Annotated in this window: 50 protein-coding genes (1 of these 50 cut by a window edge); 25 read left to right on the top strand and 25 right to left on the bottom strand. The window is 73.3% G+C overall.

What is annotated here, in order from left to right:
* Positions 1–217, top strand: the end of a protein-coding gene (locus tag ACIBVP_RS26440) for a TerC family protein (protein WP_396109029.1). 953 nt of this gene lie to the left of the window's left edge; the window shows 217 of its 1,170 coding nt (coding positions 954–1,170); its start codon lies off the left edge, out of view; its stop codon occupies positions 215–217.
* Between the two features lie 262 nt (positions 218–479).
* Here ACIBVP_RS26440 and ACIBVP_RS26435 read toward each other — a convergent pair whose 3' ends face one another.
* The 7 genes from ACIBVP_RS26435 to ACIBVP_RS26405 all read right to left on the bottom strand — a co-directional run bounded on the left by ACIBVP_RS26435 (position 480) and on the right by ACIBVP_RS26405 (position 12,291).
* A complete protein-coding gene (locus ACIBVP_RS26435; protein ID WP_396109028.1) occupies positions 480–2,339 on the bottom strand; it encodes a hypothetical protein in 1,860 nt (619 codons plus the stop codon).
* Positions 2,336–3,439, bottom strand: a complete 1,104-nt coding sequence (locus ACIBVP_RS26430) for a VWA domain-containing protein (protein WP_396109027.1) — start codon at positions 3,437–3,439, stop codon at positions 2,336–2,338. The genes ACIBVP_RS26435 and ACIBVP_RS26430 overlap by 4 nt, the downstream gene beginning before the upstream one ends.
* An 11-nt stretch (positions 3,440–3,450) precedes the next feature.
* Complete coding sequence (locus tag ACIBVP_RS26425) at positions 3,451–5,700, bottom strand: DUF5682 family protein (protein ID WP_396109026.1); 2,250 nt, start codon at positions 5,698–5,700, stop codon at positions 3,451–3,453.
* The gene (locus tag ACIBVP_RS26420; protein WP_396109025.1) at positions 5,700–6,800 is read right to left on the bottom strand and encodes an AAA family ATPase; all 1,101 of its coding nucleotides are present in this window, start codon (positions 6,798–6,800) and stop codon (positions 5,700–5,702) included. The genes ACIBVP_RS26425 and ACIBVP_RS26420 overlap by 1 nt, the downstream gene beginning before the upstream one ends.
* A complete protein-coding gene (locus ACIBVP_RS26415) occupies positions 6,797–10,405 on the bottom strand; it encodes a DUF4132 domain-containing protein (protein WP_396109024.1) in 3,609 nt (1,202 codons plus the stop codon). Before ACIBVP_RS26415 ends, ACIBVP_RS26420 begins: the two co-directional genes overlap by 4 nt.
* Positions 10,406–10,534: 129 nt before the next feature.
* On the bottom strand, positions 10,535–11,506 hold the full coding sequence (locus ACIBVP_RS26410) for a magnesium transporter CorA family protein (RefSeq protein WP_396109023.1): 972 nt from the start codon (positions 11,504–11,506) through the stop codon (positions 10,535–10,537).
* 62 nt (positions 11,507–11,568) lie between these two features.
* Positions 11,569–12,291 carry a helix-turn-helix transcriptional regulator gene (locus tag ACIBVP_RS26405; protein WP_396109022.1) on the bottom strand — a complete coding sequence of 241 codons (723 nt, stop codon included), beginning with the start codon at positions 12,289–12,291 and terminating at the stop codon, positions 11,569–11,571.
* A gap of 78 nt (positions 12,292–12,369) precedes the next feature.
* On the opposite strand from ACIBVP_RS26405, the gene folE reads away from it, so the two are divergent.
* Together folE and ACIBVP_RS26395 are read left to right on the top strand one after the other, a co-directional pair.
* The gene (gene folE, locus ACIBVP_RS26400) at positions 12,370–12,969 is read left to right on the top strand and encodes a GTP cyclohydrolase I FolE (protein ID WP_396109021.1); all 600 of its coding nucleotides are present in this window, start codon (positions 12,370–12,372) and stop codon (positions 12,967–12,969) included.
* A 51-nt stretch (positions 12,970–13,020) separates the two neighbouring features.
* Entirely contained in the window at positions 13,021–13,845 is an 825-nt protein-coding gene (locus ACIBVP_RS26395; RefSeq protein WP_396109020.1) for a phytanoyl-CoA dioxygenase family protein, read from the top strand.
* Between the two features lie 18 nt (positions 13,846–13,863).
* Here ACIBVP_RS26395 and ACIBVP_RS26390 read toward each other — a convergent pair whose 3' ends face one another.
* The gene (locus tag ACIBVP_RS26390) at positions 13,864–14,220 is read right to left on the bottom strand and encodes an ArsR/SmtB family transcription factor (protein WP_396109019.1); all 357 of its coding nucleotides are present in this window, start codon (positions 14,218–14,220) and stop codon (positions 13,864–13,866) included.
* Between the two features lie 65 nt (positions 14,221–14,285).
* On the opposite strand from ACIBVP_RS26390, the gene ACIBVP_RS26385 reads away from it, so the two are divergent.
* The gene (locus ACIBVP_RS26385; RefSeq protein ID WP_396109018.1) at positions 14,286–16,262 is read left to right on the top strand and encodes a heavy metal translocating P-type ATPase; all 1,977 of its coding nucleotides are present in this window, start codon (positions 14,286–14,288) and stop codon (positions 16,260–16,262) included.
* On the opposite strand, the gene ACIBVP_RS26380 is transcribed toward ACIBVP_RS26385, so the two are convergent.
* Positions 16,225–16,611 carry a hypothetical protein gene (locus ACIBVP_RS26380; protein ID WP_396109017.1) on the bottom strand — a complete coding sequence of 129 codons (387 nt, stop codon included), beginning with the start codon at positions 16,609–16,611 and terminating at the stop codon, positions 16,225–16,227. The genes ACIBVP_RS26385 and ACIBVP_RS26380 overlap by 38 nt on opposite strands.
* 216 nt (positions 16,612–16,827) lie before the next feature.
* On the opposite strand from ACIBVP_RS26380, the gene ACIBVP_RS26375 reads away from it, so the two are divergent.
* The 5 genes from ACIBVP_RS26375 to ACIBVP_RS26355 all read left to right on the top strand — a co-directional run bounded on the left by ACIBVP_RS26375 (position 16,828) and on the right by ACIBVP_RS26355 (position 20,665).
* Entirely contained in the window at positions 16,828–16,995 is a 168-nt protein-coding gene (locus ACIBVP_RS26375; protein WP_396109016.1) for a hypothetical protein, read from the top strand.
* 69 nt (positions 16,996–17,064) lie between these two features.
* A complete protein-coding gene (locus tag ACIBVP_RS26370) occupies positions 17,065–17,688 on the top strand; it encodes an RNA polymerase sigma factor (protein WP_396109015.1) in 624 nt (207 codons plus the stop codon).
* Positions 17,685–18,482 (top strand): hypothetical protein, encoded by a 798-nt coding sequence (locus ACIBVP_RS26365; protein ID WP_396109014.1) that lies wholly within the window; start codon positions 17,685–17,687, stop codon positions 18,480–18,482. Before ACIBVP_RS26370 ends, ACIBVP_RS26365 begins: the two co-directional genes overlap by 4 nt.
* 85 nt (positions 18,483–18,567) lie before the next feature.
* A complete protein-coding gene (locus tag ACIBVP_RS26360; protein ID WP_396109013.1) occupies positions 18,568–19,110 on the top strand; it encodes a hypothetical protein in 543 nt (180 codons plus the stop codon).
* Entirely contained in the window at positions 19,094–20,665 is a 1,572-nt protein-coding gene (locus ACIBVP_RS26355) for a pentapeptide repeat-containing protein (RefSeq protein ID WP_396109012.1), read from the top strand. Before ACIBVP_RS26360 ends, ACIBVP_RS26355 begins: the two co-directional genes overlap by 17 nt.
* Before the next feature lie 14 nt (positions 20,666–20,679).
* On the opposite strand, the gene ACIBVP_RS26350 is transcribed toward ACIBVP_RS26355, so the two are convergent.
* The 7 genes from ACIBVP_RS26350 to ACIBVP_RS26320 all read right to left on the bottom strand — a co-directional run bounded on the left by ACIBVP_RS26350 (position 20,680) and on the right by ACIBVP_RS26320 (position 29,981).
* The gene (locus ACIBVP_RS26350; protein WP_396109011.1) at positions 20,680–21,888 is read right to left on the bottom strand and encodes an MFS transporter; all 1,209 of its coding nucleotides are present in this window, start codon (positions 21,886–21,888) and stop codon (positions 20,680–20,682) included.
* Positions 21,889–22,136: 248 nt separating this feature from the next.
* A complete protein-coding gene (locus ACIBVP_RS26345) occupies positions 22,137–23,354 on the bottom strand; it encodes an MFS transporter (protein WP_396109010.1) in 1,218 nt (405 codons plus the stop codon).
* Positions 23,355–23,403: 49 nt separating this feature from the next.
* The gene (locus ACIBVP_RS26340) at positions 23,404–24,474 is read right to left on the bottom strand and encodes a DUF917 domain-containing protein (protein WP_396109009.1); all 1,071 of its coding nucleotides are present in this window, start codon (positions 24,472–24,474) and stop codon (positions 23,404–23,406) included.
* A complete protein-coding gene (locus ACIBVP_RS26335; protein ID WP_396109008.1) occupies positions 24,467–26,083 on the bottom strand; it encodes a hydantoinase/oxoprolinase N-terminal domain-containing protein in 1,617 nt (538 codons plus the stop codon). The genes ACIBVP_RS26340 and ACIBVP_RS26335 overlap by 8 nt, the downstream gene beginning before the upstream one ends.
* Positions 26,083–27,396, bottom strand: a complete 1,314-nt coding sequence (locus tag ACIBVP_RS26330) for a purine-cytosine permease family protein (protein ID WP_396109007.1) — start codon at positions 27,394–27,396, stop codon at positions 26,083–26,085. The genes ACIBVP_RS26335 and ACIBVP_RS26330 overlap by 1 nt, the downstream gene beginning before the upstream one ends.
* Positions 27,397–27,400: 4 nt before the next feature.
* The gene (locus ACIBVP_RS26325; protein WP_396109006.1) at positions 27,401–28,891 is read right to left on the bottom strand and encodes a hydantoinase/oxoprolinase N-terminal domain-containing protein; all 1,491 of its coding nucleotides are present in this window, start codon (positions 28,889–28,891) and stop codon (positions 27,401–27,403) included.
* Positions 28,884–29,981: a DUF917 domain-containing protein gene (locus ACIBVP_RS26320; protein WP_396109005.1), complete on the bottom strand. Its 1,098-nt coding sequence runs from the start codon at positions 29,979–29,981 to the stop codon at positions 28,884–28,886. The genes ACIBVP_RS26325 and ACIBVP_RS26320 overlap by 8 nt, the downstream gene beginning before the upstream one ends.
* A gap of 102 nt (positions 29,982–30,083) precedes the next feature.
* Between ACIBVP_RS26320 and ACIBVP_RS26315 the strand changes: the two genes are divergently transcribed.
* From ACIBVP_RS26315 to ACIBVP_RS26305, 3 genes are all read left to right on the top strand, one after another.
* Positions 30,084–31,580 (top strand): PucR family transcriptional regulator, encoded by a 1,497-nt coding sequence (locus ACIBVP_RS26315; protein ID WP_396109004.1) that lies wholly within the window; start codon positions 30,084–30,086, stop codon positions 31,578–31,580.
* Positions 31,581–31,946: 366 nt separating this feature from the next.
* Positions 31,947–32,870: a hypothetical protein gene (locus ACIBVP_RS26310; protein WP_396109003.1), complete on the top strand. Its 924-nt coding sequence runs from the start codon at positions 31,947–31,949 to the stop codon at positions 32,868–32,870.
* A 403-nt stretch (positions 32,871–33,273) separates the two neighbouring features.
* Positions 33,274–34,233 (top strand): FAD-binding monooxygenase, encoded by a 960-nt coding sequence (locus ACIBVP_RS26305; RefSeq protein ID WP_396109002.1) that lies wholly within the window; start codon positions 33,274–33,276, stop codon positions 34,231–34,233.
* A gap of 209 nt (positions 34,234–34,442) precedes the next feature.
* On the opposite strand, the gene ACIBVP_RS26300 is transcribed toward ACIBVP_RS26305, so the two are convergent.
* Complete coding sequence (locus ACIBVP_RS26300) at positions 34,443–35,306, bottom strand: LysR family transcriptional regulator (RefSeq protein WP_396109001.1); 864 nt, start codon at positions 35,304–35,306, stop codon at positions 34,443–34,445.
* 84 nt (positions 35,307–35,390) lie between these two features.
* On the opposite strand from ACIBVP_RS26300, the gene ACIBVP_RS26295 reads away from it, so the two are divergent.
* Positions 35,391–36,116 (top strand): SDR family oxidoreductase, encoded by a 726-nt coding sequence (locus ACIBVP_RS26295; RefSeq protein WP_396109000.1) that lies wholly within the window; start codon positions 35,391–35,393, stop codon positions 36,114–36,116.
* A 6-nt stretch (positions 36,117–36,122) separates the two neighbouring features.
* Here ACIBVP_RS26295 and ACIBVP_RS26290 read toward each other — a convergent pair whose 3' ends face one another.
* Positions 36,123–36,434, bottom strand: a complete 312-nt coding sequence (locus ACIBVP_RS26290; protein ID WP_396108999.1) for a hypothetical protein — start codon at positions 36,432–36,434, stop codon at positions 36,123–36,125.
* A 413-nt stretch (positions 36,435–36,847) separates the two neighbouring features.
* Here ACIBVP_RS26290 and ACIBVP_RS26285 point away from each other — a divergent pair, with 413 nt between their 5' ends.
* From ACIBVP_RS26285 to ACIBVP_RS26275, 3 genes are all read left to right on the top strand, one after another.
* Positions 36,848–37,162 carry a hypothetical protein gene (locus tag ACIBVP_RS26285; protein WP_396108998.1) on the top strand — a complete coding sequence of 105 codons (315 nt, stop codon included), beginning with the start codon at positions 36,848–36,850 and terminating at the stop codon, positions 37,160–37,162.
* Entirely contained in the window at positions 37,159–38,424 is a 1,266-nt protein-coding gene (locus ACIBVP_RS26280) for a nucleotide sugar dehydrogenase (RefSeq protein WP_396108997.1), read from the top strand. Before ACIBVP_RS26285 ends, ACIBVP_RS26280 begins: the two co-directional genes overlap by 4 nt.
* A gap of 68 nt (positions 38,425–38,492) precedes the next feature.
* Positions 38,493–39,023, top strand: coding sequence for an EF-hand domain-containing protein (locus tag ACIBVP_RS26275; protein WP_396108996.1), 531 nt, complete (start codon positions 38,493–38,495; stop codon positions 39,021–39,023).
* Positions 39,024–39,076: 53 nt separating this feature from the next.
* Here the strand turns inward: ACIBVP_RS26275 and ACIBVP_RS26270 are convergent, their stop codons facing one another.
* Genes ACIBVP_RS26270 through ACIBVP_RS26245 form a run of 6 tightly spaced genes read right to left on the bottom strand, consistent with a single transcriptional unit; the run spans position 39,077 to position 44,532 of the window.
* Complete coding sequence (locus tag ACIBVP_RS26270) at positions 39,077–39,481, bottom strand: DUF6917 domain-containing protein (RefSeq protein WP_396108995.1); 405 nt, start codon at positions 39,479–39,481, stop codon at positions 39,077–39,079.
* On the bottom strand, positions 39,474–40,394 hold the full coding sequence (locus ACIBVP_RS26265) for a Gfo/Idh/MocA family protein (protein WP_396108994.1): 921 nt from the start codon (positions 40,392–40,394) through the stop codon (positions 39,474–39,476). The genes ACIBVP_RS26270 and ACIBVP_RS26265 overlap by 8 nt, the downstream gene beginning before the upstream one ends.
* Positions 40,391–41,470 (bottom strand): Ldh family oxidoreductase, encoded by a 1,080-nt coding sequence (locus tag ACIBVP_RS26260; protein ID WP_396108993.1) that lies wholly within the window; start codon positions 41,468–41,470, stop codon positions 40,391–40,393. The genes ACIBVP_RS26265 and ACIBVP_RS26260 overlap by 4 nt, the downstream gene beginning before the upstream one ends.
* Entirely contained in the window at positions 41,467–42,717 is a 1,251-nt protein-coding gene (locus tag ACIBVP_RS26255; RefSeq protein ID WP_396109306.1) for a M20/M25/M40 family metallo-hydrolase, read from the bottom strand. Before ACIBVP_RS26255 ends, ACIBVP_RS26260 begins: the two co-directional genes overlap by 4 nt.
* A gap of 5 nt (positions 42,718–42,722) precedes the next feature.
* Positions 42,723–43,571, bottom strand: coding sequence for a sugar phosphate isomerase/epimerase family protein (locus ACIBVP_RS26250; protein WP_396108992.1), 849 nt, complete (start codon positions 43,569–43,571; stop codon positions 42,723–42,725).
* Positions 43,561–44,532 (bottom strand): Gfo/Idh/MocA family protein, encoded by a 972-nt coding sequence (locus ACIBVP_RS26245; protein WP_396108991.1) that lies wholly within the window; start codon positions 44,530–44,532, stop codon positions 43,561–43,563. The genes ACIBVP_RS26250 and ACIBVP_RS26245 overlap by 11 nt, the downstream gene beginning before the upstream one ends.
* A gap of 196 nt (positions 44,533–44,728) precedes the next feature.
* Here ACIBVP_RS26245 and ACIBVP_RS26240 point away from each other — a divergent pair, with 196 nt between their 5' ends.
* The 9 genes from ACIBVP_RS26240 to ACIBVP_RS26200 are packed head-to-tail and all read left to right on the top strand — an operon-like array spanning position 44,729 to position 55,247.
* The gene (locus tag ACIBVP_RS26240; protein ID WP_396108990.1) at positions 44,729–45,877 is read left to right on the top strand and encodes a DegT/DnrJ/EryC1/StrS family aminotransferase; all 1,149 of its coding nucleotides are present in this window, start codon (positions 44,729–44,731) and stop codon (positions 45,875–45,877) included.
* Positions 45,874–46,998, top strand: a complete 1,125-nt coding sequence (locus ACIBVP_RS26235) for a DegT/DnrJ/EryC1/StrS family aminotransferase (RefSeq protein WP_396108989.1) — start codon at positions 45,874–45,876, stop codon at positions 46,996–46,998. The genes ACIBVP_RS26240 and ACIBVP_RS26235 overlap by 4 nt, the downstream gene beginning before the upstream one ends.
* Positions 46,999–47,012: 14 nt before the next feature.
* Positions 47,013–47,675: a class I SAM-dependent methyltransferase gene (locus ACIBVP_RS26230; RefSeq protein WP_396108988.1), complete on the top strand. Its 663-nt coding sequence runs from the start codon at positions 47,013–47,015 to the stop codon at positions 47,673–47,675.
* Positions 47,672–48,613 carry a UbiA family prenyltransferase gene (locus ACIBVP_RS26225; RefSeq protein WP_396108987.1) on the top strand — a complete coding sequence of 314 codons (942 nt, stop codon included), beginning with the start codon at positions 47,672–47,674 and terminating at the stop codon, positions 48,611–48,613. The genes ACIBVP_RS26230 and ACIBVP_RS26225 overlap by 4 nt, the downstream gene beginning before the upstream one ends.
* Positions 48,613–49,959 (top strand): protoporphyrinogen/coproporphyrinogen oxidase, encoded by a 1,347-nt coding sequence (locus tag ACIBVP_RS26220; RefSeq protein ID WP_396108986.1) that lies wholly within the window; start codon positions 48,613–48,615, stop codon positions 49,957–49,959. Before ACIBVP_RS26225 ends, ACIBVP_RS26220 begins: the two co-directional genes overlap by 1 nt.
* Positions 49,956–51,551: a class I adenylate-forming enzyme family protein gene (locus ACIBVP_RS26215; protein WP_396108985.1), complete on the top strand. Its 1,596-nt coding sequence runs from the start codon at positions 49,956–49,958 to the stop codon at positions 51,549–51,551. The genes ACIBVP_RS26220 and ACIBVP_RS26215 overlap by 4 nt, the downstream gene beginning before the upstream one ends.
* A complete protein-coding gene (locus tag ACIBVP_RS26210; protein WP_396108984.1) occupies positions 51,548–52,330 on the top strand; it encodes a class I SAM-dependent methyltransferase in 783 nt (260 codons plus the stop codon). The genes ACIBVP_RS26215 and ACIBVP_RS26210 overlap by 4 nt, the downstream gene beginning before the upstream one ends.
* The gene (locus tag ACIBVP_RS26205) at positions 52,327–53,739 is read left to right on the top strand and encodes a CoA transferase (RefSeq protein ID WP_396108983.1); all 1,413 of its coding nucleotides are present in this window, start codon (positions 52,327–52,329) and stop codon (positions 53,737–53,739) included. The genes ACIBVP_RS26210 and ACIBVP_RS26205 overlap by 4 nt, the downstream gene beginning before the upstream one ends.
* Complete coding sequence (locus tag ACIBVP_RS26200) at positions 53,736–55,247, top strand: class I adenylate-forming enzyme family protein (protein ID WP_396108982.1); 1,512 nt, start codon at positions 53,736–53,738, stop codon at positions 55,245–55,247. Before ACIBVP_RS26205 ends, ACIBVP_RS26200 begins: the two co-directional genes overlap by 4 nt.
* A gap of 52 nt (positions 55,248–55,299) precedes the next feature.
* On the opposite strand, the gene ACIBVP_RS26195 is transcribed toward ACIBVP_RS26200, so the two are convergent.
* The gene (locus ACIBVP_RS26195; RefSeq protein WP_396108981.1) at positions 55,300–56,760 is read right to left on the bottom strand and encodes an FAD-dependent monooxygenase; all 1,461 of its coding nucleotides are present in this window, start codon (positions 56,758–56,760) and stop codon (positions 55,300–55,302) included.
* Positions 56,761–56,863: the final 103 nt, after the last annotated feature.

Genomic DNA, 56,863 nt, shown 5'->3' with positions numbered 1-56,863 from the left:
GAACGTGATCGCGTCAGCACGCAGACACGCGATCGAGTTCCTGGAGACCGAGGAGAACGACCCGGACCGCCGCGCCGAGGTCTTCGCGATGCTGTGCACCGAGGAGATGACCCTCAAACGCCTCCCGGAGAAGTACCGCACCCGCATCCGCGAAGAAGAAAAGCTGATGACCCTGTTGCACAGAGCCCACACGGAACACGCGAGAACGACGGTCTGACACCACGAAGCCGCGCCCGAAGGCCCCCTTCAGCACACCGGCCGCGTGCTGAAGGACCCCTTCGGTGCCCACCCCCGCAAAAGCCGCGCCCGGGCGTTGAACCCAAGCGTCTTTCAGGGCATAGAACCGCCCGCGAAGCGGGCCCCAGCTCCGTGCACAAGCCGGGCAGGCAGACCCATCCTCGCCAAAGAACCCCGCGACCGACCCGGAAGGCCTCTCCCCGAGATCAGCCCGTCCGGCGAGGACCCCGGAGGGAAACCCACTACCGCAGCTCGTCGGCCGTCAACAACCGAGCCTCAGCCCGCAACCAAGCCGCCGAATCACCCAAATCCCCCGCCCACACCTTCACAGCCTCCCCACAATGCCGAAGCCCCACCCGAACCAACGCATCGCCAACCGCCCCGGCACGCCCAGCGAAACCCGGCGCCAAACGACCCAACCCCCGATGAGCCGCCTCGCCGAGCAACGCCAACCCATCCCCGATCGCGGCAACCAACGGATCCACGGCCGCCACCGGACCAGCGGCAGGCAACCCCCCGGCAGCCGCGACCAGATCCAGCACGACCACCCCGTCAGCACCACGCACGGCGTACGGCTCGACGACCAACCCACCCCGCGCCCGACGAATCGTGCCACTCACCTCAACCGGATCACCGGCCAACGCCTCCGCCAACGCATCAACCGCCCCGGGCGCGGCAACGCGATGAGCGAGGCTCACCGTCGCCACAGCACCGTCCGAGTCCGCGACGACGGCGTCCAGCCGCTGCGCACCGGCCAGGTACCGAACCTGCCGCACCTCCGCCACCGGCAGCACGCGAACCAACTCGGCCGCGACCCTCGGCCGCACCACCCGCGGCGGCAGCCCGCTCAGCTGCGCCAGCGCCTCCCCGAACGACGGACACAGCGCCCTCGGCAGCTCGGCCCACGACTCGCCCACCGGGCTGACCGTCGTGCGGGCCAACCTGCCCGCGCCGAACCGCACCACCCGCCCCGCGCTGCGCACCGCTGCCTCGCTCACGACGTTGCCCGCGGCGAGCGACGCGAGCGTCGTGCCCGCGATCCGCCGGGACGCGACCGCTCCCGTCCCCGACCAGCTGTGCCGGACCACCAGCACCGTCTCCGTGCCGGGATGGGCGAGGAACACCTCAGCGGTGGACTCACCGGTCACCCGGCAACCCAGCGCGACCAGGCGCACCTGCCGCAGCGGCGTCTCCGCCGGTTCGTCGGTGCCCAGCACCCGCGACGGCGCCCGCGCGGCCGCGTGGTGGCGCGCGAGCAGTTCCGCGACCAGCTCCGCCACCCGCACCGGGTCGTGCCGCGCGGATCGCGTGCCGTACGCGGTCACTTGGTCGACCAGGTCCGCGAGTGCGGCGGCCGGCCAGCGCAGGTTCGCCCGCTCGCAGGCCGCGAGTTCCCGGCGCAGCGCCGCGACCAGCACCTCGTCGGCCGACACGACACCCGTCCGCAGCAGCTCACCGGCCGCGGCCGCCACCCCGGCCAACGCGGCCGGGACCGGTTGGTCCGCCCGCCCGGACAGTTCGACGGTGACGTCGGGGTCGTCCGGTTGGTGCGCGTCGGCGTGCCGGAACGCCCACACGGCGACGACCACGAGCGCGTCCCTGGACTCGGCGCGGGCGTCGCAGTCGACGAACCTCAGCTCGCCGGGCACCAGGAAGCGCACGGTCGCCGACGGGGTCTCCACCGTCATGGCCTGCCTGCGCACCCGGGCGGTGAGCCCGCCGCCGACCAGGCGCCGCGCCGCGGTGAGCGTGCGGGCCCCGAACCGGGCGGTCAGCTCGTCGTCGGTCACCGAACCCGGCCAGCCCGCCGGCACGGCCGCGGGTGGCGGCGCCGACGCGTGGTCGCGCTGGTAGGCGAGCACGGCGCCGATGCGGTGCCTGCAGATCCCGGGCGCGCCGCACGTGCAGCCCGCCGTGTCGAGGCCGTGGCCCGGTGGCAGCGTCACCGTCGCCCCGTCGGCGAAGCTCACCTCGACGGTGCCGTCGTCGGCGGCGGTCACCGGCGGGACGGTGTCGAGTTCCTTGGTGGCACGCTTGACGAGGCCCCGGTTCGCGAGCCCGGCGAGCGCGTCCGTCGTCAGCGCGAGCAGGTCCGCTCTCACCGGCCGATCCTCTCCGCCACGAACTCGGCCAGATGGCCCGGGGTCATCGCGCCGACGTGCGCGCCGACGTCCGCGAGCCGTTGCCCGAGCGCGCGGTCGTACTGCGGGTTCGCGGCCTCGTCCAGGGCGGCGAGGCACAGCACGTGCGTGCCCTGCCCGACCAGCCCGGCGACCGTGCGCACCAGTGCGCCCGCGTCCCCGCCCTCGTAGAAGTCGGACACGATCGCGACGATCGCCCGCCTCGGCGCGTCCACCAGGTCCGCGCCGTAGCGGACGGCTTTCGCGATGTCGGTGCCGCCGCCCAGCTGCACCCGCATCAGCAACTCCACCGGGTCGGTCACGTCCGAGGTGAGGTCGACGACGTTCGTGTCGAACGCGACCAGGTGCGTCCGCAGCCCGGGCACGCCCCACAGGCAGGCGGCGGTGACCGCGGAGTGGATCACCGAGTCGACCATGGACCCGGACTGGTCGACCAGCAGCACCAGCTGCCACGGCTGCGTGTGCCGCCTGCCGCGGGAGGTGAACCGGGGCCGTTCGATCAACAGCCGCTTCTGGTCCGGTTGGTAGTGCGCGAGGTTGGCGCGCACCGTGCCGCGGAAGTCGAAGTCGCGTGCCTGCCGGAAGTTGCTCGGCGTGCGCAGCCGCGTGCCGGTCAGGCCGCGCCGCACCTCGGTCCGCAGCCGCGCCATCAGCTCACGCACCACCTCGGCGACGATCCGCCGGGCCAGCGCCAGCACGTCGGGGTTCATCAGGTGCTTGGTGCGCAGCACCGCCCGCAGCAGCGCCGGGTTCGGCTCGACCCGTGCCAGCACCTCCGGGTCGGTGACGATCTCGTGCACGTCGTAGCGCTCGACCGCGTCGCGTTCCAGCCGCTCGACGGTTTCCTTGGGGAACAGGCGGTGCACGTCGTCGAGCCAGTCGACCGCGGTGACCCGGGAGTCCTCGGTGCCGCCGGTGCGCACCCCGCGCTCGGCGAGTTCGGGGTCGCGGCCGTACAGCCAGGACAGTGCCGCGTCCATGGCCGTCGCGTCGCCGCCGAGTTCGGTCATGCCGGCCGCGGGCGCGCCGAGCACCAGCCGCCACCGCTCCAGGTCCGTCATGGGTGAGTCGTTCACAGGTCCGCCAGCCCCGCCCGCGTGAGCATCTCGTCGATCGCCTCCTCGATGGCCGCGCCACTCGCCACCAGCACCGGGTCCGCCCGCACCCGCAGCAGCGCACGCGCGGACCCGCCGCCGCGACGGGTCACCAGCGCGGTCGCGAACCGCTCCCGTTCGGCGGGCGGGAAGAACTCGAACGCCTGCCGCAGCGCGGGCAACGCCGCCAGGAAGTCGTGTGCGGTCAAGGCGCTCACCAGCTCGTCGAGCACGGCGGTGAGGCCGTCGTCGTCCAGCACTTCCTCGCGGGCCACCGCGAACAGCCCGGCGAGCCAGTCACCGAGCACCGACGGCGACCGCGGCACCGCGTCGGCCGCGGTGACCGGTTCGCCGAGCGCCCAGCACAGGCCGAGCCCGGCGCCACGCAGATCCGGTGGCACGTCCTGGTTCGCGAACAGCCGCCCGCCGACGCCGACCGCGAGCTCCCGGTCGAGGTCGAGCGCGGCGCCGCCGTCGCGGACCGCGTCCCGGACCGCCGCGAGCGCGCGCAGCCGCGCCGGTTCGGCGGGGGTGTCCCCGCCGCGGATGCCCTCGGCCAGCCACAGCGCGCGCGTGGTCGCGGTGGTGACGACCGTGCCGAGCAGCGGGCTGCCCGCGGTGCCGAGCAGCCGGTCGTGCCGCCACAACCCGAGCGCCACCCGCAACGCCGCACCGAGCGGGGCGAGCTCACGTGCCGACCGCACCCCGGCCGCGACCCGGGTGGTCAGGTCACCGGCGAGGTCGGCGAGACCGCACAGCGCCGCGTCGTACAGCAGCGCCGCGAGTGCCCCCACCTCGTTCCTGCCGTCGGCGAGGCCGACGAGCGTGGTCGCGGCCGCGTCGGCCAGGGTGCCGCCGCGGGCCGCCGCCTCGATCAGTGCGGCCTCACGGCGGTCTGAGGTGGTGAGCTGCCAGCGTTCCGCCGCGGTCGCGTCCCGGCCCGCCGACGGCCCGGATTTCCGTTCCACACCGGGGATGCCGAGCACCCGCAGCCGGTGCAGGACGCGGCTGCGGCGCAGGTCGCCCGCGTCGGCGAGGTCGAGCCGGACGTCCCGGTCGCCGTCGAGACCGAGCGCGGCCAGCTCCGCCGCGACCGCGCCGACCAGGGGTGGCGCCGGGGTGTCCGGGTGCAGGCGGCCGGTGCGGTCACCGGTGAGCGCGGCGACCATCTCCACCACGACCGGGTGCGCGCCCGCCGCGAGCGGGCCGCGGGCCGACCACGGCAGCGGCTGTTCCAGCGCGTCCGACACGAGCGCGCTCACCAGCCCGTCCAGCACGTCGGTGCGGGCCGGGTGCGGGTGCCCGCGCAACGCGGCGAGCCCCTCGGCGAGCGCGGTCGCCGAGATCAGGTCCGCGGTGGACACGGTCTGGCGGCGTTGCCGCAGCCGCGTCACCACGTCGGCGACCAGGCCGGTCGCGGCGTCCTTCGGGCCGGACTCCCAGAGCCGCTGGTAGTAGCCGGGGGAGGGCATGCCGGAGGCGTAGCCGGTGAACGCGTCGAGCCTGCGGTTGGAGTACGGCACCAGATAGCTGCCGACCTCGGTGTCCGCCGGGACGTCCGGGAGTGCGGGCCAGGCCGGGTCCGTGTCGGCGGTCGCGAGCCGGGCCAGCAGCGCGGGCCGGTGGAAGCCGCCCACCACCGCCACGACCGGGCCGTCGTCCCGGGCGGCCGCGGCCGCGATCCACCGCGCCATGTACTCCTCGCGTGCCGTGTCCTCGGCCCCGGCGTCCGCCTCGCCCCGCACCAGGTCGAAGTACGTGGTGAGCCGCTCGGCCAGTCCCTCGTGCGGGTGCGCCTCGACGAGGTGGTCCCACAGCACGTCGGTGTTGTCCACCGCGAACGCCGCGCACAGCCGCTCAGACGCCTCGGCGTAGCGGCGTTCCGCGTCCGCGTAGACGTTCTCGGTCTCGGTGGCGCGCCATCCGGGCAGGTCGATGAACCGCACCTCGGCGCCCGCCGCGTGCCCGTCGGTGAGCGCGATCCACTCGGGGGAGTAGTCGCAGAACGGCGCCCACGACAGCCGGGTGCGTGCGGCGTCGCGCACGTAGCCGAAGATCGCCACCGGCGGGGTGTGCCCGAGCAGCAGCTCGCCGATCCGGCCGGAGAAGTCGGCAGGCCCCTCGATCAGCACGTGCGCGGGCCGGTGCGCGGCGATCGTCTCGCGCACCAGCCGCGCACACGCCGGGCTGTGGTGCCGGACCCCGACTACGTGGACGGGAGCGGCCATCAGCCGGGCAGCCGCAGCCGGGCGCCGTGCAGGTCGGCCCACGCGGGCGAGTGCCTGCGCCGGGCCGCGTCGTGCTCCAGGTAGCGGCGCAGCTTCGCGAGGTCGTCCGGGCTGTCCTTCGCGGCCGTCCCGGCGAGGCACTCGACGATGTCCTCCGCCGACCCCGCCTCGCGGCGCAGGTACCAGCCGCGCAACCCGACGGCGTGCGCGACCGACACCGCCTCGGCCGTGCTGAGCACAGTGGACAGTCGCTCCTGACCGTCGCGGCCGGTGCCCGCACGCAGCTCCCGGAACGTGGTGACCAGCACCTCGAGAACGTCGCGGCGTTGTGCCACCGGCACCCCGGAGCGGCGCAGCAGCTCCGCCGACTCCGTCTCCACGAGCGCCAGTTCGGTGTCCAGGTCGGGGATCGGGAACACGGTCTCGAAGTTGAACCGGCGTTTGAGCGCCGCGCTCATCTCGTTGACGCCCCGGTCGCGGGTGTTGGCGGTGGCGATGACGTTGAACCCGTCCGTGGCGAACACCATGGCGTCCGGGCCGGTCAGCTCCGGGATCGCCAGCACCCGGTCGGACAGCGGCGACAGCAGCGAGTCCTGCACCTCGAGCGGGCAGCGGGTGATCTCCTCGAACCGCACCACCTTGCCCTCGGCCATGCCGCGCAGCAGCGGCGCGGGCACCAGCGACCGGGTCGACGGGCCCTCCGCGACGAGCATCGCGTAGTTCCACGAGTAGCGGATCTGGTCCTCGGTGGTGGCCGCGCCGCCCTGGATGGTCAGCGTCGACACCCCGCTCACGGCGGTCGCGATCAGCTCCGACAGCAGCGACTTCGCCGTGCCCGGCTCACCGACCAGCAGCAGGCCGCGGTTGGTGGCGAGCGTGACCAGCGCACGGTCCACAAGGGACGGATCGCCGACGAACTTGTTGCGCACGCGAAGCTTCGCGTCGCCGACCACGAACCGGCGGGCCGCGTCGAGGCTCAGCGCCCACCCCGGCGGGCGGGGCGCGGTGTCCTGGTCGCGCAGGCGGTCCAGCTCGTCGGCGAACCGGATCTCCGCGGGCGGGCGCTGCAGGTGTTCCGTCCCGTTCCGCGTCGCGGTCACTTGGCGCTCACCAGCTCGGTCAGGTCGGCCAGCAGCTCACTCGCCGACACCGGGTCGAGCGTGCCGAACGAGGTGTCCTCCTTGCCCCACCAGCCGTCGTGGTCGGGGGAGAGGAACACGCGCCGGATCTCCTGGTTCTCGCCGAGCATGGTCGGCTCGCCCGCCACGATGCCGTCCTCCAGTTCGAGCACCCCGAACCAGCCGCCGGGCAGCGGTTTGACCACACCGGCCTCGACACCACCGTCCTGCGGCGCGGTCCGTTCCCAGCCGCGTTTGGTGAGCCCGAGGACCTTGCCGACGCTGACGGTGGTCTTGTCGAACCTGGCGAGCGTGAGAGCGCCGCGTTCCGCGTCGGTCAGCGTCAGGACCGGCCTGCCCAGCTGCGGGAACGGTTGCAGGATCTCGTAGTCGCCGAACACCTCGGCCCAGCCGGCGAGCGCGTCGCCGAGGTGGATCGGGTGCGCGACGCCGACGGTCGTGCCCTCGGGCGGGGTGTAGGTCTCGTCGTCGACGTCGGCGAGCGTCCGGTCCTCCGCCAGGCGGAACGCGCCGACCAGCCTGTCGTCACTGTCGTAGACGCCCCACACGAGCCTGCGCACGACGTGCCAGAGCAGCGGGTGCCCGGAGAAGTAGGTGGCGAAGTCCTCCTGGCTCCACCGGCGGCCGGACACCATGGCCCGTTCCAGGCGCATGATCTGGTCGCTCGCGAGGGTGCGGACGTCCTTCTTCAGCGCGGCGAACCGCTGGTAGGCGGCGGTCGCGAGGTCCTGGTCGTCCTTGGCGCCCGGCTTGGGCAGCGCCTTGCGCCGGGTGCCGTCCTCGTCCGACACGGTGGGCCGCAACGCCTCGTCGAAGCCGACGACGAACGTCCGGGGGCCGTAGTCGAGGACCAGCGTGCCGTCCTCGGCGAGCCCGAGGTCGGGCACGAGCCGGTCGGCCAGCTGCTCCGCGGTCAGGCCGAGCTTGGCCGCGACCAGCTCGATCTTCTCCTTGGCGCGTGCCTTGAGGCCCGAGAACTTGACCTTCTGCGCGATGCCGTTGAGGTGCATGAGCGCGACGTCGGTGCCGATCTCGGCGAGCACGTCCAGGCCGGTGACCGCGCGGGCGTGCCCGCCCTCGCCCGGCCAGGCGCGGATGATCGGCGACAGCCGCCGCACGGTGTCGTCGTCGCCGACCGCGGCCAGCGCGGTGAGCGCCCAGCCGTCCTTGGACGGCATGCCCGCCTTGCGCCACGCCTCGAACACCGCCCACCCGAACTCGGCGAGCGACGCCGGGTCGCACACCTCGGCGACCTGCGCGACGCCGCCGTAGGGTTCGTCGGGCCGCCCGAGCGCGAACATGGTCACCAGGTCCGCGGTGGAGGCCGTCGGGAGCGCGAACTCCTTGTCCAGCAGGCGGATCTGGGGCAGTGCGGCCGGGTCGGCCCACGCGCCCGGCACCGGCAGCTTCTTCGGCAGCAGGTCGAGCGGGTCGGTCGCGAGGACGCGGGCCACGCCGTCCGCGGCCTCCTCGCCGGCGAGCCGCTTCGCCTCCGCGATCACCTCGTCGGCACTCTCGTGCGCGGCGAGCGCGCGCAGCGTCGCCTCCGCCGCGTCCCGGGCCTTGCCCGGCTTGGCGAGCGTGGCGGGCAGCAGGTAGGGCAGCGTCGCCAGCCGGTGTCGCAGCAGCCACGCCGTCACGACCGGCCGGGCGGTGCGGCGCTTCGCCAGCGCCGTCGCCATGATCGTCGCGACCTCGGTGTCCAGCACGGGCAACAGCGCCCTGAGATCGTCCTGGCCGTTGCTCGACGTCGCCACCGCGGCGACGACGGGAAGGGCGTCGACGTCGAACCGGGCCAGCAGCGCGGGGCCCCATGTGTCGACGTTGTACACCTGCTCGGGCTGCCAGGTCTTCAGCGCGGACAGCGCCACGTCGTCCGGCGCGTGGAGGAGGATGGACGGCATCGCCCAGTCGTTCCGGCCGTACCGCTTCAGCTCGTCCGTCCAGTCGACGTCGCTACGGGTGTGGCGGGCATACGAGATCTGCGACCGCCGGGCGAAGGCCTGGTCCCGTTCCCCGTCCGCCCACACGACGCGGGCCGGTGCCGCCACGGTGAGGTCCGCCAGCACCACCTTGGGCGCCGACGTGCGCTTGCGGGTCCACGGTGGACTGGTCAGCACCGGCGGCAGCAGGTCGGCCGGTGCGTCCGGCAGCCGGACGACACCCTCCTGGGTGGCGAGCGCGGCCTCCCGCGCCGCGTCGGGCAGGGTAGGCACGACGTCGGTCAGCAGGTCCTGGCGCGTCAGCAGATGAGCGCGCAGCAGCTCGACGGCCACCTGGTCCCCCGCGGCGGCGGCCTCGGCGAGGACGCGGGTGGCGCGCACCGGGTAGCGGGGCACGGCCTCCTGCAGCGCGGCACGGTACTGCGCCTGGTCGGCCTTGGCGACGAGCGACCGGAACGCGTCGTCGGTCGGCATCGCGACGATCGCCGCGAGCAGGCGTTTGCGCACGTCGTTGTCGGCCCCGTCGCACCACCGCGCGAGGACGGGCGCGACGTCGGGACCGAGCGTGCGCACGACGGTCGGCAGCACCCTGGAGTGGCGGTCGAGCGCGTGTTCGGCGAACGGGATGTCGTCGAGCTGGTCCACGCGGTACGCGGCACACAGGTACAGCCAGGTCGTCACGTGGTCGAGGTCGTCGACCTCGTCGGGGGTCATGGCGTCCACCCACGCGGTCTCGGTCGGGGCGAGGAACGCGGCGACGAGCCGGGTGTGGGCGTCCGTGCGCAGCTCGCCGATGGTGGCGACGGCCCGGGCGTACTCGTCGTCACCCGCCGCCGCGAGCGCGGTGCGGACGTCGCCGAGCACGTGCGCACCGGGCCAGCGCCACGTCAGGCGCTCGCCCGCGGCCGCGTAACGCAGGTCGTTGCCCCGGGCCCCGCCGACACCGGTGTTCCTGGTCCCGACGGCGAGCGTGGCCAGCCGCATCGACGCCTCGACCGAGAACACCAGGCCGTGCTCGGCCAGCCAGTGGTGCCCGAAGCGGCTGAGCTGGTCCTGGTCGTAGTAGCTGGCGTGCAGGCCGAGGACGAAGAGCACCGCGGCGGCGCCCAACGGGTCCGGGGTGCCGCCGAGGTGGCCGCGCGCGGCGGTGGCGATCCGCTGTTCGGTGTCCGCCGCGTCGAGCACGCCGTCGACCATGTGCCGGTACTTCTCCAGGAGCTTCGTGGCTGCCTGGTGCGCGTCGGCGGCGGGTTGGTAGCGGGGTTTGCCCTGGTCACGACGGGCGTACGCCATCCGGACCAAGCCTGGGGGCGGGGCGAAGGTGTCCTCGTCTGGCTCGGTCGCCGCGGGAGCGGCCGGGCGTGCCGGTTCCCCTTCGGCCGGTTCCGGGGGCGGTGCCGTGACGGGCGCCGTGGCCGTGCCCGCGTCGGCGTAGCCCTTCTTGATCTTGTCGGCGACCTGCTTGGCGAGGAACGCCTCGGCCGCCGTCGCGGACCCGAACTCCTTGCGCTTGGTCTGCCCGTCGGTGCCTATCCGGCCCCAGGACACGACGACGTCGCTGCCCTGCACCACCCCCTCCCAGAACTTCGCCGAGCCACCGCCGATGTACTCCAAACGCCGCACGTTCCACTCTCTCCTGCCGTACTTCCTCCGACCGCGCGCACACGCTAGCCCCGCCCACCGACATTCCGGGGTGGATCGATCCGCCCGTGAACCTTCCGTGATCCACAGCGCCGATCCACCCGGGCGTCGTCAGAGCCAGTCGCGGCGCCGGAACAGCACGAACAGACCGGCGGACAGGGTCAGCATCACCCCGGTCGACACCCAGAACCCCCACGGCTCGCCGGTGCCGGGATACGGCACGTTCTGGCCGTAGAACCCGGTGATCGCGGTGGGCACGGCGATGATCGCGGCCCAGCCGGTGACCTTCTTCATGATCATGTTGAGCCGGTTGCCCTGCAGGTTCAGCTGCGTCTCCCGGACGGTCGTCACCAGGTCCCGCAACGACTCGGTCCACTCCGCGGTGCGCAGGACGTGGTCGCGGACGTCCTCGTAGTAGGGCATCAGCTCGTCGGTGACGAGGCGGAAGTCCGGGCGCATCACGGCGTTCATCACCTCGCGCATCGGCAGCACCACCCGGCGCAGCGTCACCAGGCTCCTGCGCAGGTGCAGTGACCGCAGCTGCACCTCCTTGTGGTGGACCTCCTCGGCGAGCACCTGGTCTTCGAGCGTCTCGATCTCCTCGTCCAGCGCCTGCACCACGTCGAACTGCCCGTCGACGATGTAGTCGAGCAACCCGTGCAGCAGGTACCCGACGCCGTTCTTGGCGAGGTCGGCGGCCGAGTCCCACCGCGCCACCACGGCCTCGATGTCGAAGTGCTCGTCCTTGCGCACGGTCACCAGCGCGCGGTCGGTGACGAACGCGGCCAGCTCCGAGGTCTCCAGCGACCCCGTCTCGGTGTCGAGCCGCACCGCGTAGGCGGTCAGGAACGAGTGCGTGTCGTAGCGGTCGAGCTTCGCCCGCTGGTGTTCGCCGACGGCGTCCTCGACCGCGAGCTCGTGCAGGTCCAGTTCCTCGCTGATGGTGGCCAGGTCCGCCGCCGTCGGGAAACACAAGTCCAGCCACACCGCGGTGTCCGGTTCCGGCAGGTAGTCCGAAACATCCTCGGCGGGGAAGTTCTCCGCGATCAGCACGCCGTTGCGGTACAAGCGAGTCCGAGCCATGGCCGGACACGGTAACCGTCACTACCGACGCCCGTGGGCGAGTTCACCGACTCACCCGGGGATCACGGTTCTCGCGGGAACCGCCCGTGGAGTTCGACGCAGCACTCGCCGCCGCCCGGGGCGAGTTCGGCGGTCAGCGTCGGCGCGTCGAGGCCGTCGAGCAGGCCGCTGAGGAAGGCGTGGTTGATGCCGCACACGAGCGCGGGCGACGTCGCCGCCATCGGGTGGAACGGGCACGTGCGCAACCGGACGGACGTGTCGGGCTCGCGCACCGGCTCGAACCCGTGCCGCCGCATGGTGGCGGCGACGAGGGTGAGCGCGCGTTCGGTGCCGAGCCGTCCCGGCCGGCTGCGCGCGCGTTCGTCGGCGCCGACGCGATGACCGTGGTCGTACGCGGCCTTCCGGACCGCGTCCGGGTCGTCGCGCGTGGCGGCGTCGAGCAGGATCTCGGCGAGCAGGTCGTGCTTGCGGGGCGGGATGCTGACGCTGATGTCGGTGTCGGCGGGCCGGTAGACCTTGGGTGCGCGGCCGACCCGGCGCATCCCGGCGACCTGCCGGTAGTCCGCCTGGAGCACGCCGGCGTCGACGAGCTTGTCGAGGTGGAACGCGGCGAGCTTGCGGGAGATCCCGACCGCCGCGGCGGCCTCGTCACGGGTCACGGGGCGGCGGGCGGCGCGGATGAACGCGTACATGCCGCGCCGCAGGTCGTCGTCGAGCGCGGCGACCGCCCTGATCGCCGGATCGCCCGTCACACCTCCACAATAACACCAACGACTGTGTCCCATATCGCGCGCTATTGACGACGTGGACTCTAAAAGACCAAGATTTGTTGGTGTAATAGTCGCGGAAGGGGAGGACCGCTCATGAGCTCAGCACCCGCGTTACGGGTCGTCCACGAACCAGACGCAGGCATCGACATGGCGGAGGCCGAACAGGCCGCGGCGCGGTTCCTCCGCGCGCTGGGCATCGACCCGGTGTCGGAGAGCCTGCGGGGCACGCCGGGCCGGATGGCCCGCGCCTACGCCGAGTTGTTCAGCCCCCGGCCGTTCGACCTCACGACGTTCCCCAACGACGAGGGCTACGACGAACTCGTCCTCGCCCGCGGCATCCCGGTGCGTTCCGTCTGCGAGCACCACCTCCTGCCGTTCGTCGGCGTCGCGCACGTCGGCTACCTGCCGGGCGACCGCATCCTCGGGCTGTCCAAGCTGGCCAGGATCGTGGAGCACTTCGCCCGCAGGCCCCAGGTCCAGGAGCGCCTCACCAAGCAGGTCGCGGACTGGCTCGCCGAACAGCTGCACCCCCAGGGCGTCGGCGTGGTCATCGAGGCCGAGCACACCTGCATGACGCTGCGCGGCGTGCAGGCCGTCGGGTCGACCACGGTCACGTCGACCCTGCTCGGGACCCTCCGCGAGGACGCACGCTCACGCCAGGAGTTCTTCGCGTTGGCGGGCCTGCGCTCCTGACCGCCTATCGTGGGACGGGACAACGCAGTCGTGATCCCGCGAGGAGGACCGTTGACGGGCAATGTCGCACCGCCGAGCGCGCAGGACGTCGAACAACTCCGCACCGACGGCATCGTCGGCAGGCAGGGGGCGTTCTCCGCGGACTGGGCCGACCGGCTCGGCGAGGACATCATGACGATCTTCGCGGAGGCGCTCGCGTCGCCGGGGACGGCGGTCGGGCGCGGACCGAACCGGTACTACGTCGAGATCCACCCCGAGCGGCTGCGCGGGTTCGTCGACCTGGTCACGCACCCGTGGGTCACCGGGGTGTGCGAGGCGGTGCTCGGCGCGGAGTACCGGATCGTCGAGGTCGGGTTCGACGTGCCGCTGCCCGGCGCGGTCGACCAGCCGTGGCACCGCGACTTCCCGTCCCCGCCGGAGACCACGCGCGAGGGCAGGCTCACCTCCCTCGCGTTCAACCTCACCACGGTCGACGTCACGCCCGAGATGGGGCCGTTCGAGATCGCGCCGGGCACGCAGTGGGACGACAGCCCCGAGTTCGAGCACGGCATGTTCCCGCCGGAGAGCCACTGGCCCCGCTACGAGTCGCTGGGCCGTCGCAGGCTCACCCGCCGCGGCGACATCTCCGCGCGCAGTGCGCTCACCATCCACCGCGGCACCGCCAACCGGTCCACGACACCGCGGCCGACGCTCGTGCTCGGCGTCGACGCCCCCGGCGCGGGCAACGACGAACGCCACGACCTGATGGTCACCCGCGCCTACCACGCCCGGCTGCCGGAGCCGCTGCTCGCGCACCTGCCGTGCCGCGTCGTCGACGAGCTGGAACCGATCGAGCAGAAGCACACGATCGAAGGGCTCGTGATGGGCGCGCCGTGACACGGCGAGGCGCGGCGGTCAGCCCGTCGCGCCGGGGCGGTCGGTGAGGCCGAGGCGGAGGTGTTCGCTGTGGTAGACGGCCTCGTCGAGCAGTTGCGCGACGTGGTTGTCGTAGAGGCTGTAGACGATGCTGCGGCCCGCGCGGGTGCCGGTGACCAGCCCGAGGTTGCGCAGGAGCCGTAGCTGGTGGGACACCGCCGACTGCTCCATCCCGACCGCGTCGGCGAGTTCGCTGACCGCTTTGGGTCCCTGCCGGAGCTCGCTCAGGATCAGCAGCCTGCTCGGGGTGGCGAGCGCCTGCAGGGTCGTGGCGACATGGGCGGCCGACTCGGCGTCCAGCCGTGCGACCGGCCGATCACGGCCACCGTGTCCCATGTCCAGCAGCCTAACCCAGGCTCTCCATATGAAGACCTCTTCATATGTTCTGTTATCGTCGGCGCATGTCCACGTCATCCACCGCCACGCCGTCGCGGCGCACGCGGTTGTCCGCCCTGCCCGAGGTGCGGTGGGCCGCCGCCGCCCTCGTGTTGTTCCTCGCCGGGCTCGCCACGCAGCTGCTCGGCGGCCCGGAATGGACGTGGTGGGGGCTCTACCTGGCCTGCTACGCCACCGGCGGCTGGGCGCCGGGGCTGGCCGGTGTGCTTGCCCTGAAAGAGAAATCGCTCGACGTCGACCTCCTGATGGTCGGCGCGGCGGTCGGCGCGGCGGCGGTCGGGCAGGTGATGGACGGCGGGCTGCTGATCGTCATCTTCGCCACCTCCGGTGCACTGGAGGCACTGGCGACCGCCAGGACCGAGGACTCCGTGCGCGGCCTGCTGGACCTCGCCCCGGACACCGCGACCCGCCTCGGCGCGGCCGACGACGAGGAGACCGTCAAGGCGGCGGACCTGGCGGTCGGGGACGTCGTGCTGGTCCGGCCGGGCGAGCGGGTCGCCGCGGACGGCACGGTCGTGGCCGGAGCGAGCGAGGTCGACCAGGCCACCGTCACCGGCGAGCCGCTGCCGGTCGACAAGGCGGTCGGCGACGAGGTGTTCGCGGGCACCCTCAACGGCACCGGTGTGCTGCGGGTCCGGGTGGCACGCCGCGCCGGGGACTCCGTCGTCGCCAGGATCGCGGGCCTCGTGGAGCAGGCGAGCCGGACCAAGGCCCGCACGCAGCTGTTCATCGAGAAGGTCGAACAGCGCTACTCGGTCGCCATGGTCGCCGCCACGATCGCGTTGTTCACCGTCCCGCTGCTGTGGGGCGAGCCCTTCCGCGAGGCCCTGCTGCGCGCGATGACGTTCATGATCGTCGCCTCGCCGTGCGCGGTCGTGCTCGCCACCATGCCGCCGCTGCTGGCCGCGATCGCCAACGCCGGACGGCACGGCGTGCTCGTCAAGTCGGCGGTCGTGATGGAACGACTCGGCACCACCACTCGCGTGGCGTTCGACAAGACCGGCACCCTGACCCGCGGCACCCCGGAACTGGCCGAGGTGCACCCGGAGCCGGGGGGCACCGACGAGGAGCTGCTGCGCACGGCGGCGGCCGCCGAGCGACCCAGCGAGCACCCGCTCGGCGCCGCGGTCGTCCGTGCCGCCCGCCACCTGGACGTCCCCGCCGCGGACGGGTTCTCCGCCCAGCCCGGCCGCGGAGTGTCCGCGGTGGTCGAGCGGCGCCTCGTCCAGGTCGGCTCGCCGGCCGCGCTGCTCGCCGGGACGCGTCTCCCGGTCGTCGACGCGTTGCGGGAGCGTGGTTTCACGGCCGTCGTGGTCCTCCGCGACCGCGAGCTCGCCGGTGTGCTCGGCATCGGCGACGAGGTCCGCGCCGAGGCGGTCCCGGCCGTCGCCGAGGTGACCCGGCTGACCGGCACCGCACCCGTCCTCCTTACCGGCGACAACGCCGCCACCGCGGCCAGGGTCGCCGCGCGGGTGGGCATCACCGAGGTGCGGGCGGGTCTGCTGCCGGACGACAAGGTCGCCGCCGTCCGGGACCTCGAGGCCGCCGGGCACGCGGTGACGGTGGTCGGGGACGGCATCAACGACGCCCCCGCGCTGGCCGCCGCGCACGCCGGTGTCGCGATGGGCGGCGCCGGTGCCGACCTGACCCTGCACACCGCGGACGCGATCGTCGTCCGCGACGACCTGACCGCCATCCCGGCCGTCATCGCCCTGTCGCGGCGCGCCCGCCGCCTCGTGACCGCGAACCTCGTCATCGCGGGCACCTTCATCGCGGGCCTGGTGCTGTGGGACCTGTTCGGCACGCTCCCGCTGCCGCTCGGCGTCGCGGGCCACGAAGGCTCGACGGTCATCGTCGGCCTCAACGGTCTGCGCCTGCTCCGGGACGCGGCCTGGCACCGGGTCGCGGCGACGTCACCGGTGCCTGCGGCGGTCAGCCCGCCGCTCAGCGCGAACCCGGCGTCTCCGGTTCGATCCCGTTGAGCAGGTCACGCACCTCGGACAGGCGGGTGGGCCAGCGCCGCACGACGGTCCGCCACGCCGTCCACAGCGACACGCCCTGCGCCAGGACGAGCACCGGCCCTTCGCGCCACGGGCTCGCCACGACCGTCCCGACGCGGTCCGGAGTGCCCGGCTTGGGCGGTCCACCCGGCAGGAAGTCGACGATCATCGCGCTCGCGCTGCCGGTCAGGTCGTCCACCAGACCGCGCATGGCGAGGTGGTAGCCCCGCAGCCGGGACCGTTCCGCCGGGTCGGCAGGCATCGGGCTGGCCGGGTACGCGGCGTTGTAGGCGGCGATCGAGGCGTACTGGCGGAGTTCGGGGAGGACCACGGCTGGACCCTACCTCCCGCGGCCTTCCCGCCCACCCGGCCCGCGGCGCCGCCCCCCGAACGTGCCGCGAAGTCGATATCCGTGCACCGGTGAATGTCAAAATAATTGATTCCGCAATATCCCGCGCGCCTCGACTGTCCCGGTTTGTTTCCGGCCGGTATCGTCCGGCGGTAGGAGTGTGCGGGAAGAACGTTTCGTGAAGTCGGGGAGGTGGCGATGACGGATTCACCGGTGATGGTCACGCCAATATTCGATCAACTCGTCGCCGAGTTCGGCAGTCGCAACCGGACGGCGCCGGAGACGCCGGCGCAGGGACCCGCGCCGGACGCGGAGACACCCGCCGACGAGACTGTCACGCAGGCGCGGCCCGGCGCGGCGGTGTAACGCGCGCGACGTGCCGAGCGTCTAGACAGGTGTGGGCGGGAGTGCCGAACAGGAGGACGAGGTTTCCGTATGGCACCTGGTCAGGCGGCGGCTGACCTGACGGCGGCGGTACGGGCCGCCCGTGACGGGAGCGAGGCGGCGTTCCGGGAGCTGTACCGGGAGGTGCAGCCCGGCCTGCTGCGGTACCTGCGCGGGCTGGTCGGCACGCAGGACGCGGAGGACGTCGCGGCGGAGTCCTGGCTGCAGATCGCGCGCGACATCCGCACGTTCCGCGACGAGGGCGCCGGGTTCCGCGGCTGGGCGGCGTCCATCGCCCGCCACCGCGCCATGGACCACCTCCGGTACGTCCAGCGCAGGCCCACCGCGTCCCAGTCCGCCGAGGTGCTGGTCGACCTGCCTTCCCGCGACGACACGGCGGCCGCGGCCGTCACGGCCGTCGCCACCGACGCGGCCGTCGCGTTCATCGCCACCCTGCCGCGTGACCAGGCCGAAGCGGTGTTGCTGCGGGTCGTGCTGGGGCTCGACACGGCCGCCGCCGCGCGCGTCATGGGCAAACGACCGGGCGCCGTGCGCACGGCCACCTGGCGCGGGTTGCGCACCCTGAGCACCCGGCTCGAACAGGCCGGTACACCGGACGCCGCCGCCACGGGCACGGTGTGGGCGGGCGACCTGACGCCGAGGACGGCCGGATGAGCACGCACCGGCCACGAGCCACCGGTCCCCACACCGGTGACGACGCCCTGCTCGCCGAGGTGCTCCGCGCCGCCGCCGCGCCCGCCCACCCCGGTGAGCTGGCCGGCGAGGAGGCCGCGGTGGCCGCGTTCCGCCAGGCAGCCCCGGTCGGGACCGCACCTTCCCGGCCCTCGGCGGCCCGGCGGGTCCTCGCCAAGGTGCTGACCGTCAAGGCCGCGGTGGCGATCGCCGTCACCGGGTCGGCGGGGGTCGTGCTGGCGGCGAGCGGCGGCGTGCTGCCCACGCCCTGGTCGGCCGCGCCATCCACCGAGCAGGCACCGACGGTCACGGCGACGACCGCGCCCGCCGCGACCGGGGACCGCGGCGCGCCCGACCCGTCGGCGGGCTCCGGGCCGTCGACGGCACCGGCCGAGCGCGCGGTCGTCGACCTGTGCCGCACCTACCCGGCGGGCAACGGCGGGCACCGGGCCGACCCGAAGTTCCGGCCGCTGATCGAGGCCGCGGGTGGCGCGGACGAGGTCGCGGAATACTGCGCTACACACGCACCGACAACCTCGAAGAAACCGTCGAAGAACGAGCCGGGGAACGGTAGTCCCACGAAGTCCCCGAACACCGGAAAATCCGGGAAGAACACGCCCCCCGCGCCGCCGGGTGAATCGGTGCCGCCGGGAAAGAACCCGACGGGCGAGGCGGACACGCCATCACGGCCGGCGCGACCGGAATCCGCGGTCGAGCCGAGCCGCGGTGCCGTACCCCCGTCCGCGACCGGTGCTCCGTCCCGCGGGCGGTCCTGAGCCGTTCGGCGTAACGCCGGTCAGCTGATCCACTTCGCTAGAATCGCTGGTGGCGAGCCTGCGGCGATGGTGGGGTGCTCTGCGGATGACGGGACCGGAGTTGGGGGCCGCGGTCCAGGCGCCGGTCGTCGTCGGCACGACGGCGTCGCGCGGGCCGAGGCTGCTCAGGAGACTGTGCACGGCGCTGTCCGCGGCCGCGATCGTCGGTGGGTTCGCCGCCGTGCTGACGCCGTGGGGCATGACCTGGCCGTGGCTGGCGGCGTTGTGCTCGGTGCTCCTGGTGACGACGTTCGCCGTCGGCCTGCACGCGGACCTGCGTTCGGTCGGGGTGCTGGGGCTGGCCCTCTCGCCGACGCGGCGGCTGTTCCTGCGCGGGCCCTGGATGACCCGCGTGCACGACGTGGCCGAGGTCGTGGCCGTGCAGGTCTGGTGCGACTGCGGCAACGCCCGCCGGTCGGTCGCGCCGCACCGCGACGGCATGGAGGTGCTCCTGACCGGCGGCCGCACGGTGCGGGTCGAGTCGAGCACCGCGTTCCCGGCGGACGTGGCCGTCACGCTGGGCGAGCAGCTCGCACCGGAGGGGATCAAGGTCGTGGACTGGGGTGAGACGGGTGCGGTGGCTCAGTAGCGCGTTCGCGGCCGTCGCGGTGAGCGTCGCCCTGGTGTGGCCCGCGGCCGCGGTGGCGGCGCCCGGCACCTGCCCGACGATCACCCGGCCACTGGTCGCCGACGAGCCGCCCGCGGCCGGCCGGCTGGCCTGTGCCGACCTGCGCGGGTGGGACCTGCACCAGGACCGCCTGGCGGGCGCCGACCTGCACGGATCGAACCTCGCGGGGGTGTCCCTCGGGCAGGCCGACCTCGCGGGCGCCGACCTGAGCGGGGCGAACCTGGCGGGTGCCGACCTCAGCCAGGCCGATCTGAGCGGGGCGAACCTGCGGGGCGCGAACCTCGCCGACGCCGAACTCGTCCAGACCGACCTCGCGAACGCCGACCTCCGTGACGCCGTGCTCGCGGGCGCGAACGGCACCCAGGCGGTCATGAACGACGCCGACCTGCGTGGTGCGAACCTGCGCGGCACGTACCTCGGGCAGGCGTTCCTCAACCGCGCCGACCTGCGCGACGCCGACCTCACCGGAGCGACGACCAGCCAGGCGGAGACGGACGGCGCCCTCGGGCTGCCTGACCGGGCGCTGGACGGGTCGACCCCGCCACCGGCCGATCCGGTCACCGACACCGACACCGACACCCAGCAGGTCGCCCACACGCTGCTGTGGCCCGCGGGGGCGCTCGCGCTGGCGTGGTGGCGGGGCCGGGTCGGCTACCTGCTGCGGCACCGCCGCACGACACCCACGCGGCCCGGCCGCGTGGTGGGCGCGGTCGTGGGCGTCGGGGTCGTCGTCGCCGGGATCTACCTGGCCGCGGTCGGCGTGCTGCGCGGCTTCACCCACCTCATCGGCGGTGTCCCGTGGGCGACCGACCCCGGCCCACTCGGGTTTCTCGCCACCGCGCCACACCACCAGCTCGCGTTCGCGGGCGGCGCGTTCCTCGTCGGCGGGCTCGTGTCGCGGCTCAGCCGGGGGCGCCGTCGCGAGGCGGAGCGGACACCGGCCGGGTCCCAGGTCGCCATCGGCAAGCCGAAACCGGCGCCGGTCGGACCCGAGCTGCCCGCGCCGGTGCGCCTCGCGGTGAAGGTGCTGGCGTGCGCCTGCCTGGCCGACCTCGTGGCCGTCGTCGCGATGATCTTCCTGGACGCGCTTCCCGCGACCGGGCCGTGGCGGGCGGGCACCGTGGTCGGGCACCTGGTGTTCGTCGCGATCACCACGCTCCTCCTGTTCCTCGTCACCGAGCGCGTGCGGACCGGCGAGAAGGTGGCGACCCCGAGCGGGGTGGTGTTCGCGGCGGGCGGCCGCGACCCGTTCGTCTGGCTGTCCGGCACCTCGGCCGACAAACGGGCGGCGAGCCAGGCCCTGCCGTGGGAGGCGCTCGACCAGGTCCACCTCATCCGGGTGCTCGGCACCGCCGACCCGTCCTCGGCGATGATCACCGTGCGGGCGCCGGGCACGGACGAGCCGGCCGAGTACCCCGCGGAGCTGCCGGTGACCCGCGACCGGGTCGCCGCCCTGCGTGAGCTCCTGCCACCCGAGATGGTCACCGAACACACCCGCGCACCGTCCTCGGGCTGACCGGTGCCGGACGGCTACGACGCCATCTCGAGCGCGGGCGCCCGGACCTTCGCGCCGTACGAGGTGACGGCGAGCACGGTCGCGGCGAGGGTGCACACGCCCGCCATCGTCAACGCCGGCGCGGGCCCGAAGCGCTCGCACAGCCACCCCAGCAGCGGGGCTCCGACGGCACCGGCGGCCGCGGCGACGGTGGCCTGCACCGCGAGGACGCGGCCACGCATGTCCTCCGCCGAGTCCAGCTGCAGGCGGGTGCTCATGACGGTGTCGATCAGCACGGCACCCGCCGCGATCGGCAGGATGACCACGGCGAACCCGAGGAGGCCGGGTGCCATGCCGCTGACCGCCTGCAGCGCGCTGGTGACCGCCGCCGCGGTGAACAGCAACCGCACCGACAGCTCCCGCAGCCCTGCCGCCAGCAGACCGCCGAGCACGGTGCCCACGGCGAACACGGCGGAGAGCGTGCCGTACCCCGCCGCGCCCGCCTGGAGCGGGCCCTCGGCCATCGCGGCCATGGTGACCTGGTAGTTGCGGCCGAGGCCGGACAGCACGAACCCGAGCGCGAACAGCGTCAGCAGCGTCCGGTCGGCCCGGACGTGACGCAGGCCGGCCAGTGCGCCCGCCCGTTCCGGGGTGCTGACCGCCAGCGGGAACAGCTCGGCGGCCCGGATGGCGCGAACGGTCATGATCACCGCGACGAAGCTGGCCGCGTTGATCAGGAACAACGCCGGTTCGCCCACAACGGCCGCGATGATCCCCGCCGACGTCATGCCGAGCACACGGCCGGTCGAGTTGATCAGCGACCCGATCGCGAGCGCGTTGCCCAGGTCCGCGCGCGGGACGGCCTGGCTGCCGAACCGGCCCAGCGCCGGTCCCTCGACGACCCCGATCAGCCCGGAGAACGCGGTCAGCACGTAGAGCGTGCCGATCGGGGCCTCCGTCCACACCAGCATCGCCAGCACCACCGCGAGGACGGCGTGCGTCGACTGCCCGGCCAGGATGATGCGCCTCGGGTCGACGCGGTCGGCGAGCGAGCCGGACCACGGTCCCAGCAGGAGCGCGGGCAGCGCGCTGACGAGCACGGACAGCCCGACGGCGGTCGCCGAGCCGGTCCGTGCCATCACCACCCAGTTCAGGCCGAACACCTGCATCCAGGTGCCGGTGACGGACACCACGTCGGCACTGGCCCACAACCGGAAGTTGCGGCTGGCGAGCGCGCGAGCCATCGGCGGCAGGTTTCGCCGCAAGACGTTTTCCCTTCGAAGGCCGGGTGAACTACCCGTGGAGGACACAGTGGACACTTCGGCACCAGCGCCGAGCGCGGCCACGCTACGTTCTGCTTCTCGGGGAGTTCAACCGCCGTGGCGTGCCCGAAACGACGGCGACAGCGGTAACACTTCTCCGCTTTTCCCACCGCGGAGCCAAGTTCGCACGACCGGCCGGAGCGGGGAGTCCGATGGGGACGCGGCGCAGATCACGTTCGGACCGTCGCCCTGCCGAAGTCCCGCGTCGTGGGCACGAACATCATGGCGACCGGGACCGCGAAGCACACGGCCGCGCACGCGCCGAGCACCGCGGTGACCCCGAACACGTCGACGGCGGGCGCGATGAGCGCGAGCCCGACGGGTGCGAGTCCGTACGACAACAGGAAGTCCAAAGAGGACACTCGGGCGAGCTTGTCCGGTGCGACCTCGCGCTGCGTGGCGGTGAACCACGGCACGTTGAACAGTTCGATGCCGAGCCCGGCGACCACGTACGCGGCCACGACCAGCGCCCAGTGGACGGGGAACAGCAACGCGAGCGGCGCGAACCCGTAGCAGGCGAGGGCGGCGAGGGCGGTCCAGCCCGGTGCCCTCGGACGCGAGCGGGTGACCACGAGCGCGCCGAGCAGCCCGCCGACCGTGTAGGCGGTCATGGCGGCGGCGAGCACGGCCTCGGTGCCGAAGGAGTCCCGGCTGACGAGCGGCAGGACCACGCCGGTGGCCGAGTAGCCGGTGGCGATCACGGCGGTGAGCGCGCACAGCCCGGCGAGGAACCACGGGTGCCGCCGCGCCTCCCGCACGCCGTCGGCGAACTCGCGGACGAACGAGACCCTCGCGGTGTCCACGGTGTGGCGGCCCGCCGGGGGCACGAGTGCCGCGCACAACCAGACCAGGCCGGTGCCGACGAGGAGCGCGGACGTGCTGAGCGCGGTGGCCAGCAGCGCCGTCAGCGCGGGCGCGGTGAGCGTGATGACGCGCACGGACAGCGCCATCGTCGCGTTGGCGGTCTGCCTGCGCCCGGGGTCGACGATCTCCGCGACGAGCGCCTGGAACGCGGGCCGGCACGCGCCCTGCCCCGCCCCGACCACGAGTGCGGCGGCCGCCATGAGCGGCACCGACCGGCCGAGCCCGAACGCGAGCACGGGTGTGCCCGCTGCGGCGGCCAGCCCGGCCCACAACACGACCCGGCGACGCGAGTGGCGGTCGGCGAGCACGCCGCTGACCGGTACCGCGAGCAGGAACCCGACCGTGCGGGCGGCGAGCACCACGCCGAGGCCCGCCGCGCTCAGCTCGCGGGTGAGCACGCCGAACCCGAGCACGAACGGCAACGCCCAGGTGGCGAGACCCGAGGCCGTCGTGCCCAGCCAGAGCCGGACGAACGCGGGCTCGCGCAGGACCGACCGCCCGGCCTCGGTCGGCGACGTGGTCACCCGCAACCTCCTGTCGACGGATGCGGGCGACTCTAATTGAAAGCGATTGTCATTCTGCTTTGGGGGTGGGGAGGGGGCGGTAGTCGCAGTCGTAGCCGAAGTAGCGCGGGCCCACCAGGTCGAGACCTGCCGGGGTCGTCCACCTCGGGTCGCAGGGGAGCCCGAGCACCGTCACCCGGTTGCCGTAGCGCAGTGCCTCGGTGGTGATCGGTTCTCCGGTGTCGGTCGCCAGGACGCAGATCAGGTCCGGTGTGGTCGCCAGCACCTCGTCGTCGCGGGTCGCCAGGAGGTACTCGTTCTGGAACGACAGGTGCAGGTCCGCGCCTGTGCCCGTGATCGTGGCGCCGCCGCGGGCGAAGCCGTCGGTGGTGGCGCGGTGCACGTCGGTCACCTTGCCGGTGGTCAGGTGGACACCGCCGGCCAGGTCCGCGACCGCCGCGACCGGGTCCGCGTGCGACGCCCGCGCGCTCCGGGCCGCTGCGCCGAGCCGTTCCGCGAGCGTGATGGTGCCCGCGACCAGCCCGTCGGGTAGCTGCGCACCGGTCATCACCGTGTCCGCGGTGTACACCGAGCAGCCGGTGGCCACGCAGGCCGCGCGGGCGATGCGTTCGGCCCACAGGTTGGAAACCGCGTCGACCACGAGCGTGTTGCCCTTGTCGTCGGCCACGGCCATCGGGCTGGCCGGGATGCCCGCGAGCGTCGGCAACACCATCTGCGCCTCGGGGAACGCCCTGCCCATCGCGTCGCCGTCGACGACCGGCAGCCCGGTCTCCGCGGCGAGGGCGAGCGGCACCGTCGAGTTCATGCCGCCGATCTCGATGGGCACGAGGTGGGTCGCCGTGATCCCCCTGGCCTTCTCCAGCGCACGCAGCGCCGCGAGCGTTTCCGTGCCGTTGGGCAGTTTCTCCGTGCCCACCGTCGGCGCGCCGAGCATGGAGACGGGGACGACCACCGCATCGGGTGGGACCTCGTCGATGTCCACCAGCGTGACGGGGCTGTGCCGGGTGATGGCGGCCTCGGCGAGGAGCCTCCCGAGCCACGGGTCGCCGCCGCCACCGGTGCCGAGGATGCCGGCGCCGCGGGCGATGTCGTCGAGGTGCCCCGCGTCGATCTCACGCATGGCCGGCACCGACGCGTTGCGGTGCGCGGACCCGGTCCAGGTCGAGGTCCCCGACGGCCTTCACCCGCACCCGGGTGGCGCCGCCGGGCAGGTAGGCGAGCGGCACCTCGTCGACCTCCACGATCTCGACGCTGCCCGGCCGGGCACCCGCGGCCTCGGCCTGCGCGACCGCCTCGGCCTTGAGGTCGGCGAGCACCGTGGTCCGCGTGCCGTCGGCGATCGGGACGACCCGGTCGAGTTCGCCGCCGACCTTGGCGATGGCCGCGCCGATCGCGTTGGCCACGTCGGCGTGCGCCGGGCGCCGCACGTCGGGCAGACCGGGAAGCGTGTCGGGCAGCACGACGCTGCCGCCGCCGACGAGGATGGCCGGCAGTGGTGCGGGGGAGGTGCGCATCCGGTCCACGGCGTCGGCGATCCGCTCCGCGGCGGCCGCCAGCACGGCTCGCGCCCGGTCGTGGTCGAAGCGGCGGACCAGCGCCGTGGTCGTGCCGACCCGGGTCTGCCCCGCGGCGACGGCCACGTCGGTCAGGGTGAGCGTGTCGCCGCCGAACACCAGCGCTCTGCTGCTCAGCGCGAACCCGACGCTCTCCGGCCCGACCGTGCACCGCTGCGCGTCCGAGAAGTCGCGGACGAGGCTGCCGCCGCCGATGCCCAGCGACAGCACGTCGGGCATCCGCCAGTTCGTGCGGACGCCCGCGACCTCGGTGGTCGACGTGGTCTCCCGGGGGAAACCGCCGACGAGCACACCGATGTCGGTGGTGGTGCCGCCGACGTCGATCACGGCGCAGTCCGCGACACCGGCGAGGAAACCCGCGCCACGCGTGGAGTTCGTCGGCCCGGACGCGAACGTCGCCGCCGGGAACCGCCTGCCGTACTCGATGTCCATGAGCGTGCCGTCGTTCTGGCTGAGCAGCAGCGGCGCGGTGATGCCCGCGTCGGCGAGCGCACCGGTCAGCGCGTCCGCCAACTCGTCGGCCAGGTCGGCCAGCGCCGCGTTGAGCACGGTCGCGTTCTCCCGCTCCAGCAACCCGATCCGGCCGAACTCGTGCGAGCACGACACCCGCAGCTCGGGCACCTCGCTGCGCAGCAGCTCCGCCGCCTCGTCCTCCATGGCCCCGTTCACCGGCGCGAACACCGACGACACGGCGACCGACCGCACCCCGGCCCCGGCGAGGTCGGCCGCGACCCGGCGCAGCTCATCAGGGTCCAAAGTGGACAGCTCGGCGCCGTCGTACTCGTAGCCGCCGTGGCACAGGTAGGCGCGGTCGCCCACGGCCGCGCGCAACCGTTCCGGCCAGCCGGTCAACGGCGGCAGCGCCGCGGTCGCGGGCAGGCCGAGGCGCACGACCGCGGTCGGCGTCAGGCGGCGGCCCTCCACCACGGCGTTCGTGAAGTGCGTCGTGCCGATCATCACCGCGGTGATCGCGCCGCGCGCGAACCCCGCCGGTGCCTTCGCGAGCAGGTCACCGATCGCGGTGACCACACCGGTCGTCACGTCCGCGGTGGTGGGCGTCTTCACCGCGGCCACGACCCGCACGTCCGCGTCCTGACGGCCCGCGATCAGGACGGCGTCGGTGTTGGTGCCACCGACGTCGATGCCAACCCGCATCAGTCGGCGCCCTTCTCGACGGTCAGTTCCCCGGTGCCGCGCACCAGCCCGGCCTTGCCGACGACCAGGTAGGCGAGGCCCGCCACCACGAGGGAGTTGAGCGCGGGGATGCCGAACTGCACCTGCTCGGTCCAGTAGCCCAGCACGGCGGCACCGACCCAGATCACCAGCGTGGTGGGCACCCAGCCGGGTTCTGTCTCCGGCAGCCTGTCCTCCTCGCGGGACGCGTCGAGCGCGGGGCGCCAGCGGCGCACCAGGAAGTACTCGGCGACCATGATGCCCGCGATCGGCGGCATCGCGACACCGAGCACCGTGAGGAAGTCGGCGAACCGGTCCAGGATGCCCAGCGCCGACAACCCCGTGCCGAGCACGCCGATCGCGATCGTCGCCACGACCCGGTTCACGCGCACACCGAACACAGTGGACAGCGTGTTCACGAAACCGAGCGAGGAGCTGTAGAGGTTCCAGTCGTTGATCTTCACGGTCGCCGACACGAGGATGATGATCCCGACCGTGCCGGAGGTCGCCGCGAAGATCGTGACCACGTCGGCGGACCGGATCGCGTACGCGAGGATCACGCCGACCAGCCCGAGCACGTACTGGCCGAGGGTGATCGAGACGACGGTCTGCTTCACCACGTCCCCGGTCGACCGGTTGAACCGGGTCATGTCCGGCGTGAGCACCGCGCCCGCGATGTAGGACCCGGCCACGATCGTCGCGCCGGTCGCGACGGACATCGGCTCACCGAACCCGGCCGTGCCGAGCAGGTCGCCGAGGCTGTGCTCGGACAACTCGCCGACGATGGACCACCCGGCCAGCACCAGGAACGCGGGCACGGTGACGTAGGCGATCCACGCCATCCACCGGAACCCGTAGACGACGAGCGCGGTCACCGCGAGCCCGGTCACGATCGACCACAACCACACCGGCACCCCGTCGACGAGCGCGTGCAGGCCCCCGGCGAAGATCGCGTTCTGGATGCCGAACCAGCCGATCAGGCTCGTCGCGACGACCAGCCCGATCAGGCCGGAGCCGAACCGGCCGAACCCGGTCCACCGCGCGAGGACCGAAGTGGACAGTCCTTCCCGGACGCCCGCGATCCCGGCGAAGATCGCGACCAGCTCGAGGATCACCGAGCCGAGCGTCAGCGACCAGAACGCGCCCCAGAACGACATCCCGGCGCCGAGCGTGGCGCCGAGGAGGAACACGGTCAGGTCGGACAGCTGCCCGAACCGTTGCACGGCAACGGTCCACCACGGATAGCGCGCCCGCGCGGGCACGCGTTCCAGCGCGTAGTCGTCGGCACCCAACATCGCGTCAGACCCCGTTCCTTTCCCCCAGTAGTGGTGTGGTGGACGCCCGCCTGCCCGCCATGCCCGATCTGGGCGGGCCTTCCGCCCGCGCCAGGAGCGCGACGGCGGGTTCGGCGAGATAGCTCAACGGGGTCTCCTCGACGAGTTTCGCCCTGGCGTAACGGGGATCGGCGCCCGCGTGGACGGCCGCGGCGCGTGCCGCCTCGTGCACGGCCTCCCGCGTGACGTCGTTGTCGCCGTGCACCGCCATCACCCGGCTGGCCTCGCCGCCGACGGGCGCGGTCGCGACCCCGACCGCCGCGGCCGCGTGCGCCCACGGCGGGCACCGGACGCTGACCGTGCCGGGCAGGTGCGGCGGCAGGATCGCCGCCAGGTCGTCGGCGCCGGGGCCGCCGAGCAGCAGCGGCAGGTCGCCGGGCGCGGTCTTCGCGCGGTCGATGGCCTCGGTCAGCGTCCACGAGTCGTACGGCCCCTCCGCGCGCGGCCGGACCGGCACCCGCGCGACCAGGCGCAGGCTCGTCGGCACGCCCGCGATCGTCGTGTGGCCCGAGGTCAGCCTCGGCAGCCCGGCCGTGACCGCGCAGATCGCCGGGGCGGTGCCGTCCGCGCGGGTCAGCGCCACCAGCGCGTCCTGCTCACCGGCGAGCAGCGCCGCGCCGCGGACCGTCGCCGCGGCGGCGCCGCCGTAGAGCGCCAGCGGATGCGTGGCCGCGTAGTCGATGGCCATGATCGTGCCGTCGTTGCGGGCGAAGAAGACCTCCGCGTGCCCGAGTCCGTGCGCGGTCATCACGTCCTGCAGCCGGGCCGCGTCCCGGCCCGCGGGTGGTGTCATCACCGCCTGCAGCACGGTCGCGTTCTCCCGCTCCAGCAACCCGTTGCCGCCGATCTCGTGCGACAGCACGATCCGCACCGTGCCGCCGAGCTCCCGCTCCAGCACCGCGGCGGCGGCCAGTTCGTGGTCGGGGGTGAGGGTGGCGAACACACCCGTGATCGCGACGGCCTCCACCCTGCCCCTGACCGACCGCGCGAAGGCGGCGAGACCCGCCTCGTCCAACGGTTCGAGATCGGTGCCCTCCAGCCGCGCGCCGCCGGTCACCGTCGTGGCCGCGAACACGGCGCGGTCGCGGAACTCCGGTGGCCACAGGGCGAGCGGCGGCACCGCGGTCGTCGCGGCGCCGAGCCGGACCACCGCGACCGGGCCGTGCCCGCCGGTCCACGCTGACGTCTGGTCCGGGCGCGCGTCCGGGGCCACGACGAGGTCGTCCAGCTCGGTGATCGCGAACAGGACGCGGTCGACGTCGGTGACCGTGCCGCGCCCGTCGAGCTGCGCCAGCAACGGGTCCAGCACGGCGGTCAGCGCCTCGTCGGGAGTGCGACCTCCCGTCAGCCGCCGTGTGGTGACGGCGTCGATGTTGCCGTGGCCGTCCACGAGCGCGCCCGCGACCTCGTTGCCGTCGACCGCGATCCCGAGCCGGTAGCCGGTGAGCTCAGACATGGTCGGCCACGACGGGGGAGTAGTCGAGGGCGAGGCCGAACGCGCGTGGCCCGACGAGCCGCAGCCCTTCCGGTCGCCGCCACAGCGGTGGGCTCGGCAGCGCGAGCACCACGATCCGCAGCCCGTACCGCAGCTCGGGCACCGGCACCGGTTCGCCGGTGTGCACGTCGAACAGCGTGATCACGTCCGGCGTCGCCGCCAGCAGCTCGCCGTCCTCCAGCACCGCGTGGTACTCGTGCCCGGCCTCGAGCCGCAGCCAGCGGCCGTCGTCGCGGTTGACGCCCTCCAGCAGGATCGTCCTGCGGGTGTTGGTGGCGAGCGTGGCGCTGGCCCTGTTCTTGATCGGGTGCACGCCGGTCACCCGGCACTCGCCGAGCCGGGCACCGCCGAACTCCCCGGCGAGCAGGCCCACCGCGTCCCTCGTCGACGCGCCGTCGGCCTCCTCGAGAACGGTGCCGATGCGCAGCGCCCTGGTGATCGACCCGTCGACCACCGCGCCGTCCGCCTGGTCGACGGTCATCACGTACTCGCTGCTCACCGCGCGGTTGCCGAACGCCGTCGCGACGTTGCGCGCCAGGCGTTCCAGCCACTCGCCGGACTCGGCCCGCACCAGCACCACGCGGTCGTGCTCGTCCGCGAGCACCGACGGGCTCGCGGTGATCCCGGCGACCTGCATGGCCACCTGCTCGACGCCGGGGAACGCGCGGCCCATGCCGTCGGCGTCCAGCAGCGGCAGCCCGGCGTGGGCGGCGAACGTGACCGACATGGGGCCGTTGCTGCCACCCACCTCCGTGCACATCAGCGCCGCCACCGGGCGCCGGAAGTGCGCCTCGACCTGCTGCCGGATGGCGACCGACTCGCGGCCGGTGCCGATGCGCTCCACGAACACGTCAGGCGCGCCGAGCAGCGCGCACGGCATCACCAGCTCGTCTGCGGGAAGTTCGGACAGCCGCACCACGCGCACCGGGCCGTGTTCGGCGACCGCGTGCAGTGCCGTGGGCAACGTCTGCCGCGCGGGCCCACCACCACCGGCGCCGAGGACGTCACAGCCTCGGGCGAACGCGGCGAGGTTGGCCTTGTCGAAGTGCACCAAACCATGTTAGTAGCCTGTCACGCAGCGTATTTAGCTTCACGCGACAGGAAATGGACCGTGTTTATCGCGCGACGACAAACCGAGGACGACGCTGGTGCGGTGAGCGTCGCCGAACTCCTCTCCGCGCCCGATCTCTCGGCGCTGGCGCTGCTCGCGGGTGACCCGGCCGGTGTCGTGCGCGCGGTGCGCGTGGTCGCCGGACTGCCCGAGCTGCGCGCACTCGGTCCCGGCGACCTGGCGGTCGTCGTGCCCGCGGTGGCCGTCCAGGCGCAGGGCCACCAGTTCGACGTGGCGCTCCGGGACACCGCCGCCACCGGCGCCGCCGCCGTGGTCCTCACCGGCGTCGACGCCGACGCGGTCGAGCCGACCGCCCGCCGCATCGCCGACCGGTGCGGCCTCGCCCTCCTCGTCGCGCCCTCGGACGCCGAACCGACCGCGCTCGTGCTCGCCGTGGCGCGCGAACTCGGCGGCGACACCGACAGCGCGCTCGCACGGGTCGACAGCGCACGTCGCCTGATCGCCGGTGCGGCCACGGCCGACGCGGTCCTGGCCGCCGCGGCCGAAGCCCTCGCCACCGACGTCGCGGTCCGCGACCCCGACCGCGCCGAGCCGGCCGCGCTCGTCGAGGTGGACGGGGCCGCCGACGGCTACGTGGTCGCCAAGGTGCCGAGGGAGGCGCGGGGCGCGTGGGTCGTCGCGGCGCGGATCGTGGTGCGGCTCGCGGCCGACGCCTACGCGCGTGCGGTGGCGGGCAGCAGGCGGACGGCCCTCGCCCCGATCCACGACCGCGGCAGGTTGCTCGGTGAGCTGCTCCTCGCACCGGAACCGGAACGCGCCCCACTCGTCGCCCGCGCCAGGGCGCTGGGTCTCGCCGTCGACGGCTGGCACCAGGTGCTGCGGTTCGAGCTGTCGTCGTCGCTGCCGGAACCGACCGGGATGGCGGGCTCCGGCCAGACCGAGGCGGTCGGCAGCACCGCGCTCGACGCGGTCCTCGCCGACAGCGGCCCCGACGCCGTCGACAGCTGGCACGGCACCCGGATCGGCGGCGACGTGCTCCTCGTGCGCACCACCGGTACGAAACCCGGTGCGTCGGCCGCACGCATCGCGCACCGCGCAGCCACGACCGCGCTGGCCGCGGCCCGTGACCGGTTCCCCGGACTCGTGCTCCGGTGCGGCATCGGCGGCGTGTACCGGCGGGCGGAGGGCCTGCGCTCGTCGGCCACCGACGCCAGGGCGGCACTCGCGGCGACCCGCCAGTCCACGCCCGCACGCGACGTCGTCGCGATCGACGCGCTGGGGCTCAACCGCATGCTGGTCGAGTGGTACGCCTCCGACACCACCCGCGCGTCGGTGGACGACATGCTCGCCCCGCTGGCGGAACTGGGCAGCCAGGCCGCGGCGGACGCCATCCGCACCCTGCAGTCCTACTTGGACCACCAGGGTTCACCCGCGAAGGCCGCGAAGGACCTCAACGTGCACCCGCAGACGATCGCCTACCGGCTGCGCAAGATCACCACCCTGCTGCACGTCGACCTCGACGACGCCGAGCAGCGGCTCGCACTCCAACTGGCCTGCCGGGCGTGGCTGATGCGCTGACCAACCAGCCACGGCGAGTCACGCTCTCCAACACCGCGAGTCGCGCGCTGGAACACCGCGAGTCGCGCGCTCGCACACATCGAGTTGTCGGTTTCGTGCAGGAGCGCGGGCTTGTCCGGGAGCAAGATCGGCACGAAATGTGCAACTCGGTGTGTCTGACAGCGCGACTCGCGGTGTTGGAGAGCGCGACTCGCGGTGTTGGTGGCGATCGCGGATACCCGCGGTGGCACGCGAGCCGCCGACCCTGCCGCCGGGCGAAATTTCGCACGGTGTGTACTTCCGTCTGGACGGCTCGGTCCGGCGGGCCCAGAACCGCGAGCACGAATGACGAGCCGCGTATGACGTGCCTGTGGCACAGTCGTCACCGTGCCGTTGGATGATCTGCCCGACTGGCTGCCGGGCTGGTGCGTGGACCGGTTGGGGGACACGCCGGTCGACGTGCTGTTCGAGGCGCGGTCGATCTCGGCGGTGTTCGGCCTGCGGTTGGCCGGCGGGCGCGACGTCGTGGTGAAGGTGCGGGAGGACGAGGGCCGGGCGCCGTCGTGCCTTGCCGCGCAGGCACGGTTGGCGGAGCGGGGTTTCCCGTGTGCGCGGCCGATCACGCCCGCGGTCGTCGTCGAGGGGCTGGCGGTGCACGCGGAGGAGTACCTGCCCGGCGGCGAACCACTGCACGGCGACACACCGGAGGTCGCCGTGCGCTACGCGGCGGTCTTCGCCCGGCTGATGGCCGAACTGACGGAGGTGACGGTCACGCCGCCGTTGCCGAACCCGCGCTGGGCACGGTGGGACCACACCGACCCCGGGCTGTGGCCCGCCATCCCAGTCCTCGACGAGCGGGACCAGAGCGCCGTGCCCGCGTACGTCGTCGAGACCGCCGAGCGGGCCCGCAAGCGACTGCTGGCCGCCGCCCTGCCGTGCGTGCTGGGCCACGCCGACTTCGAGGGCCAGAACCTCCGCTGGCGCGACGGGCACCTGTGGGCGGTGCACGACTGGGACAGCCTGGCGTGGCAACCGGAAGCGGCGCTGGTGGGTGCGGCGTGCGGGGAGTTCGCCAACACCGCCGGCCCACCGACCCTGGCCCCGCTGGAGAGCTCCGCCGCGTTCCTGACGGCATACCAGGACTTCCGAGGTCGCCGGTTCACCACGGAAGAACTGGAGATCGCGTGGGCAGCCAGCCTGTGGCCCGCGGCCCACAACGCCCGCTGGGAAGCCCTGCACGCCGACCCCCCACGATGCGGCACCACACTCCAAACCCAGGCCCAAGCCCGCCTCCAAAGAGCAAACGCATAACCCCTCCGCGAGTCGCGCTCCCCACCACACCGAGTTGCACGTCTCGTGCAGATCTCGCCCCTCACGCAAGCCCCCGTGCCTGCACGAACCCAACAACTCGATGCGCGTGAGCGCGCGACTCGCGGTGCGCAACTCCCGCGAGTCGCGCTTGCCAACACCGCGAGTCGCGTTCGCGGACATACCGAGTTGTCGGGTTCGTGCTGGTCTTGAGCCGCGGGCAACGCCGCGCGTCTGCACGAAACCGACAACTCGGTGTGCGTGGGCGCGCGACTCGCGGTGTTTGAGAGCGCGACTCGCGGTGTGGTTGTGTGTGGCGCGGCTGCTTGCCTTGCAGGGCTTTGACGTTCTGGTGTGTGAGCGGCGGACCAGTCTCGAGCTCGGGATCCGGACTACCGGGATCTTCGTGCGGCGGACGCTCGAGGACTTCGCCTTGCCCGAGCACCATCTTGGGCCCGCGGTGCGGCGGGTTCTGCTCTATCCGCCGTCTCGGCGGGAGCCGGTCGAGTTGGCCAGCGACCGTGACGAGTTTCGGGTCGCCGACATGGCGGGGATTTACGCGTACGCCCTGTCCGAGGCCAGGCGGGCGGGGGCGCGGGTGCGTCTGGGCGTTCGGTACCCGGTGGGCGGTGTCACCGCACGCTTCACGATCGGCGCGGACGGGGCTCGGTCCACCGTGGCGCGCAGGCTTGGGCTCGACGTCAACCGGCGGATGATCGTCGGGGCCGAGGAGGTGTTTCCCGTCCAGTCCACAGGAGCGCCCGCGTTCCACTGTGTGCTCGACCCCCGGCTCGCGCCCGGTTACCTCGCCTGGCTCGTCGACGACGGGACGCACGCCCACGTCGGTCTGGCCGGGCGGCCAGACCGGCTCGCCGCGCCGCTTCCCCGGCTGCTGCGTTCTTTTCGCGACGGCTTCGCGGCGACGCCTGCCCCTGCCGGGCCGGTGCGCCGCCGCGGCGGGCCGATCCCTGTCGGTGGCGTGTTGCGGCGGATCGTGTCCACGGAAGGGCTTCTCGTCGGTGACGCCGCGGGCGCGGTCTCACCGCTGACGGCGGGTGGTCTCGACCCGTGCCTGCGCCTCTCGCGACTGGCCGCGACTGTCACCGGTGACTACCTGCGCACCGGCGATTCGGCGGTGCTGCGGCACTACGACGGCGCGGCCTTGCGTGCCCGGTTCCGCGGCAGGCTCGTGTTGCGCGACATCCTGTCCAGGGTGGGGAATCCGGCCACCGTCGAGTTGGCGTTCCGGCTGCTGCGCACCCCGCCAGGCCGGGCGGCCGCCGCACGTCTCCTGTTCGCCGACGGCTCGTTCCCCGACACCGCGAGTCGCGCTGTCGGACATGCCGAGTTGCGCGATTCGTGCTGACCTGGCTCCTGGCAATCCCTGCACGAACTTGACAACTCGGTGTGCGTGGGCGCGTGACTCGCGGGGTTGTGGGTTCGCGAGTCGCGTTGTCGGGCATGTTGAGTTGTGTGGTTCGTGCTGGTCTGGCTTCTGGTAGTTCCTGCACGAACTTGACGGCTCGGTGTGTGTGGGCGCGTGACTCGCGGGGTTTGTGGGTTCCGAGTTGGTGTTCAGGTTGTGGGGGTGCGTAGTTTGGTTGCGGTGTCGACCAGTGATGCGATCGCTGGTGAGTGGGTGCGTGGGGGCCACGCGATGACTGTGGTGACCGGTGGTGCGTCGACTACGGGCACCGAGATGTGTTCCGGCCACTGCCAGGCGCGGCTGGAGGCCGGGATGACGAGCAGCGTTCTGCCCAGCGCCACGAGTTGCGCGAGCTGCGACTGGGTGTGGACCTCCGGGCCGGGGCCGTCCGGGTAGGACCCGTCCAGGCGGGGCCAGCGTGCGATCGGCAGGTCCGGCACGGTGTCGACGTCGGCCAGTGTGAGCTGGTCGTGGGTCGCGAGCGGGTGCGTCGCCGGGAGGATCGCGACCTGGCCTTCGGTGTGGAGGTCCTTCGTGTCGAAGCCGGCGAGGTCGTCGAACGGGCGGTGCATGAGCGCCACGTCGGCGTGCCCGTCGCGGAGCAGCCGTGTCTGCTCGCCGACCTCGCACAGGAGCACCTCGACCGGCGGCGCGTCCGGGTCGTTCGCGAGTGCGTCGAGGAGGCGCTGCAGCAGTTCGTGCGACGCGCCGGCCTTTGTCGCGAGTACCAGTGGCCGTGTCGGGTGCGCGGCTCGGCGCGTCCGGCGTGCGACCGCCGCGACCGCGTCGAGCGCTGCCCTGGCCTCGCGCAGCATCACCTCGCCGGCGTCGGTGAGCGCCGCGCCGCGCCGGTCGCGGTCGAGGAGGCGGACGCCGAGCCGCTTCTCCAGCAGGCGGATCGCGCGGGAGAGTGGCGGCTGCGCGATGCCGAGCCGGTCGGCGGCGCGCCCGAAATGCAGTTCCTCGGCCACGGCGACGAAGTACCGCAGCTCGCGGGTCTCGAGATCGTGCACGGACGGAAGCCTACCGCCTGATACCCACTGAGTATCAGAACTGACTGAATCGATCTTGGACAACGCCGGTGCGGCTCGCCGAGCATGGGTCGAGTGAACGACAGGAAGATCGCGCTGGTGACCGGCGCCAACAAGGGAATCGGCTTCGCCGTCGCGCACGGGCTCGGCGCGCTCGGCAACACCGTCGCGGTGGGGGCGCGTGACGACGCCCGGCGCGACGAGGCCGTCGAGCGCCTGCGCGCGTCGGGCGCCGACGCGTTCGGGGTCGCTCTCGACGTCACCTCCGACGAGAGCGTCGCCGCCGCGGCGGCGACCATCGCGCGGACGGCGGGACGGCTCGACGTGCTCGTCAACAACGCGGGCATCGCGGGCCGGACCGACGGTGGCGCGCAGGACCCGACGACGCTCGACCTCGACGTGCTCCGCACCGTCCTCGACACCAACGTGTTCGGGGTGGTCCGGGTGACGAACGCGATGCTCCCGCTGCTGCGCCGCGCGGACGCGCCGCGTGTCGTCAACGTGTCGAGCAACATGGGCTCGCTGACGCTGCGGACCGGCCCGGTCATGGCGGCGTACGCGCCGTCGAAGTCGATGCTCAACAGCATCACGGCCCAGTACGCTCGCCGTCTCGCCGACACGCACGTCATCGTGAACGCCTGCTGCCCCGGCTATGTCGCGACCGACTTCACCGGCTTCGCCGCGCCGCGGACCCCCGAGCAGGGCGCCGCGATCGCGATCCGGCTCGCCACCCTGCCCGACGACGGGCCGCGCGGCGGCTTCTTCGACGACGAGGGCGTCGTCCCCTGGTGACCCCGGTCAGGCGCTGAAGCTGCCGACCGCGCTGACGTGTGTGCCGTAGCCGGACGCCACCTGCGCCATCGGCTCCAGCGGGATCAGGCACAGCGGGTCGCCGTAGATGGTGATCGGGCCGTCGGTCTCGTTGAAGATGATGTGGGTGCCGAGGGGCAGCTGGGTGCACCCCGAGGGGTCCTCCCAGACGGCCAGCGGCGTGAAGTCGTGGGTGTAGGCGATGACCGCGCCCGTCGCGGCCGCCGCGGGCGTGGCGAGACCGGCCGCGAGCACGGCGGCGGACGCGACGGTGAACAGTGCCTTGCGTGTGCTGAACATGGTTTCTCCTCGGGGCGATCGTGCCGACGCGATGAGCACAGTGGACGATTGTCGCCGACGACATCGCGGTGATTCCATTCTTACCCCGGAATTCGATCCGTCGAATTCGCGCGCGACCTGCGTATGTCATCCGTTGGTAACCACTCGAACCAGTGGCGCGTCACCGCCCGTGTTTGCCGGGGTGTAGTGACGCTGCGCAGCGATATGCCTGGCGGTCACCCGTATTCGACGGCATACGTGGCCGGGTGGCGCGGACGTCGGTGGCGGCACGTGGCGGAAATTGCCGACCGGAGTAAGAAATCGGCTCGCCGGATCCCTGGTCAGGTGACTCGGCTTTCCGCTGAGCGCGCGTCCCGGGTGGCGCTGGTAATTTCGGAGCCGGTTTACCGGAATTACGAAAGCAGGTGGTGGGGATGCGCCGGAGAATCGGGGCGCTTGTCGTGACGGTCGTGAGCTGTGTGGGGTTGGCCGGAGGAGCGACCGCGAACGCGGAAACGCGCGCGGCCAACGGCACGGTCCTGGTGTTCGAACACGAGCTCGCGCCGACGACGCGGTACGAGAACCCGTCCGGGTGCGTGAAACTGCCGGCCGCCGCGCACCTGCTGGCCAACCGGACCGACTCGGAGGTCAGGATCTACGCCGACCCGTTCTGCCTGACGCCCAGCTTGACCGTGCTCCCGGGCCACGGCACGCACGTACCGCCCGCCACGGGCAGCTTCTCGGTGTGAACCGGCCGGACACGCGGTTCGACGTGGTCGTCGTCGGCACCGGTCATGCCGGTCTGCCGCTCGCCAGGCGGGCGAGCGAGGCAGGCCTCTCGGTCGCCGGCCTGGACGTCCGCCAGAGCGTCGTCGACGGGCTGGCCGCGGGCCGTTCGCACGTGTCGGACGTGCCGGACCGCGACGTGGAACTGATGCTGGCCAACGGCTTCACGCCCACCACCGACCCCGAGGTGATCGCTCGCGCCGACGTCGTCGTCATCTGCGTGCCCACCGGGCTGGACGCCGGTGGACGGCCGGATCTCGGGTCGGTGCGGGAGGCGACCGCGACGGTCGCGGCGCACCTGCGGATCGGCGCGCTGGTCGTGCTCGAGTCCACGACCTCCCCCGGCACCACCGACGAGGTGGTGCGGCCGCTGATCGAGCGGGCGACCGGCTGGACGGCGGGGGAGGAGTTCCACCTCGCCTACTCGCCGGAGCGGGTCGATCCGGGCAACCGGCGGTTCGGCGTCCGGAACACCCCGAAGATCGTCAGCGGCCACACCCCGTTGTGCGCCAAGCACTGCGCCGCGTTCTACGGCCGGTTCGTCGACTCGGTGGTGGTCGCGCGCGGCACACGGGAGGCGGAGCTGGCGAAGCTGCTCGAGAACTCCTACCGGTACGTCAACATCGCGTTGGTCAACGAGGTGGCGACGTTCTGCCACCGGCTCGGCGTCGACGTGTGGGACGTGCTGCACTGCGCGGGGACCAAACCGTTCGGCTTCGCGCCGTTCACCCCGGGCCCAGGCGTCGGCGGGCACTGCATCCCGGTGGACACGCGGTACCTCGCCGCCACGGCCGAGTCGGCCGGGTTCTCGTTCGGGGTGCTCGACGCCGCGCACGCGGTGAACGCGGGCATGCCCGCGTACGTTGCGCGGCGGGCGGCGGCGCTGCTGGCCGAGCACGCAGTGCCGGTGCGTGGCGCGCGGGTCCTGCTGCTCGGGGTGACCTACAAACAGGACGTGCCCGACACGCGGGAGTCGCCGGCCGCCGCCGTGGCCGAGCGGTTGGCGGACCACGGCATGCTGGTCGGCTACCACGATCCGTACCGCGTTGACCTTCCCGGGTTCCCGCGCGCGACGGGGGAACCGTGGCCCGCGGTCGCGGCCGCCGACCTGACGATTTTGTTGCAGGAACACCGTGCGTACGACCTCGGCAGGCTCGCGCGCACGGCCAGGCTCTTGTTCGACACGCGGGGGAAATCCTTCGGCGAACGTGTGCACAGGTTGTGATCGTGCCCGCGAAGCCATTCCCGGTGAATGAATGAAATTGTTCCGCTGATGAATAAGGAGAAACCGTCATGACGACCGCTGTGAAGAACGACCGGCTCCGCCAGCGTTTTCGTAAGTGGGACGTGAACGGGAACGGGGTGATCGAGCGCGGCGACTACGAAGCCGAGGCCACGCGCATTCTCCAGGCGTTCGGCGAACCGCCCAGTTCGTCGAAGGGCCGCGCTTTGCTGGACGCCTACCTCGGCATGTTCGACCAGATGTCCCGCAAGGTCGGCAGCAAGGAGATCTCGGAAGACCAGTTCGTGGACTACGTCGAGAACCAGATGTTCGGGCAGGGCGACGCGGGCTTCAACCGGGTGCTGCGCCCGACGATCACCGCGATCGTCAACATCTGCGACACCGACGGCGACGGTGAGGTGAGCCCGACGGAGTTCGGTCGGTGGCTCAAGGCCGTCGGCGTGCCGGACAGCCAGGCCAGGTCGGCGTTCCAGCAGCTCGACAAGGACCAGAGCGGCCACCTGAGCGTCGAGGAGCTGATCAACGCGGTACGGGACTTCCACGCGGGCAAGCTCGACATCGGGTTGCTCGGCGGTCGCTGACCCGGCACGGCGAGAGGCGCGCCCGGCGACGCGGCCGGGCGCGCCTTGTCGCGTCACAGTGGACGTGGCTGGAACCGCACCGGCAGCTCCGGGCGAAGCCGCAGGTCCGCACCCGTGCGCGGGTGTTCGCTGTGCACGAGGATGTTGTAGTGGTTGGGGAAGTGGCACGCGTCGAACCCGAGCACAGTGCCGACCCTGGTGTCACCGAGCCACAGCTCGTCACCGCGGTCGACCACGCCCGCGGTGCCGATCTCGACGAACCCGAGGAAGCCGACGCGGTCGATCCGCGTGCCCTCCTCGGTGCCGGTGTGGTCGGTGGTGACCAGTTCGTGCAGCTCACCCTGGCGCACGCACCGGCTCGCGTACGGCTCGAGGCGCATCCCCCGGTCGTCGCGGCGGTGGACCAGCACCTTCACGAGCACCCCCGACACCGCGCGCTTGGCGCCGTCCTCACGCATCGGCCGCCACCGCCAGCCGGTACGTCTCGTCCACGAGGGACAGTGCGGCCAGCCCGCCGGAGGTGTCGTGCTCGCCGCGGGCCACGACCCGTGCGAACTCGTCGACGATCCGGTGGTACTCGTGCCACAGCGAGCCCTTGAACCTCGGGTGCCCGGCCAGCATGTCGGCCCGCAGCACGGCGCCGTCGGTCAGGCGCACCTCGACGTCCTTGACCTCGCCCGAGTACGACCAGTCCAGCTCGACGTGCGCGGTGGCGCCGTCGACGGACCGCAGCACGACATGCGCCCGGCGGTCGACGCCCGCCCTGTCCCGGGTGATCTTCGCGTCGGTGACCCGGACGGGACCCGCCAGCAGCCGCACGAGATCGAACGCGTTGGGCCCGTTGTCGGCGACGCAGCCCCCGCCGCAGCGGGTGGCGTCCAGGTACCAGGCGTCGTCGCCCGCGTGGTCCTCGATCCGTTCCAGGTAGCGCACGCGGACGGACTCGATCGGGGCCCGCCGGGCGAGCCGGTGCGCCAGGTCACGCACGTTGTCGTTGTACCGGCGGTGGAACGCGGTGAACAGCGGCAGTTCGCGTTCCGCGGCCAGCGCCACCAGCCGTGTGCCCTGTTCGAGCGTGAGCGCGAGCGGTTTCTCCACACACACCGGCAGCCCGGCGGCCAGCGCGTCGTGGCACACCGCGAAGTGCGCGTCGTTGGGCACCGCCACCACGACCGCGTCGAGCGCGGTGCCCGCCAGCATCGCTCGGTGGGTGCGGTAGCAGGCGACGTTGCCGCGGTACGCGGACAGCCGCGCCTCGCTCTGGTCGCACACCGACGCCAGCCGCACCGATGGCACGCCCTGTATCGCGGAGAGGTAGAACCGGGAGATCACGCCGAGCCCGACGACCCCGAGTCGCAGCGGCCGCGTCATGCTGTCACCAGGGCCGCCGGTGCCGGGAGGTCCGCGGCGGCGGCGACCGCGCACAGCTCGGCGAACAGCTCGTCGGGCAGCGGCACCCCGGCGCGGAGGTGCTCGCGCGCGGTCTCCGCCTCCGGCAGGCCCGGGTAGCGCACGGGCCGTGCCGGGTCGAGCGGTGGACAGCCGAGCAGGGTGGTGAACAACTCGTCGGCGTCGGCGGCGAACGTGCCCGCCGGGCGCAGGAGGTCCGGTGCGACGGCCATGACGAACACCCCGATGTCGTCGTCCCGGCCGCCGGCACCGGCGCTCGGCCCGAACCCCGCGCCGGACAGCAGCGCGGACAGCACCTCCACGACGATCGCGAGGCCGAAACCCTTGTGGGCGCCCGTCTCGGGGGTGCCGCCGAGCCAGCGCAGGTGCGCCGCGCCCCGGTCGAACGCGGCCGGGTCGGTGACGGGCGCGCCGTGGTCGTCGGCCAGCCAGCCCTCGGGAACGCGGGTGCCGGCGCGGGCCGCGGCGCGGACCCGGCCGGTCGGCACGACGGTCGTGCTCATGTCCAGCACGAACGGCGGCGCCGAGGCGACCGGGACCGCGACGCTGAGCGGGTTCGTGCCGAGCATCGGCCGCGCACCACCGGGTGGGCGGGCGATGCGCTGGTGGCCGCAGTTGCTCATGACCACCCCCACCATCCCGTGCCGGACGGCGCGGGCGGCGTGGTGCCCCGCACAGCCGATGTGGGTGGCGCCGCGCACGCTCACCAGGCCGACGCCGAGGTCCGCGGCGCGGTCGACCGCGAGGTCCATGGCGGCGCCCGCCGCCCACAGCCCGAGCGCCCGGTGTGCGTCCACGACCGCGCACGCGCCGACCTCGCGCACCACCTCGAGGTCGGCGGCGGGGTCCACTCTGGACTCCGCGAACAGCGGGAGGTACAGGCGGGTCAGGTTGACCAGCCCGTGGGAGGTGGTGCCGGTGAGGTCGCCGTGGCACAGCGCCTCGGCCGCCGCGGCGGCCCTGGCGGGCGGGAGCCCGCGGTGGGTGAACACCGCGGTGGTGAACGTGAGCAGGTCGCGGTGTGCGACGCGGATCATGGTTGTCCTTTCGCGGCGAAGGTGTGCAGCGTGGTGGTGACGGCCGCGGCGAACCGTTCGAGGTCGGCGAGGTCGGCGTACTCACCGCACGCGTGCGCGTTGTTGTCGGAAAGCGAGCCGGGGCCCAACACCACGGTGGCGGTGCCGGGCCGGTCGTGGAGCCAGATCGCGTCGCACGTGAACGCGGGTTCGTCGGCGGGCCAGCGGGCGATGCCCGCCTCGGCGAACAGGTCGGTGCACCACGGCGGGCACCCGGTGAGCGTCGGCAGGCCGCGCTTGTGCCACTCCAACGTGGTGATCTTCGTGGCGTCGGTCGCGGTGCGGGCGAACTCGCGGACCCCGCCGAACCGCGCGGTGAACGCGGCGAGCCCCTCGTCGAGGGCCGCCCGCAGTGCCCGCTCCCGCCGTGCGCCGGACTCCGGTGTGGCGTAACCGATGTTGAGCAGCAGCCTGCCCGTGCCGTACACGCGGTTGTGCATCCGGCCGGTGTGCAGGCCCGCCACGCACACGCCCTCCCCGGCCAGCGCGTACCCGAGGTGCTGGGCGAGGAAGCCCAGCAGGACGGTGGCGTTGTGGCCGGTCTCCGGGCGGTCGTCGATCGCGCCGTCGCCGTCGACCCGGACGCACGCGGTCATCGCGGCGGTGGCGCGGGGCAGGTACCGCAGGCCCGTCGGCTCGCAGAAGACGTTGAGCCGGCCGTACCAGCCCGCCGCCACCAGCGGACGGGTGCCGATCGTGCCCATCGCCCCGCCCTCCTCACCGGAGACGGCCTGCACCAGGACGGCGACGTCCCGGCCGATCGCCGGGTGCGCGGCCGCGGCGGCGCGGACACCGGCCAGCACCGCGACCGCCGGTCCCTTCGCGTCGATCGCGCCGCGACCGGTGAACCGGGTGCCGTCGAAGGTGACCGGCTCGTGGCCGGAGACCGTGTCGAGGTGCACGTTGAACATCACGGTGGCCGACACGGGCAGCGCGGGGCCGAGGCGGAGAACGAGGCTGGGTTGCGCGTCGAGGAACCCGGGTGTGGCCGCGGCGCTGCGGACGGCCAGCGGCACGTCGTCGCAGGCGAGCGCGGCGGCGGTCACCGGGGCGTGGTGCACGGTGGTCATGCCGAACGCCGAGGCGGCCCGCGCGTACTCGTGCTGCGCCTCCCACAACCGGACGGGTGCGTCGTGGCCGGCTTCGAGCGGTCCGGCGGTGGGGAGCGCCAGCAGGCGCAGCAACAGGTCCCGGTCGGTGTCGAGCAGCGTGGTCACCGCGACACGGCCACCAGGGTCTCGTGCACGAGCCGCCGGAGCGCGGTACCGGCCTCGACGAACCGTGCGGCGGCGTCGGGCGTGTACGTCATGCCCTCGTGCGGTAGCACGCCGAGGTGCGGTTCGAGCGAGAACGCGCCGCGGTACCCGTTGTCCAGCAGCAGGCGCAGGCAGTCGGCGACCCGCGCCCAGCCCTGGCCGGGCAGCGTGTACCTGGGTCCGGCGACCGCGTCCTTGACGTGCACGTGTGCGACGTGGTCGACGAGCGCGGACAGCATGTCGTGGGCCGCGTAGCCGTGGGCGACGCCGTTGCCGGTGTCGAACAGCACGCCGAGCGCCGGGCTGTCGACCGCGGCGAGGAGGTCGAGCGTCCGTCGCGCCGACTCCCCGGCCCAGCCCGCGCAGTTCTCGTGCAGCAACACGAGCCCGGCCTGTTCCGCCCGGTCGGCGAGGACCCGCAGCCGCGCCACCACCCGTGCTCGCCAGTCGCGTTCGGACAGTCCGCCGCCGGGGTAGGACATGACGCGGACGTACCGGCAGCCGAGCACGGCGCAGCGCCGGGCGAGGACGGCCAGCTCGTCGAGGTCGAGCTCGAACGGCCCGGTCACCGGCCGCGCCCAGTTGCCGATCCGCGAGTCGACGCACACGACCCGTGTGTCGGACCACTCGAGCGCGTCGACCACGTCGGCGAACGCGTGATCGTCCAGATCGGACAGTGCGACACCGTCGACGGTTCGCAGCTCGATCGCGTCGAGTCCCGCGCGGGCGACGGCGGCGAGCTGCCCCGCCAGGTCCGGCGCCGCCTCGTCCCCGACGCCCGCGAGGATGACCGGCTCAGCCGGCATCGCGTTGTCTCCCTTCGGTAGCGCCGCACAGCTCCTTGGCCGTGGTGAGCAGGCGGACCACGTGCACCGCCACGTCGAGGTCGTCCGCGCCGGGATCGCCGGGCCGCTCGAAGCGGCGGTAGGCGTCGAGCAGGAACGCGCCGAGCGCGTCGTCCCGGAAGGCGGTGTGCCGTCGCTCGTTCCCGGTCCTGACCACCAGCTGCGCCATGTCGTCTTCGGCGCTGACGGGGTAGTGGCCGGTGACCGTGCCGTGCGTGAAGCGCATCGTGATCCGCCGGGCCCGCACCGGTGCGGTGAGGTCGGAGGTGAACCGGCTGTGCACGCCGCTCGCGTGTGCCAGCCGCAGGCTCGCCCGGCCCAGCCAGGGCACCCGCAGGTCGCCGAGCCGCAGGTCCGTGCAGCTCGCGGCGGTGACCTCGGCAGGGCCCGCGAGGCGGAGCGCGACCCCGATCGCGTGTGGCAGCTCGACGTCGAACGCGGTCGGATGACCCCGCGTGTTCGTCGACCGGTGGAACCGGGGTTTGTGCTGCGCCACCGAGATCGTGCGCAGCTCGCCGAGCGTGCCCGCGCGGGTCAGCCGGACGAGCGCGCGGGTCAGCTCGCTGGCGAGCCACGGCGCGACCACGAGCATCCGCGACCGGTGCCGCAGCAGCTCGGGCAGCTCCTCGTCACCGGCGGCGAGTGGCTTCTCCACGAGGACGTCGCGGAAACCGTGCGCGGCGAGCTCGGCGAGCACGGGCACCCGCGTGGTCGGCGGCGTGCATACGTGCACCACGGTGTCGCCGGTGTCGAGCAGGCGCGCGGCGTGCGCGACGGAACGGGCGGCCACCAGGCCCGGCACGTCCGGCACACCGGCCGGGTCGACGCCGACGACCGGCGAGCCGCCGCACCGCAGCCGCAGCAGCGCGGGCAGGTGCAGCCCGGCTCCGGACCTGCCGAGACCGATGATGAGCGACCGCATGCGCCTCCGATTCGCCCGCACAGGAGGAATTCCCCGCCCCGACATTTCCCGCCCGGGTGCGGCGTGTCAAGTTCACGGTCGGCGGCGTTGCCGAATTGGGTGAACATCGCGGAATCGCGACCGGACCGGTCGAGAAGACGGTGGTTCGCGCTTATGGTCGGGGGGCTGCCGAGTTCGCGGGAGGTGTGCGTTGGCAGTGCCGTTCTTTTCCCAATCGACCAGCTTCGCCGATCTCTGGCCCGACATCGAACGCCGCGTCGACGACATCATTCGGCGCGGAAAATACTCGCACGGCAATGCGGTCGCCGAGTTGGAGTCCGCGCTCGCCGCCTACACCGGCGCCCGGCACGTGGTCGGCGTCAACAGCGGCACCGACGCGCTGGTGATCGCACTGCGCGCCACGGGGCTGCGGCCCGGTGACGAGGTGGTCGTCCCGGCGTTCAGTTTCATCGCGTCGGCGTCGTCGGTCGTGCTGGCCGGTGGCACGCCGGTCTTCGCCGACGTCGAGCCGGACAGTTACGGCATCGCCCCGGGTGCCGTCGCCGACGCGGTCACCCCCGCGACCACGCACGTCCTGCCGGTGCACCTGTTCTCGCAGCTCGCGGACCTGTCCGGGGTGCTGGCCGTAGCCGCCGAGCACGACCTGACCGTCGTCGAGGACAGCGCGGAGGCGATCGGCATGCGCTGGGACGGGACCCACGCCGGGCTGCTCGGCCGGGCCGGGGTGCTGTCGTTCTTCCCGACCAAGACGCTCGGCGCGATCGGCGACGCGGGTGCCGTGCTGACCGACGATCCCCAGGTCGGCCAGACAGCCGCCGCCCTGCGCCACCACGGCCGGTTCGGCCGCACACTGGACAACTTCCCCGGCATTTCCCACGCCACCGAGGTGGCCGGGATGAACAGCAAGATGGACGATATCCAGGCCGCGGTTCTGCTCGCCAAGCTCGCCCGGCTGGACGTGGACATCAAGAAACGTGCTCTGCTGGCGGAGGCGTATTCCACGCGACTCGCCGATATTCCGGGTGTACTTCGGCTACCGACCGTGGTGTCGCGGTCGGTGCCTACTTCGGACGTGTGGTACGTGTACGTGATCGAGGTATCCCGCCGTGACGAATTGGCACGGTATCTGGCGGCGCGTGATATCGGAACGGAAACCTATTATCCGGTGCCGCTGCACCTGCAGCCGTGTTTCGCGGACCTGGGGTACCGGCCGGGTTCGTGCCCGGTCGCGGAGCGGGCGTGCGGGCACACCCTCGCACTGCCGCTCTACCCGGACCTCGACCTCGACGGTGTCGACGAGGTGTGCGACGCCATCGCCCGGTTCTACACGGGACGGCACGCATGATGGTGCTGCCGTTCTTCCCGCCCGACCTGTTCGACGGCGAGCGGGACGTGCTGCTAGACCTCATTCGCGAGGTCGGCCTCGACCCCGCACAACGGTTCGTGCTCGGCGAACGCACCGCCCGCTTCGAGGAGGCGCTCGCCGCGTCGCTGGGTGACGGGTCGGTGCACGTCGTGGCGTGCGGGAGCGGCACGTCCGCGCTCGGCATGGTGCTGCACGCCATCGACGTCACGCCCGGGGCCGAGGTCGTGGTGCCCGCGTTCGGGTGCGCGCCGCTCGCCGCGACCGTGGTCAACCTCGGCGCCACCCCGGTGTTCGCCGACATCGACCCGCACACGATGGTCGTCGACCCGGACGACGTCGAGCGCTCGATCACCGGCCGGACGCACGCGGTCGTCGCCGCGCACATGTTCTCCGTCATGGCCGACATGCCCCGCCTCCGCGCGCTCGCGCACACCACCGGGGTGCGGCTCGTGGAGGACTCCGCGGTGGCCCAGGGCGGCGTGCTCGACGGCGTGCCCGCCGGGCTGTGGGGAGAGGCCGGGGTGTTCTCCTTCGTCCAGGTGAAGACGTTCGGCATGCCGGGGGAGGGCGGGGTGGTCGTCACCAGGGACGCCGACCTCGCCGCGACCGCGCGCATGCTGCGCAACCACGGCCAGGACGGCCGCCACCGCTTCGTGCACCACCGCGTGGGTTACAACAGCCGGTTCGACGAACTGCAGGCGGCGTTCCAGTTGCACCGGCTGCGCACGTTCCCCGAACGGCTCGCCCGCCGCGCGCGGATCGCCGCGTACTACACCGAACGCTTCGCCCCGCTCACCGACCGCGGCGTCCGGCCGCCACCGGCCCGCCGCGACGGACGTTGCCACTACGTCTACTCGCTGCTGGCCGAACGCCGCGACGACCTGCGGGCACACCTCGCAGAACACGGGATCGGCGCGCACGTCTACTACCCGGCGCCGCTGCCGCGCCAGCCCGCGTTCGCCCCCTACGCACCACCCGGCCGCACCTGGCCGCACGCCGAGCACGCCAGTGCGCACACGCTCGCCATCCCGGTCTACCCGCACCTGACCGACGCCGAGGTCGAACACATCGCCGACGCCGTCGTCGGCTTCACCCGCTGAGCCAAAGGAGTCCCGTGCACCCGCTACGACAGCGCACCGAACCGCCGACCATCGCGGAGATCGAGGAGGAGTGGCGCAGGCGGGCCCGCCGCACCGGCCTCGGGCCCGTGATGCGCGCCTCCCAGCCCGCCGAGCTGGCACCCGCGGTCACCGCGGCCACCCGCGGGCAGGTCGCCGGCCACCTCGACCGGCTGTCGGTCCTGCTCGGCAGGCCGTTGCGATCGGCTCTGGAGATCGGGTGCGGCATCGGCAGGCTCACCCCGACCATCGCCGCGACCGCCGAACGGGTGCTGGCCGTGGACATGACCGAGGAGATGCTCGCGCGTGCGCGGGTCGCGTGCGCCGGGCTCGGCAACGTCGAGTTCCAGCGCCGCACCGCCCAGCGGCTGGCGATCCCCGAGTCCAGAGTGGACGTCGCGGTGTGCGTGTGGGTGCTCATGCACGTCCTCGACGACGCCGAGTTCGCCGCCGCCTGCCGTGGCATCGCCCGTTCCGCCGCGCACCTGGTCCTCGTCGAGTACACCGACGCCGCCGTCCCGGTCGGCCGCTACTCGCGGCTGCGTTCGCTGGCCGACTATCTCGACGCGCTGCCCGGCGCGCGGCTGGTCGAACGCGGCGAACTGTGTTACGGCGGCGACGTGTCGTTCTCCGCGTTGATCGCGCTGGACCAGCCGTGACCACGGCGGTGCGCGGCCAGGCGCGGCAGGCGGGCACCTGGCAGGCCTACGCACGTCTGGCCAAACTGGACGTCTTCGACTACTACCTCAGTGCCCTGCTGGTGTGGACCATGCTGGCGCCCTCGGCACGGCTGGACGAGCGGAACCTCGGCGTCCTTGCCCTGTTCCTCGCCGGTGAGGTGCTGCTGATGGCGTGCCTCGTCGCGCTGGACGACCGCACCGGGTACCGCGACGGCAGCGACCTGCGCAACTACGGGCCGGACGCGCCCGCACGCCGGTTGCGCCGCAAGCCGCTGCTCGCCGGAACCCTGACCGAGCCGCAGGTCGTGCGGTTCGCGGTGCTGACCTTCCTCGCGGGCACTCTGCTGTGGACGGTCGCGGTGACGGCCGCCGCCGACCCGCCGACGTGGGCGCTGGTGGTCACCGCGGTGACGCTCGTGCTGTACCCGCAGTACTCCTGGGGGCTGGCGCTGAGCTACCGCGGCTGCCAGGAGCTGTACATCGCGGCGCTCGGCTGGGCGCTCGTGCTCGCGCCGTACGGGCTCGTCGCCGGTGACGCGTCCGGGTACGTGCTCGTCCAGGCGCTGATCTTCGGGCTGGGGCCGCTGCTGTTCGGGGTGTACTCCAACACCAACGACATCGCCGGGGACCGTTCGGTCGGGCGGCCGACCGTGGCCGCGCTGGTGTCGCGGCGCGGCAACGCGGTGTTCGTCGCCGCCGTGTCGGTCGCCGAGACCGCGCTGGTCCTGTGCGCGCCGTTCGTCGGCGGTCCGTGGTGGTTCCCGCTGGCCCTGCTGCCGACGATCCTGTTGCGTGCCAACCAGTACCGGCTCGGTTTCGGTCGCCACGAGATCCTGCGTGCCCGCAGGCTCGGCATCGTCATCCACCGCGTCACCGTGCTCACGCTCGTCGTCGTGAACCTGGTGGGAGGCGCCTGATGTCACCGGATCTCGACGTCGTGGTGGTGGGGGCGGGCCCGGCCGGGCTGTCGCTCGCCCACCGCCTGGCAGGCACCGGTCTCGCCGTGCGGGTGCTGGAGGCGAACGACCACGTCGGCGGCCGCATGGCGTGCTTCCGCCACGACGGGTACACAGTGGACACGGGCGCGGAGCAGGTGCCGACGTACGGCTACGAGCACACGTGGCGGTTGCTGCGCGAGCTGGACGTGCCGCTCGCCGACGTGCCGACGGTGCGCGGGATGCTCGCGGTCTGGCGGGACGGGCGGGCCCACCCGGGGCTCGCGCACCCGCTGGGGCTCCTCACCGGCGCGGGCCTGTCCGTGCGCGGCCGTCTCGACCTGCTGCGGCTGCAGGCCCGGATCGCACGGCGTGCCCGGGCGTTCGACCCGGACCGCCCGGAGGACACGCCGCTCGGCATGGGCACCGTCGCCGACCTCGCCGCCCACCACCACCCCGACGTCGGCGACTTCCTGCTGGAGCCGGTCGTGTCGGGTTTCTTCGGGTGGGACCCGGCACGCTCTGCGGCGGCGCCGTTCGTCAGCCTGATGCGGGCCGCGGGCCCCGCGTCGACCTGGCGCACCTACGCCGACGGCATGGACACCCTCGCCCGCCGCCTCGCCGAACGCGTCGACGTGCGCACGGGCGTCCCGGTCGACGAGGTGGTCGCAGGCACCGACAGCGCGCTCGTGCACACGGGGGAGGGCACGCTGACCGCCCGCGCCGCCGTGCTGTGCGTGCCCGCGCCCGTGGCCGCCCGCCTGTACGCGAACGCACCGGCCGACGAGCGGGAGTTCCTGTCCGCCAGCACGTTCACCCCGATGCTCAAGGTGAGCTGCCTGCTCGACCGGCCGCTGTCGCCACCGTCGGCCCGCCCCGTCTACGCGCTGCTGGTGCCCGCACGCGAACGAGGCCGGGACGGCGTGCTGTCCGGGATCATCGTCGACCACGTGAAGAACCCGGCGCGGGTGCCGCCCGGCCGGGGACTGCTCACGCTGCTGGCCGCGCCGTCCGCGATGCCGGACCTGCTGACCGCCCCCGACGACGAGGTGGTCCGCGCCATGACCGCCGACGCCGAGCCGTTCGTGCCCGGGCTGGCCGCGGCCACGGTCGCGAACTTCGTGCACCGCTTCCCCCACGGCCTGCCGGAGGCGACACCGGCGGCGCTGCGGTCGCGGCGCGGGTTCCTCGCCCGCGCGTCCAGGCCGGTGGACTACGCGGGCGACTGGATCATGGCGCGCCCCAGCAGCGAGGGCGCCATCCGGGCCGCCGCGACGACCGCCGCCCGCGTCACCCACCTGTGTGCCACCCGGAAGGAACCGGTATGAAACCGACCGACGTCGGGCTGCTGTTCGACCAGTGCGCCGAGATCGGGACACGCACCACCGTCCACCTCGACCGCCCGTTCGACATCGCACCGGACGGTGGCGTCCACTACGACGTCCCGCGCCTCGCCGGGCTGGTCGCCGAGGCCGCGGGCTGGCTCACCGCCGCCGGTGCCCGGCCGGGTGACCGGGTGGCCATCGTCAAGGACAACCACTGGGACTGCGTTCTCCTCGCCTGCGCGGCCGTGCGGATCGGGGCGCTGCCCGCGCTGGTCGCCGCCACCCTGCCCGCGGCGACACTGCAGACCATGCTCAAGCGGCTGGACCCGGCGGTGCTCGTGACGTGCGCCCGGGTGCTGCGTGCCGGGCAGGACGCGGGCGCCGACCTGGCCGGTGCGGCCCGCCGCACGGTCAGCCTCGACGAACCGGTGGCGGGTGCCGTGGCCGTCTGCGACCTCCGTGGGCACGACGCACCGCCCGCGCACCGCCGCGGCGTGGACGACCCGCTCGTGGTCACCCACACGTCCGGCACCACCGGCGTGCCCAAGCTGGTGGTCCACTCCACCGAGACCATCGTCAACCGGCTCGCCCGGTTCGAGGCCGTGCGCTGGCCGCTGCTCGCCACCCGCCGCGACGACACCGTCGTCAACGCCGCGTCGTTCGTGCACGGGCGCACGTTCTGCTGGACGGCGAGCGTGCTGTGCCTCGCGCCGCGTGAGATCGGTGTCGTGACCGACTTCGCCCCGCACCGGGCGGCGCCGTTCCTGCACGCCCACCCGCCGACGCTGCTGGAGGCCGTGCCGGCCGTGTTCGTCCGCTGGCAGCCGCTGACCTCGTCGGAGGGCAACCCGTTCCGCGACGTCCGGCTGTTCATGAGCACCTACGACGCCGTGCACCCGCCTGCCGTGCGGGCGTTCCTCGACGCGTCGGCACGGCGGTTCCCGCTGTGGCTGCAGGGTTGGGGGCAGACCGAGACGGGCCCGCTCACGTTCCGGTTCCTCACCCGCCGGTCGGTCGCGCGGGCGGGGGAGCGGCATCCGACCACCCGCGACCTCGGGCGTCCCGTCCCCGGTCGCACCGGGCTGCGGGTGGTCGACCCGGACACGCTCGTTCCCGTGCCACGCGGCGAAACCGGCCTGCTCCTGGCCCGCACGAGCGCACGCTGCCCCGGGTACGTCGGCGAGCAGGACCGGTGGGCCGCCAAGGACCGGGACGGCTGGTGGAACACCGGCGACGTCGGGTCCATCGACCGGACGGGCCGGGTGCGGCTGCTCGACCGCGAGGTCGACGTCGTGCCCGGACTGTCCTGTGTGGAGGTCGAGGACGTGCTGGAGGACCGGCTGCCCGACGTCGTGGAGTGCGTCGTGCTCGGCTCGGTCGGCAGACCGCCGCTGCCGGTGCTGGTCACCGCGAGCGGCACACTCGACGACACGAGGTGGCGGGCGGCCGTCACCGACCTGCCGCCGCTGGCCGACCCGGTGCTGATGGCGTGGGACGACGTGCCCCGCACCGCCACCGGCAAGGTCCGCAGGCTCGCGCTGCACGACCGGCTGCTCGGCGGCACCGACATCCACGGCACGGGGCGCTGGACGTGAGCACCACCGCCGAGTACGTCTTCGGCACGGCGGGCGACGCGGTCCGGACCCAGCAACGCCTCCTCGCGGACGCCTACGACGAGGTGACCCGCACCCGCCTGATCCGCACCGGCGTCGGCGCGGGCTGGCACTGTCTCGACGTGGGCACCGGTGGCGGCACCGTTGCCGCGTGGCTCGCGGACCGGGTCGGGCCGGCCGGGTCCGTCCTCGCGACCGACCTGACCCGGCCCGCCGCCGCCCGCGGCGTGACCCCGCTGCCGCACGACATCACCCGGGACCCCTTGCCGGACAACGCTTTCGACCTCATCGTCGCGCGCCTGGTGCTCCGGCACCTCCCGGCGCGCGACGACGTGCTCGGCCGGCTGGTGCGTGCGCTCAAACCCGGCGGCCTGCTGCAGATCGACGAGTTCGACACCGGCTGCCAGCCGTGCCTGGTGGCGCCGTCCGCGAGCGGACGGCTGCTGTACCAACGGTTCCTGCGCGCACGGGACGCCGTCATGGCGGCCGCCGGGGTGGAGGGCACCTACGGCCGGCGGGTGGCCGAGGCCATGTCGGCCGCGGGGCTGGTGGCGGTCGACGCGGTCCCGGTCGTGACGCTGTGGCGGCCGGGAGCTCCCGGGCTCGCGCTGCTCGCGCACACGACCCACCAGCTGCGGGCCGAGCTGTTGGCGGCGGGCATGACCGCCCGCGACCTGACCAGGGTCCGCGCGCTGTTGGCACACCCGGACTTCCGCGCGTCGTCGAGCGTCCTCTACTCCGTGCAGGGGCGGCGTCCGTGACCGCCACGCTCGACGCCGCGGTGGACTGTGCGGTGAGCTGGGCAGGGCCGGTCGACCTCCCCTTGCACGACGAGCTGGACGTGCAGGCCGCGTGCGGGATCATGCACGTCAACGGCCGTCGACGCGGCACACCGGCGCCGCTCGCGTTCGACTACGCGTCACTCACCGCCGGGTTGCTCGCCGTGCAGGGCGGGCTCGCCGCACGGCTGGGCCGGATGCGCGGTGTGCCGATCGGCCGGGTGTCCACCTCGGTCGCGCAGGCCGCGCTGCTGTCCGTGTCGCAGTACGTCGCGGCCGCTACAACAGAGGACGGCGACGTATTCGGTGGGCCCGGCGGGCCGCCGTTCACGTCGGCGGACGGCGTCCGGTTCGAGATCGAGACACTCCACGCCGAGCCGTGGCAACGGTTCTGGTCCCGCCTCGGAGCGCCGGACACGGCCGTGCGGCGGGGTTGGCGGCCGTTCCAGCACCGGTTCGCCACGGCGACGTGCCCGCTGCCGGTCGACCTGCACGAGGCGACCCGCCGGTGGGGGTTCGGCGACCTGGTCGCCCACGCCGAGGCCGCGGATGTCAGCGTCATGGCGGTGAGCGCGACGTGGGCGACGCCGGTCCCGCCGCCGTGGCACGTCACACCGCTGGCCGCGCCCGCCGCCCAGCCCGGCCTGGGTAGCGGTGCCGGGGCGCCGCTGGACGGGCTGGTGGTCGTCGAGTCGTGCCGGCGGGTGCAGGGACCGCTCGCCGGGCACCTGTTGCGGTTGCTGGGCGCGACCGTGATCCGGGTCGAACCGCCGGACGGCGACCCACTGCGGTGGGTACCGCCGACGTCGCGGGGCTGCTCGGCCCGGTTCCTCGCGCTCAACCGGGGCAAGCGGGTCGTCGAGGCGGACATCACCAGCGTGCGCGGCCGGGAGTCGGTGTGTGAGCTGGTGGCCGCCGCGGACGTGTTCCTGCACAACTGGGCGCCGGGCAAGGCGGAGGCGCTGGCGCTGGCCGCCGACGACCTGGCGCGGGTGCGGCCGGGGCTCGTGTACGCGCAGGCGTCCGGCTGGGGCGACCGGCTCGGCCCACGGCCACCGGTCGGCACCGACTACGTCGTCCAGGCCTACAGCGGGATGGCGGCCCGCGGGCCGTCGCTGATGACGCTGACGGACGTGCTCGGCGGTGTCGTGTCGGCGACGGGTGTGCTCGCCGGCCTGACCGCGCGGGCCAGGACGGGGTGCGGGCAGCGGGTCGACTCGTCGCTGCTGTCGGCCGCCATGACCGGCAGGCACGCGCGACCGGTGGCCCGGGTGGCGCCCGCGGTCGACGTGTGCACCGACCTCGCCGCGCTCGCCCGCGACCCCCGGTTCGCCCGTGCGGTGGAGTGGGACGGGTGCTGTTTCGTCCGTGCGCCATGGGAGTTCACATGATCTGGGTGTCCCGCGACGGCGTGGTGCTGCGTGACCTCGTGCCCACCCGGCTGCGCCGCCGGTGGGTGGCCGAAGGGCACTGCCCGGACCGCGACATCCACTCGCTGTTCACCGACCGCGTGCGCGCCCACCCCGAGCGGGTCGCGGTGATCGACGACGACGGCTCGCTCACCTACGCCGCGCTGGACGCCTCGGTGCGCCGGGCCGCCGCCGGGCTCGCCGGGCTCGGCCTCGGACACCGGGACATCATCGGCATCCAGCTGCCCAACGGGCGGGACGCGGTGATCGCGGAGCTGGCCGTGGCGGCGCTCGGCGCGGTCGCCCTGCCGTACCCGGTGGGCCGTGGCCCGCGGGACGCCCGCGCCCTGCTCGGCCGGTCGCGGGCGCGGGTCGTGATCACCGCGACGCCGCCCGGGCTCCCTGACGTCGTCGTGTGCCGGTCGCCCTCGGCGCTGGCGGGTGACCCGGCGTGGCGGCCCGCGCCCGTCGACCCGGAGGCCCCGGCCCGGATCCTGGTGTCGTCCGGGTCGGAGACGGAACCGAAGATGGTGGCCTACTCGCACAACGCGATGGCCGGTGGCCGAGGGAACTACGTGCGTGCCGTGCACCGCGGCGCGGACATGCGGGACCTCGTGCTGGTGCCGCTCGCGTCGGCGTTCGGTTCGTTCGGCACACCGGTCACGCTCGCCCGGTTCGGTGGCACCCTGCTGCTGGCCGCCGAATTCGACCCGGCCGCCGCGCTGCGCATGATCGCCGACCACCGGCCGACGCACGTGTTCGGTGTGCCGACCATGTTGCGCCGCATGACCGAGCACCCGTCCACAGTGGACGTGAGTGGCCTGGCGGCGGTCGTCGCGAGCGGCGCGGACCTGCCCCCGGCGACGGCGACGGCGTGCCGCGAGCGATTCCGGTGCCCGGTGGTGAACGTGTACGGCTCCTCGGACGGGGTGAACTGCCACACCCGGGACACGGCCGGGGGAGTGGGCAGGCCGGACCCGGCGGTGACCGAGATCCGTGTCGCGGACGGCGAGATCCTGGCACGCGGCCCGATGACCCCGCTGTGCTACGTGAACGCACCGGAACTCGACGAGCGGTACCGGCTGATCGGCGGCTGGGTGCGCACCGGCGACCGCGGCAGGCTCGACGAGCGGCACCGGCTGCACGTGACGGGCAGGCTGCGCCGGATCGCCGTCCGCGGCGGCCACAACATCAGCCTCGCCGAGGTCGAACAGCACGTGAGCGCCCACCCCGCGGTCGTGGACAGCGCGTGCCTGGCCGCGCCGGACCCGGACCTCGGGGAACGGGTGTGCGCGTTCGTGGTGCCACGCCCCGGCGCCGGCCTGACCGCGGCCGGCCTGCTGACGTTCCTCGCCGGCGCGGGCCTCGACCGCCACAAACACCCGGAACACGTCCTGTTCCTCGACGCGCTGCCGCTCGGCCCGACGGGCAAGGTCTGTCACCGCTCGCTGCTCGACGTGCTGGGCGGTGTGCCAGGAGCCGGATGGTAGATCCCGGTCGGCTCATCGAAGGGGAAGTCACGGGGAACCGCCTATGGCGGCTTCAGTCCACCGCCGACGGCGTGCCGAACCAGCGGGCGAGGTGGTCGTCCAGGTCCTGCTGGTCGTCGCCGATCCAGCCGACGTGGCCGTCGGGACGCAGCAGGACGCACGGAACCTCCAGTGCCGCGGTGGGATCCGCGAGGTGGTCGACCCGATCCGACCAGCCGCCGACGGTCAGCCCTCCGGTGCGGTCCAGCAGCAGCCCGCGGCCCCGGCGCAGCCGGTCGTACAGGCGGCCCTGCGCCAGGTCGATGTCGCGCAGGCGGCGGCCGAGCAGGTCGGGGCCCGCGCCGAGGTCGTACCGGATGCCGATCGCGGTGATCTTCTCGATCAGGTGCCGGTTCACATCGTCGAAGTCCATCAGTTCGGTGAGCAGCGCGCGCATGGCCCGCGCGCCCGGTTCGGTGGACAGCAGCGCGGTCTGGGCGCGCGTGTTGTCCAGCACGTCCTCGGCGACCGGGCGGCGTTCGGCCTGGTAGGTGTCCAGCAGGGTGTCCGGCGCCCAGCCGCGCAGCCGCGCGGCCAGTTTCCAGCCGAGGTTGAACGCGTCCTGGACGCCCAGGTTGAGACCCTGTCCGCCGATGGGCGGATGGATGTGTGCCGCGTCGCCCGCCAGCAGCACCCGGCCGACCCGATAGCGGTCGGCCAGCAGGGTGGCGTCCCCGAAGCGGGACAACCAGCGTGGGGAGTGCACGCCGAAGTCGGTGCCGGCGATGGCACGCAGCTGCCGTGCGAAGTCCTCCAGAGTGGGTGGTTCCGCGTGGTCGCGCACACCCGCGGTGGGCACCACCACGCTGTAGATCCCTCCGCCGAAGGGCCGGATCGAGAACCGGTGGTGGGTCTCGCGGACCTCGGCGATGGCGGCGGCGATCTCCTCCAGCGGCGCACCCACCTCCATCTCGCCCATCAGCGTCTCGGCCCGCGAGGGTTCGCCTGCGAAGCCGACGCCGAGCCGTTTGCGCACCGTGCCGCGCGCGCCGTCACAGCCCACGAGGTAGCGCGAACGCAGCCGTTCGCCGTCGGCCAGCACGACGGTCACACCCTCGTCGTCCTGCTCGACGTCGGCCACCGTGCGACCGTGCCGGACCTCCGCACCCAGGTGGGTGGCGTGTTCTTCGAGCAGGCGGACGATGACCGGCTGCGGGATGCCCAGCAGGTAGGCGTGCGCGGAGTCCAGGTTCGTGGGCGCGGGTTTGGCGATGGCGGCGAAGAACCCGGCTGCCGGGCGGCGCCTGCCGTGTTCGTGCAGGCGATCCAGCAGTCCGCGCATCGCCATCAGTTCGAGGGTGCGGATGTGCAGCCCGACGATCCGCACGAACGACACGGGCTCGGTGTCCTTCTCCAGTACGAGTACCCGCACGTCGTGCAGCCGCAGCTCGGCGGCCAGCATCGCGCCGGTCGGCCCGCACCCGGCGATGATCACGTCGTACGACGGCTCGGCGGCGGAACGCGGAGAGTTCATGGGTGTTGCCTAATCAGTTCTGAGAGTGAGCCGTCCGGCACACTCTTGGTCGGTAGCCGCCCGGTTGGTGAGCACTCGGTGTTCCTGGACGTTGAGTCCTGAC

It is taken from the genome of Actinophytocola sp. NPDC049390 (genome assembly GCF_044466355.1).
GTDB lineage: Bacteria > Actinomycetota > Actinomycetes > Mycobacteriales > Pseudonocardiaceae > Actinophytocola.
The sequence above is the reverse complement of the archived record's forward strand: the minus strand, read 5'-3'. Positions and strand labels throughout refer to the sequence as shown.

Bases quoted from the DNA above. Each gene is read 5' to 3' on its own strand.
- ACIBVP_RS26245 (WP_396108991.1), bottom strand. From the start codon at position 44,532: ATGCGGTCGCTCATCATCGGTCTCGGCAGGTCCGGAGCCGGGCTGCAC.
- ACIBVP_RS26405 (WP_396109022.1), bottom strand. From the start codon at position 12,291: ATGGGACACAGTCGTTGGTGTTATTGTGGAGGTGTGACGGGCGATCCG.
- ACIBVP_RS26215 (WP_396108985.1), top strand. From the start codon at position 49,956: ATGAAACCGACCGACGTCGGGCTGCTGTTCGACCAGTGCGCCGAGATC.
- ACIBVP_RS26220 (WP_396108986.1), top strand. From the start codon at position 48,613: ATGTCACCGGATCTCGACGTCGTGGTGGTGGGGGCGGGCCCGGCCGGG.
- ACIBVP_RS26370 (WP_396109015.1), top strand. From the start codon at position 17,065: ATGGCACCTGGTCAGGCGGCGGCTGACCTGACGGCGGCGGTACGGGCC.
- ACIBVP_RS26270 (WP_396108995.1), bottom strand. From the start codon at position 39,481: ATGCGTGAGGACGGCGCCAAGCGCGCGGTGTCGGGGGTGCTCGTGAAG.
- ACIBVP_RS26385 (WP_396109018.1), top strand. From the start codon at position 14,286: ATGTCCACGTCATCCACCGCCACGCCGTCGCGGCGCACGCGGTTGTCC.
- ACIBVP_RS26350 (WP_396109011.1), bottom strand. From the start codon at position 21,888: ATGGCTCGCGCGCTCGCCAGCCGCAACTTCCGGTTGTGGGCCAGTGCC.
- ACIBVP_RS26295 (WP_396109000.1), top strand. From the start codon at position 35,391: ATGGGTCGAGTGAACGACAGGAAGATCGCGCTGGTGACCGGCGCCAAC.
- ACIBVP_RS26330 (WP_396109007.1), bottom strand. From the start codon at position 27,396: ATGTTGGGTGCCGACGACTACGCGCTGGAACGCGTGCCCGCGCGGGCG.
- ACIBVP_RS26375 (WP_396109016.1), top strand. From the start codon at position 16,828: ATGACGGATTCACCGGTGATGGTCACGCCAATATTCGATCAACTCGTC.
- ACIBVP_RS26325 (WP_396109006.1), bottom strand. From the start codon at position 28,891: ATGTCTGAGCTCACCGGCTACCGGCTCGGGATCGCGGTCGACGGCAAC.
- ACIBVP_RS26235 (WP_396108989.1), top strand. From the start codon at position 45,874: ATGATGGTGCTGCCGTTCTTCCCGCCCGACCTGTTCGACGGCGAGCGG.
- ACIBVP_RS26195 (WP_396108981.1), bottom strand. From the start codon at position 56,760: ATGAACTCTCCGCGTTCCGCCGCCGAGCCGTCGTACGACGTGATCATC.
- ACIBVP_RS26265 (WP_396108994.1), bottom strand. From the start codon at position 40,394: ATGACGCGGCCGCTGCGACTCGGGGTCGTCGGGCTCGGCGTGATCTCC.
- ACIBVP_RS26365 (WP_396109014.1), top strand. From the start codon at position 17,685: ATGAGCACGCACCGGCCACGAGCCACCGGTCCCCACACCGGTGACGAC.
- ACIBVP_RS26275 (WP_396108996.1), top strand. From the start codon at position 38,493: ATGACGACCGCTGTGAAGAACGACCGGCTCCGCCAGCGTTTTCGTAAG.
- ACIBVP_RS26430 (WP_396109027.1), bottom strand. From the start codon at position 3,439: ATGACGGACCTGGAGCGGTGGCGGCTGGTGCTCGGCGCGCCCGCGGCC.
- ACIBVP_RS26425 (WP_396109026.1), bottom strand. From the start codon at position 5,700: ATGGCCGCTCCCGTCCACGTAGTCGGGGTCCGGCACCACAGCCCGGCG.
- ACIBVP_RS26200 (WP_396108982.1), top strand. From the start codon at position 53,736: ATGATCTGGGTGTCCCGCGACGGCGTGGTGCTGCGTGACCTCGTGCCC.
- ACIBVP_RS26410 (WP_396109023.1), bottom strand. From the start codon at position 11,506: ATGGCTCGGACTCGCTTGTACCGCAACGGCGTGCTGATCGCGGAGAAC.
- ACIBVP_RS26340 (WP_396109009.1), bottom strand. From the start codon at position 24,474: ATGCGTGAGATCGACGCGGGGCACCTCGACGACATCGCCCGCGGCGCC.
- ACIBVP_RS26290 (WP_396108999.1), bottom strand. From the start codon at position 36,434: ATGTTCAGCACACGCAAGGCACTGTTCACCGTCGCGTCCGCCGCCGTG.
- ACIBVP_RS26250 (WP_396108992.1), bottom strand. From the start codon at position 43,571: ATGCCGGCTGAGCCGGTCATCCTCGCGGGCGTCGGGGACGAGGCGGCG.
- ACIBVP_RS26360 (WP_396109013.1), top strand. From the start codon at position 18,568: ATGACGGGACCGGAGTTGGGGGCCGCGGTCCAGGCGCCGGTCGTCGTC.
- ACIBVP_RS26260 (WP_396108993.1), bottom strand. From the start codon at position 41,470: ATGATCCGCGTCGCACACCGCGACCTGCTCACGTTCACCACCGCGGTG.
- ACIBVP_RS26390 (WP_396109019.1), bottom strand. From the start codon at position 14,220: ATGGGACACGGTGGCCGTGATCGGCCGGTCGCACGGCTGGACGCCGAG.
- folE (WP_396109021.1), top strand. From the start codon at position 12,370: ATGAGCTCAGCACCCGCGTTACGGGTCGTCCACGAACCAGACGCAGGC.
- ACIBVP_RS26285 (WP_396108998.1), top strand. From the start codon at position 36,848: ATGCGCCGGAGAATCGGGGCGCTTGTCGTGACGGTCGTGAGCTGTGTG.
- ACIBVP_RS26335 (WP_396109008.1), bottom strand. From the start codon at position 26,083: ATGCGGGTTGGCATCGACGTCGGTGGCACCAACACCGACGCCGTCCTG.